44 protein-coding genes, 1 tRNA gene and 4 pseudogenes are annotated in these 46,831 nt (G+C 46.8%); 25 read left to right on the top strand and 24 right to left on the bottom strand.

Translation table 11 applies throughout. The features are described 5' to 3' along the window. Positions 1 to 246: 246 nt before the first annotated feature. Positions 247 to 825 (top strand): NAD(P)H-dependent oxidoreductase, encoded by a 579-nt coding sequence (locus Q0101_RS01075; protein WP_297941533.1) that lies wholly within the window; start codon positions 247 to 249, stop codon positions 823 to 825. Between the two features lie 90 nt (positions 826 to 915). Here the strand turns inward: Q0101_RS01075 and Q0101_RS01070 are convergent, their stop codons facing one another. Both Q0101_RS01070 and Q0101_RS01065 read right to left on the bottom strand, forming a co-directional pair. After that, positions 916 to 1,185 (bottom strand): AraC family transcriptional regulator, encoded by a 270-nt coding sequence (locus tag Q0101_RS01070; RefSeq protein WP_297924153.1) that lies wholly within the window; start codon positions 1,183 to 1,185, stop codon positions 916 to 918. 114 nt (positions 1,186 to 1,299) lie between these two features. After that, a pseudogene (locus tag Q0101_RS01065) lies at positions 1,300 to 1,821 on the bottom strand (AraC family transcriptional regulator); the annotation flags it as partial. 226 nt (positions 1,822 to 2,047) lie between these two features. On the opposite strand from Q0101_RS01065, the pseudogene Q0101_RS01060 reads away from it, so the two are divergent. Both Q0101_RS01060 and Q0101_RS01055 read left to right on the top strand, forming a co-directional pair. After that, positions 2,048 to 3,066, top strand: a pseudogene (locus Q0101_RS01060) (alpha/beta hydrolase). 53 nt (positions 3,067 to 3,119) lie between these two features. Continuing rightward, complete coding sequence (locus tag Q0101_RS01055; RefSeq protein WP_297941531.1) at positions 3,120 to 3,536, top strand: cyclophilin-like fold protein; 417 nt, start codon at positions 3,120 to 3,122, stop codon at positions 3,534 to 3,536. Positions 3,537 to 3,625: 89 nt separating this feature from the next. On the opposite strand, the gene Q0101_RS01050 is transcribed toward Q0101_RS01055, so the two are convergent. The 6 genes from Q0101_RS01050 to Q0101_RS01025 all read right to left on the bottom strand — a co-directional run bounded on the left by Q0101_RS01050 (position 3,626) and on the right by Q0101_RS01025 (position 10,250). Continuing rightward, the gene (locus tag Q0101_RS01050) at positions 3,626 to 5,344 is read right to left on the bottom strand and encodes a proline--tRNA ligase (RefSeq protein WP_297941530.1); all 1,719 of its coding nucleotides are present in this window, start codon (positions 5,342 to 5,344) and stop codon (positions 3,626 to 3,628) included. After that, positions 5,334 to 6,800, bottom strand: coding sequence for a glutamyl-tRNA reductase (gene hemA / locus Q0101_RS01045; RefSeq protein WP_297941528.1), 1,467 nt, complete (start codon positions 6,798 to 6,800; stop codon positions 5,334 to 5,336). Before hemA ends, Q0101_RS01050 begins: the two co-directional genes overlap by 11 nt. Next, a complete protein-coding gene (locus Q0101_RS01040) occupies positions 6,800 to 7,792 on the bottom strand; it encodes a polyprenyl synthetase family protein (protein WP_297941527.1) in 993 nt (330 codons plus the stop codon). The genes hemA and Q0101_RS01040 overlap by 1 nt, the downstream gene beginning before the upstream one ends. After that, complete coding sequence (locus tag Q0101_RS01035; RefSeq protein WP_297941526.1) at positions 7,792 to 8,037, bottom strand: DUF2018 family protein; 246 nt, start codon at positions 8,035 to 8,037, stop codon at positions 7,792 to 7,794. The genes Q0101_RS01040 and Q0101_RS01035 overlap by 1 nt, the downstream gene beginning before the upstream one ends. Positions 8,038 to 8,975: 938 nt before the next feature. Beyond that, positions 8,976 to 9,890, bottom strand: a complete 915-nt coding sequence (locus Q0101_RS01030) for an HAD family hydrolase (protein WP_297941524.1) — start codon at positions 9,888 to 9,890, stop codon at positions 8,976 to 8,978. Further along, on the bottom strand, positions 9,891 to 10,250 hold the full coding sequence (locus tag Q0101_RS01025; protein ID WP_297941535.1) for a hypothetical protein: 360 nt from the start codon (positions 10,248 to 10,250) through the stop codon (positions 9,891 to 9,893). 191 nt (positions 10,251 to 10,441) lie between these two features. Here Q0101_RS01025 and Q0101_RS01020 point away from each other — a divergent pair, with 191 nt between their 5' ends. From Q0101_RS01020 to Q0101_RS00985, 8 genes are all read left to right on the top strand, one after another. After that, entirely contained in the window at positions 10,442 to 11,713 is a 1,272-nt protein-coding gene (locus Q0101_RS01020; protein WP_297941523.1) for an aminotransferase class I/II-fold pyridoxal phosphate-dependent enzyme, read from the top strand. Beyond that, complete coding sequence (locus Q0101_RS01015) at positions 11,713 to 12,126, top strand: Rrf2 family transcriptional regulator (protein ID WP_177387438.1); 414 nt, start codon at positions 11,713 to 11,715, stop codon at positions 12,124 to 12,126. Before Q0101_RS01020 ends, Q0101_RS01015 begins: the two co-directional genes overlap by 1 nt. Before the next feature lie 9 nt (positions 12,127 to 12,135). Beyond that, positions 12,136 to 13,050 (top strand): cysteine synthase A, encoded by a 915-nt coding sequence (gene cysK / locus Q0101_RS01010; protein WP_295151870.1) that lies wholly within the window; start codon positions 12,136 to 12,138, stop codon positions 13,048 to 13,050. A gap of 714 nt (positions 13,051 to 13,764) precedes the next feature. Next, positions 13,765 to 14,967, top strand: coding sequence for a replication-associated recombination protein A (locus Q0101_RS01005; RefSeq protein ID WP_297941521.1), 1,203 nt, complete (start codon positions 13,765 to 13,767; stop codon positions 14,965 to 14,967). Then, complete coding sequence (locus Q0101_RS01000) at positions 14,964 to 15,320, top strand: MmcQ/YjbR family DNA-binding protein (RefSeq protein WP_297941520.1); 357 nt, start codon at positions 14,964 to 14,966, stop codon at positions 15,318 to 15,320. The genes Q0101_RS01005 and Q0101_RS01000 overlap by 4 nt, the downstream gene beginning before the upstream one ends. A gap of 41 nt (positions 15,321 to 15,361) precedes the next feature. After that, on the top strand, positions 15,362 to 15,754 hold the full coding sequence (locus Q0101_RS00995) for a hypothetical protein (RefSeq protein WP_297941519.1): 393 nt from the start codon (positions 15,362 to 15,364) through the stop codon (positions 15,752 to 15,754). Between the two features lie 62 nt (positions 15,755 to 15,816). Then, complete coding sequence (locus Q0101_RS00990; RefSeq protein WP_297941518.1) at positions 15,817 to 16,212, top strand: hypothetical protein; 396 nt, start codon at positions 15,817 to 15,819, stop codon at positions 16,210 to 16,212. A 62-nt stretch (positions 16,213 to 16,274) separates the two neighbouring features. Next, positions 16,275 to 16,472 (top strand): hypothetical protein, encoded by a 198-nt coding sequence (locus Q0101_RS00985; RefSeq protein ID WP_297941517.1) that lies wholly within the window; start codon positions 16,275 to 16,277, stop codon positions 16,470 to 16,472. Between the two features lie 257 nt (positions 16,473 to 16,729). Here Q0101_RS00985 and Q0101_RS00980 read toward each other — a convergent pair whose 3' ends face one another. From Q0101_RS00980 to lolA, 5 genes are all read right to left on the bottom strand, one after another. After that, the gene (locus Q0101_RS00980; protein WP_297941516.1) at positions 16,730 to 17,365 is read right to left on the bottom strand and encodes a hypothetical protein; all 636 of its coding nucleotides are present in this window, start codon (positions 17,363 to 17,365) and stop codon (positions 16,730 to 16,732) included. 9 nt (positions 17,366 to 17,374) lie between these two features. Further along, a complete protein-coding gene (gene hemC / locus Q0101_RS00975; RefSeq protein ID WP_297941514.1) occupies positions 17,375 to 18,304 on the bottom strand; it encodes a hydroxymethylbilane synthase in 930 nt (309 codons plus the stop codon). Beyond that, complete coding sequence (locus Q0101_RS00970; RefSeq protein WP_297941512.1) at positions 18,301 to 18,753, bottom strand: FxsA family protein; 453 nt, start codon at positions 18,751 to 18,753, stop codon at positions 18,301 to 18,303. Before Q0101_RS00970 ends, hemC begins: the two co-directional genes overlap by 4 nt. A 65-nt stretch (positions 18,754 to 18,818) precedes the next feature. Next, on the bottom strand, positions 18,819 to 19,379 hold the full coding sequence (locus Q0101_RS00965) for a low molecular weight protein-tyrosine-phosphatase (protein ID WP_297941511.1): 561 nt from the start codon (positions 19,377 to 19,379) through the stop codon (positions 18,819 to 18,821). Positions 19,380 to 19,385: 6 nt separating this feature from the next. Continuing rightward, positions 19,386 to 19,898: a LolA-like outer membrane lipoprotein chaperone gene (gene lolA, locus Q0101_RS00960; RefSeq protein WP_297882528.1), complete on the bottom strand. Its 513-nt coding sequence runs from the start codon at positions 19,896 to 19,898 to the stop codon at positions 19,386 to 19,388. A 120-nt stretch (positions 19,899 to 20,018) separates the two neighbouring features. Between lolA and secA the strand changes: the two genes are divergently transcribed. The 12 genes and pseudogenes from secA (at position 20,019) to ychF (ending at position 32,597) form a co-directional block, all read left to right on the top strand. Next, positions 20,019 to 22,637: a preprotein translocase subunit SecA gene (secA, locus tag Q0101_RS00955; RefSeq protein ID WP_297941510.1), complete on the top strand. Its 2,619-nt coding sequence runs from the start codon at positions 20,019 to 20,021 to the stop codon at positions 22,635 to 22,637. Positions 22,638 to 23,585: 948 nt separating this feature from the next. Beyond that, positions 23,586 to 24,776 carry an ABC transporter permease gene (locus Q0101_RS00950; RefSeq protein ID WP_297941508.1) on the top strand — a complete coding sequence of 397 codons (1,191 nt, stop codon included), beginning with the start codon at positions 23,586 to 23,588 and terminating at the stop codon, positions 24,774 to 24,776. Between the two features lie 359 nt (positions 24,777 to 25,135). Further along, positions 25,136 to 25,270 carry a hypothetical protein gene (locus Q0101_RS00945; protein WP_297941507.1) on the top strand — a complete coding sequence of 45 codons (135 nt, stop codon included), beginning with the start codon at positions 25,136 to 25,138 and terminating at the stop codon, positions 25,268 to 25,270. Positions 25,271 to 25,573: 303 nt separating this feature from the next. After that, on the top strand, positions 25,574 to 26,431 hold the full coding sequence (folD, locus tag Q0101_RS00940; protein WP_297941506.1) for a bifunctional methylenetetrahydrofolate dehydrogenase/methenyltetrahydrofolate cyclohydrolase FolD: 858 nt from the start codon (positions 25,574 to 25,576) through the stop codon (positions 26,429 to 26,431). Then, positions 26,432 to 27,277, top strand: a complete 846-nt coding sequence (gene lepB / locus Q0101_RS00935; protein WP_291937048.1) for a signal peptidase I — start codon at positions 26,432 to 26,434, stop codon at positions 27,275 to 27,277. Between the two features lie 9 nt (positions 27,278 to 27,286). Next, positions 27,287 to 27,451 (top strand): annotated as a pseudogene (locus tag Q0101_RS00930) (RpiB/LacA/LacB family sugar-phosphate isomerase); the annotation flags it as partial. Between the two features lie 306 nt (positions 27,452 to 27,757). Next, positions 27,758 to 28,000 (top strand): annotated as a pseudogene (locus Q0101_RS00925) (RpiB/LacA/LacB family sugar-phosphate isomerase); the annotation flags it as partial. 650 nt (positions 28,001 to 28,650) lie between these two features. Next, entirely contained in the window at positions 28,651 to 28,893 is a 243-nt protein-coding gene (locus tag Q0101_RS00920) for a hypothetical protein (RefSeq protein ID WP_177388948.1), read from the top strand. Continuing rightward, complete coding sequence (locus Q0101_RS00915; protein ID WP_297941505.1) at positions 28,890 to 29,438, top strand: adenine phosphoribosyltransferase; 549 nt, start codon at positions 28,890 to 28,892, stop codon at positions 29,436 to 29,438. The genes Q0101_RS00920 and Q0101_RS00915 overlap by 4 nt, the downstream gene beginning before the upstream one ends. 2 nt (positions 29,439 to 29,440) lie before the next feature. Beyond that, positions 29,441 to 30,058 carry a DedA family protein gene (locus Q0101_RS00910; protein ID WP_177388946.1) on the top strand — a complete coding sequence of 206 codons (618 nt, stop codon included), beginning with the start codon at positions 29,441 to 29,443 and terminating at the stop codon, positions 30,056 to 30,058. Continuing rightward, positions 30,033 to 31,493: a leucyl aminopeptidase gene (locus Q0101_RS00905; RefSeq protein WP_297941503.1), complete on the top strand. Its 1,461-nt coding sequence runs from the start codon at positions 30,033 to 30,035 to the stop codon at positions 31,491 to 31,493. The genes Q0101_RS00910 and Q0101_RS00905 overlap by 26 nt, the downstream gene beginning before the upstream one ends. Next, positions 31,494 to 32,597, top strand: a complete 1,104-nt coding sequence (ychF, locus tag Q0101_RS00900) for a redox-regulated ATPase YchF (RefSeq protein ID WP_297941502.1) — start codon at positions 31,494 to 31,496, stop codon at positions 32,595 to 32,597. A 469-nt stretch (positions 32,598 to 33,066) separates the two neighbouring features. Here ychF and Q0101_RS00895 read toward each other — a convergent pair whose 3' ends face one another. After that, a complete protein-coding gene (locus Q0101_RS00895; protein ID WP_297941501.1) occupies positions 33,067 to 33,279 on the bottom strand; it encodes a hypothetical protein in 213 nt (70 codons plus the stop codon). Between the two features lie 49 nt (positions 33,280 to 33,328). Here Q0101_RS00895 and Q0101_RS00890 point away from each other — a divergent pair, with 49 nt between their 5' ends. Then, a complete protein-coding gene (locus tag Q0101_RS00890; RefSeq protein WP_297941500.1) occupies positions 33,329 to 34,042 on the top strand; it encodes a hypothetical protein in 714 nt (237 codons plus the stop codon). 345 nt (positions 34,043 to 34,387) lie between these two features. Here the strand turns inward: Q0101_RS00890 and Q0101_RS00885 are convergent, their stop codons facing one another. The 10 genes from Q0101_RS00885 to murA form a co-directional block, all read right to left on the bottom strand. After that, on the bottom strand, positions 34,388 to 37,402 hold the full coding sequence (locus Q0101_RS00885; RefSeq protein WP_297941534.1) for a TonB-dependent hemoglobin/transferrin/lactoferrin family receptor: 3,015 nt from the start codon (positions 37,400 to 37,402) through the stop codon (positions 34,388 to 34,390). 694 nt (positions 37,403 to 38,096) lie between these two features. Continuing rightward, on the bottom strand, positions 38,097 to 38,684 hold the full coding sequence (locus Q0101_RS00880; protein WP_297941499.1) for a hypothetical protein: 588 nt from the start codon (positions 38,682 to 38,684) through the stop codon (positions 38,097 to 38,099). A 313-nt stretch (positions 38,685 to 38,997) separates the two neighbouring features. Further along, on the bottom strand, positions 38,998 to 39,624 hold the full coding sequence (gene tmk, locus Q0101_RS00875; protein ID WP_297941498.1) for a dTMP kinase: 627 nt from the start codon (positions 39,622 to 39,624) through the stop codon (positions 38,998 to 39,000). 648 nt (positions 39,625 to 40,272) lie between these two features. After that, positions 40,273 to 40,803 (bottom strand): hypothetical protein, encoded by a 531-nt coding sequence (locus Q0101_RS00870; RefSeq protein WP_297941496.1) that lies wholly within the window; start codon positions 40,801 to 40,803, stop codon positions 40,273 to 40,275. A 426-nt stretch (positions 40,804 to 41,229) separates the two neighbouring features. After that, a complete protein-coding gene (locus Q0101_RS00865) occupies positions 41,230 to 41,421 on the bottom strand; it encodes a hypothetical protein (RefSeq protein WP_297941495.1) in 192 nt (63 codons plus the stop codon). Between the two features lie 71 nt (positions 41,422 to 41,492). After that, positions 41,493 to 41,969, bottom strand: a complete 477-nt coding sequence (gene coaD / locus Q0101_RS00860; protein ID WP_297882749.1) for a pantetheine-phosphate adenylyltransferase — start codon at positions 41,967 to 41,969, stop codon at positions 41,493 to 41,495. Next, positions 41,969 to 42,523, bottom strand: coding sequence for a UbiX family flavin prenyltransferase (locus Q0101_RS00855; RefSeq protein WP_297941494.1), 555 nt, complete (start codon positions 42,521 to 42,523; stop codon positions 41,969 to 41,971). Before Q0101_RS00855 ends, coaD begins: the two co-directional genes overlap by 1 nt. A gap of 76 nt (positions 42,524 to 42,599) precedes the next feature. Further along, positions 42,600 to 42,674 (bottom strand) — tRNA-Gly (locus Q0101_RS00850). Positions 42,675 to 42,735: 61 nt separating this feature from the next. Further along, positions 42,736 to 43,917, bottom strand: coding sequence for a molybdopterin molybdotransferase MoeA (locus Q0101_RS00845; RefSeq protein WP_297941493.1), 1,182 nt, complete (start codon positions 43,915 to 43,917; stop codon positions 42,736 to 42,738). Positions 43,918 to 44,393: 476 nt separating this feature from the next. Next, positions 44,394 to 45,662, bottom strand: a complete 1,269-nt coding sequence (gene murA, locus Q0101_RS00840; RefSeq protein WP_297941492.1) for a UDP-N-acetylglucosamine 1-carboxyvinyltransferase — start codon at positions 45,660 to 45,662, stop codon at positions 44,394 to 44,396. A 125-nt stretch (positions 45,663 to 45,787) separates the two neighbouring features. Between murA and Q0101_RS00835 the strand changes: the two genes are divergently transcribed. Continuing rightward, entirely contained in the window at positions 45,788 to 46,423 is a 636-nt protein-coding gene (locus Q0101_RS00835; RefSeq protein ID WP_297941491.1) for an NlpC/P60 family protein, read from the top strand. Positions 46,424 to 46,831: the final 408 nt, after the last annotated feature.

The raw sequence follows: 46,831 nt of genomic DNA, 5'->3' as shown, positions 1-46,831 counted from the left end.
GCACGGCTAAAATTTTAAAAGCTTACGGCGGCAAGTTAAATTTGGCGCCGATAAACAACACCGAGGCGATCGCGGTGCACGGCGATAAATTTGAAATTTTAGGGCGGTAAACTACAGCGTAAAAGTAAAATTTAGTAATTAAACGCTTCGTAAAATTTACGCTTATATTTTCGCATAGGGCTGCGAAGTGAAATTTTAACTTAGGTGTGCGAGTCGCTAACGAATAAATTTAATCAAAGGATCAAAATGAAAATACTACTTATTAACGGTGGGGCGCCTTTTAACGGCAAAGGCGGCAAGCTAAGCAAGACGCTGCACGAGCTAGCCAAAAAAACGCTACAAGCCCTAGGGCACGAAACGCGCGAAACTACGATATTTGAGGGCTACGATATAGAGGGCGAGGTGGAAAAATTTTTATGGATGGATGCCGTGATCTGGCAGATGCCCGCGTGGTGGATGGGCGAGCCTTGGCTAGTCAAAAAGTACGTGGACGAGGTGTTTATGGGTGGCATAGGCAAGATAGTGGCAAACGACGGGCGGCACAGCGCAAGCCCAAACGACGGCTACGGCACGGGCGGACTGATAAAGGGCAAATCGCACATGCTAAGCGTTACTTGGAATGCGCCGCTTCAGGCGTTTGATAAGCCGGGTGATTTTTTCGAGGGCGTGGGCGTGGACGGCGTTTATTTGCATTTCCATAAAGCCAACGAGTTTTTAGGTACGAAAAGGCTGCCTACGTTTATGTGTAACGACGTCGTTAAGAATCCCGACGTAGAGCGTTTTACGAAGGATTACGAAGCGCATTTAAAAAGGATTTTCGGCTAAATTTAAGCAGACTTTAGCGCAAATTTATAAGCTAGACAGTAGAAATTTTACCCTGCCCTTTGTGCCGTTAAATTTGATCTAAATTTAAACTCATGCCACGCCGGAGCGTAGAATTTCGCTGTGAATTTTAGGCGGTACGCCAAACATCCTTGCGTATTCGCGGCTAAACTGCGATGCGCTCTCGTATCCTACGTCAAAGGCGGCCTGCGCTACGCCGATATTTTTGGTCGCGAGCAGATTTTTTGCCTCTTCAAGGCGGATCTTTTTTTGAAAAGCTATGGGGCTTAGCGAGGTTACGATTTTGAAGTTATGATAGAACGACGACTCGCTCATATCGCATTCGCGCGCGACGTCTTTCATGCTTAACTTTTGTGAAAATTCGTTTTTTATCTTTGCGACGGCATGCAAAATTTTATTAGAAACGCTGCCTTGCATAGCAAATTTATTTAAAAAGTAGCCGCTTTTATCGCTTGTTACAAGTGTATAAAGGATCTCTTTTTTGGCAAGATCCGATAGAAATTTGATCTTCTCTTTCGGCTTTTCTAGCAACCAAACAAACCTCAAAACAGGCTCTAGTATCTCCTCCGTAAGATCGCCGAAAAATACCCCCTTTTGGCTCTTTTGCATGTTATCTTCTTTTATCTCGACGTTTTTTAGCACTTCATAAATTTCATCCATGCTAAAATTAAGGGTAAGCGAGATATATGGCCTCTCTTTTGAGGCGTCGGTTAGGCTCACTCTTAGAGGCATATAGGTCGATGTGAGCAGATACCTTTACTCGTTGTATCCGCTCATCTCATCGCCAAAACCCACCGACTTTGCCCCCTGCAAGATAATGCACAAAGATGGATTGTAGATCACATTGATAAAATCATGCGTCTTTTCGCTAATGTAAAAATCAAGCGAGTCGATGTCGCTTTGAACAAGGCCGTTTACGCCGTATCTATTTAGTAAAAACTCTTTTGTCTGCTCTTTTAGTAAATTTAGCTCGCTCATCTTGCTCTCCGCCTCAAATTTTATGAAATTATACCCCTTTTTAGAAATTTTACAGGATTAGGCATGAAATTTGGAGGATCGTTCTAACGCAAAATTTAAAATCCTGCTAGAATGCACATTACAAAATAGCTTGTAAAGCTAAATCAAAACCAAAAGGACAAAGATGTATCTTAAGAAATTTGCGGCGACGCTTGTAGCGTCAAGTTTTGTTTTAGGAGGCAATGCAATGGCTAACACAAACGTGGCAAAATCACCGCTAGAAGCGGTATCGATGGTAAGCGAGTGGGACAAAGTTTTCGCTAAAAGCGATAAGGTAGATCACAAGAAAGTTAAATTTAAAAATCGCTACGGCGTGGAGATCGTCGGCGATCTTTATACGCCTAAAAATTTGCATGGTAAAGCTGCTGCGATCGCAGTTAGCGGACCTTTTGGCGCGGTTAAAGAGCAATCAAGCGGCCTTTACGCCCAAACTTTAGCCGAGCGCGGCTTTATCACGCTTGCCTTTGATCCAAGCTACACCGGAGAGAGCGGCGGCGAGCCAAGAAATTTAGCAAGTCCGGAGATAAACACTGACGATTTTAGTGCCGCAGTGGATTTTTTAGGCACCCAGAGCAATATAGATCGAGGTAGAATCGGCATTTTAGGCGTATGCGGCTGGGGCGGTTTTGCTCTAAACGCAGCTCTTGCAGACCCTCGCATAAAGGCGGTTGCGACCAGCACGATGTATGATATGACGCGAGTAATGGCAAAAGGCTACAACGATAGCGTGGGCGCTGATGAGAGATATGAAACTAAAAAGAAGCTAGCCGAGCAACGCTGGGTCGATGCTAAAAATGGCAAACCGGCATATACTGGTGCAAAAACGTTGATCCAAAAAAGATATATGCAAGCACGCCGCAGTTTATCGCTGAGTATGCAGACTATTACCGCACGCCGCGCGGATATCACAAACGCTCTGTGAACTCAAACAGCGGTGAGAGCGGCTGGATCGTCACAAACCCTATCTCGTTTATAAATATGCCGATCCTTGCCTACGCAAGCGAGATGAGAACTCCGACTCTTATCGTAGCCGGCGAAAAGGCGCACTCAAGATACTTTAGCGAGGACGCTTTTAAATCGCTTGGCAACAAAAATAAAGAGCTAGTTATCGTCACTGGCGCCGTGCACACAGATCTATATGACAATAAAAACAACAAGATCCCATACGATAAATTTGAGGAATTTTTCAAAGCAAATTTGAAATAAACAAGCACCCCTGCGCTTTGCAGGGGTAAATTCGAGAGATAAGGAAGGTAAAAATGAGAAAAATTTTAGCCGTCTTTATGCTTTTTGCAGGGCTAAATTTAGTGGCTGGGGAGAAAATGCAAAATTTGAAGATAGTTCTAAAAAGCTCTAACGGCGAAGTCACTGCTGTCTTAGACGACACGATCGCTGCAAGGAGCTTTGCCGCACAGCTACCGCTAACGTTAAATTTAAGCGACTACGGCGGACACGAAAAGGTCGCCAAGCTGCCAAAACCGCTTGACGTAAGCGGCGAGCCGAAAGGACGCGATGGCAAAAAGGGCGAGATCTCGTACTTTGCTCCGTGGAATAACTTCGTCATCTACTACGGCTATCAGCCCTACTACGAGGGCATCGTACGTCTAGGCGTGATAGATGGCGATGTGAGCTTGGTCGCAAAAGACGCAGATATCAGGATAGAGCCAGCAAAATAAATCCGCCGTAGTCGCAAAAGCGGCTCGCAAATTTTCAAATATGGTGGCAAAATTTAGCCCAAATTTAGGGCTAATTTTTCACACGCTTCTTAATTTTCCCCGGCTAATTTTTTCTCTATAAATTTTAAAATTTTATCCGCGCTTACGCTCTGCCGCTTTAGGCCTGCGCGAGTGATGAACTCGACGCTTCCCTCCACTAGGGCTTTTCCTGCGAGCACCGCGTATGGAAATCCCATCAGCTCGAAGTCGTTCATCTTCACGCCGAAGCGCTCCGCGCGATCGTCGAGCAGCACGCGAACTCCGCGCGCACGGCACTGCTCGTATAGTTTCTCGGCAAATTCTACCGCAGCCGCGTCTTTGTGATTTGAAATGATGATCTCAAGCTCGAAAGGTGCGAGCTCACGCGGCCACACGCAGCCTCGCTCATCGTGGCTGCTTTCGATCGCCACGGCGATAAGGCGGCTTGCGCCGATGCCGTAGCAGCCCATAAAAAACGCACGAGCCTTACCGTTTGCGTCCAAAAATCGCGCCCCCATCGGCTCGGAATATCGCGTGCCGAGCTGAAAGATATGACCCACCTCGATGCCTTTCGTGATGCTAAGTTCGCCGCCGCAGCACGGACACGCATCGCCTGCGCCCACGGCGGCGAGATCCGCAAAGCGCGATTCATTAAAATTTATCACGCTAGCGCCCACGTAGTGGTAATCCGGCTCGTTCGCGCCCGCGATCATCTCGCGCGCTCCTTTTAGCTCGGCATCGATGTAAAATTTAGCTCCCTCGCCGAGCCCGAAAGGTCCGCAAAAGCCCGCCGTAAAGCCAGCTCGCGCGATCTCCTCCTCACTAGCATCGACTAGCTCTAGCGCGCCGCAGGCATTTTGCGCCTTGGTCTCTTGCAGCTCGTCGCAGCCGCGGATAAAAAACGCTACGATCTCGCTGCGATCCTCATATAGCGCTTTTTTGATTACGGCTTTGATAGTGTAGAATTTATCCACTTTGAAAAATTCCGCCACCGCGTCAATCGTTTTCATCGCGGGGGTTTTAAATTTCATCATACCGTCGGTTTCGGGTGCTGCGGCGTTCGTAGTTTTTGGCGCGCGGCGCGCAGCCTCGATATTTGCGGCATACTCGCAGCGCTTGCACACGATTATATCGTCCTCGCCGTTATCCGCTAGCACCATAAACTCCTTGCTGCCGCTGCCGCCGATCGCGCCGCTGTCCGCATCGACCGCGCGGAAATTTAACCCAAGCCGCGTAAAGATCCGCGAGTACGCCTGCCTCATCACTTCAAACTCGCGCTTCATATCCGCAGCGTCTGCATGGAAGCTATAAGCGTCCTTCATCGTAAACTCGCGTCCGCGCAGAAGCCCGAAGCGAGGGCGCGCCTCGTCGCGGAATTTCGTATTGATCTGATAGATATTTAGCGGCAGCTGCTTGTAGCTCGTGATCTTATCCGCTACCATCAAAACCGCCGCCTCCTCGTTGGTAGGACTTAGCACGAAGTCGTTATCCTTGCGATCTTTGAAGCGCAGCAGCTCCTTGCCGTATTTGGCGTAACGACCGCTTTTTTTCCACGCATCCGCAGACGTCACGACGCTAAAAGAGACCTCCTGCGCGCCCGTAGCGTCCATCTCCTGCCTGATGACGGCGCAGATCCGCTCCAGCACTATCTTTCCTAGCGGCAAAAAATTATAAAGCCCACTGCCCAGCTGCTCGATAAATCCCGCGCGGATCAAAAGGGCGTGGCTAGGTAGTACCGCGTCTCTGGGAGCCTCTTTTAGGCTCGGAGCGAAAAGCTTGCTAAATTTCATTCTGTCTGTCCTTTTTCTCGTTTTCTTGATTTAAAAATTTTTCGTAGTTTTCTTGCAGTTCAAAAATTTCGACCAGCGCGTTTACTGTGCCGTCAGCATCGTCCGCTTCGCCGAGGTTTTTCAAATTTACCGTCGGAGCGTGCAGAAACGCTTTAAAAACCTGATGGATCAGCTTGCGCGCCTCCTCTGCATCGCTGTGCTTTAGATAGCCCTTTTTAAGCGCTTTGGCTAGCTCCAGCTCAGCTACTTGCTTCGCGCTTTGACGCAAGGCTTTGATGATCGGCGTGGATGCCGCCGCTTTGAGCCATTTGAAAAACTCGTTCGTGCATTTTGCCACGATCGAGTAAGCGATCTGCGCCTGCTCCTCGCGAAGCAGCAAATTTTTCTTTACGATCTCCTCCAGATCATCTACGCTGTAAACTTCAATATCCTCGCTCTGGCTAAGCTCCACGTCGCGCGGCACGGCGATATCGAAAAAATATCGCTTAAAGCTTTTGGGCTCAAGCAAGCTATCGGTAATGATCGGCTCTTGCGAGCCCGTAGCGCTGAAAAATAGGCTATTTACGTTCAGATATTTTTTGAGATTATCAAGGCTATCGATTTTAATACGGGATTGTACCTGCGCGGAGGAATTTGCGCAGGCGGTGGAATTTTTATCGTCCTTGGGATTTTCGCCCGCGAAATTCGCGACATTTCCGGAATTTAAGCCGTCTGAATTTTTTCCTGTGCCGGGATTTTCATCCGCGCAATTTTTCGCATCCAAGGAATTCTCGCCAAGTAGCGAGGCGGCCAGTCTTTGCGCATTAGTCAAATTTCGATTTAAGATCGTGATATTTGCGCCGCTTGCGAGCAGATGTTTGCACGCTAGCTCGCTCATCTCTCCCGCGCCCACTACCACGGCGTTTACGCCCTGCAAGGAGCCTAACTTTTCCTTTGCCATCGCCACGGCGACGCTTGAGACCGAGATCGGGTTTTTTGAAATTTCAGTCTGGTTGCGGATACGCGCCGCGCATTTTAGCGCTTCATCTATCGCTCTTGCGATCTGCGCGCCCGCGTGGGCGTTTTGTTTGGCAAATTTAAAGGCGTCTTTGAGCTGGCCTACGATCTGCGTCTCGCCCACTACGAGGCTGTCAAGAGAAGCTGCGACGGCAAAAAGATGGTGTATCGCGCCGTAATCCTCGTAAATATCGGCGCGCTCGGCTAGCTCGTCGTAGCTCACGCCGCTTACGCGCGAAAGCGCTAAAAGCACGAATTTGCTAGCCGCTTTGAAGTCGCTTACGGCGGTAAAAATTTCTACGCGGTTGCAGGTGCTTAGCACCAAACACTCCTCTATCGCGGAGTTTGAAGCCAAAAGGCGCAAAATTTCTTTTTTACGCACGTCGTTTGAAAACGACAGCTTCTCGCGCACTGTGATGTCTGTGTTTTTGTGGGTGAAGCTCACGCTCATATACGCCATCAAAACTCCCTATCTATCATATCTCGCACGATTTGCTCCAGCTTGTCGTTTTTAAATTCCGCCACGGCTTCGAGCGCCTTTTGCCCGTAGGCACGAGCTTCGTTTATACAGCGCTCGATAATGTCGTGCTCGCTAAGCTTCGCTTTGATCCATAAAATTTCGCTCTCGCGCAACTGCTTTTTAAAAAACGATTTTAGCTTTTGTCGCTCGGAATCATTTAAATTTTCGTATAAATAGATGTAGGGCAGGGTGGTTTTACCCTCCGCGAAATCGCTCAAGCTCGGCTTACCGAGCGCTTCTGAGCTTTGCGTGACGTCTAAGATGTCGTCGATAATCTGAAAAGCAAGCCCCAAATTTTTGCCGTATTCGCCGAATTTTGCGCTCGCGCTTGAAATTTTATCATGATCTTTCGCAGCGTTTGGAATTTCGCCCTCGTTTTTTGCGCCGTTTATATCTGAAATTTCGCCGCGATTTTCTGCGCCGCCGAATTTTAAAAACGCTCCGCAGCGCGCGACCTCTTCGATCAAAGCGGAGGTTTTTAGATAGATCATTTGCAGATATTTGCTCGCATCGTCGTTAAAATCATTGCTTAAGCTCACGTCCATCAGCTCGCCCACGGCAAGCTTCGTGACGGCGCCCGAAAGCGCGGCGGCGATGCGGCTTTCAAATTTAGAAAGCTCGAAGTATGCCTTGGAATAGAGTATGTCGCCCAACATCACGGCGTTTTTGGAGCCGTAGGTGGCGTTTATCGAGGGCTTGCCGCGGCGCACCGAGCTTTCGTCGATGACGTCGTCGTGCAGCAGGCTTGCGGCTTGGATCAGCTCAATGATCGCGCATAGACGCAGCGATTTTTCATCCTTTTGCGCGATGTTTAGTAGCAGCTTGGAGCGCAGTTTTTTGCCTGAGCTAAGTTTCGCAAACATCTCGTTAGCGGGCTCATATCCGCAGTCTGCGATGAAGCTTTTCATAATTAAATCGATTTGATCTTGCATTATTCGTTATTGCTTAGGATATTTCCGCTCATTTGCAAAAATTTGTCGTTTAGCTCGTCTTGTAGATCCTGCTGCGCGATGAAGCTTTCGATCTCGCGCTCGCTAATGCCGCACGCTTCGCAGAGCCGCTCACAGGCGATTAGGCGGATTAGAGCTTCTTCGATTTCGTTTTGCACCAAAGTAGGGCTTGCAGCGGATAAAATTTCAAAAAATTTCTCTCTTGGGCTGCCTTCAAAAATATCCATTTACCTTCCTTAAAATTTCACGATTATAGCAAATATAAAATTTAATTTAGGTTAGAACGCGGCAAACTATCGAGGTTTTTAAACAAGGGCGATTACGCAGATCTTGTGCCTGCGTGCGGTAAATTTTAAGCTTAAACGCGGGATTTTGGGCTTTGAATCTATAAATTTTAAAATTTTACTTGTTTTCGAGATAGGCAGAGCGAGCGGAATTTAAAAATTTAATCTTGGTAGCGTGGCGGATTAAACGCGAAACTTTGCAGATAGGCGGAATTTTAAATTTTACAGATAAATGGCTTGATTTTTGCGGAAATTTTAAAATTTTGTGGCGCGGGTGAAATTTTGGATTTCACGTGAGTGGATAGAATTCTGCTTTGTTTGAGCGATAAAATTCTTGAATTTCGCGCAGGCGGAGAGGATTTCGGCTTTGCTTGTGCGGTAAAATTTTGATTTCTGAGCGGCGGATAAATTCTATTCTCACAAAATCTAATCGTGAGCATAACAACAGATCAGGCTTTTTAAAATTTTAAAAAGCCGCCGCTTTGCGAGAATTTGAAATTTCATGGACGCAGCAAAATTCCAAAATCGCGTTTGGCATTAAATTTTAAGTCTGGTTTTCGAGGCAAATTTTAAATTAAGCCGCGAGAGGGCGTCTTTAAATTTTAAGATTTCGTCACCTTTTACAGATAAAATTTCGTTTTTCACGCAGATAAAATCGCGCACTACAAAAGCTACTTTTAAAATTTTAAATTCCACTCGCGCAGATGAAATCCTAGTTTCTCGTGCTAGTGGAATTTTTCGCGCAAGGATCATTTTTAAATTTTAATTTCGCTTGCGTTGCACGCGAAGATGGAATTCGCTCCGTTTTAAGAGCCTAAGCGTGATTTTGCCATGCTGCAATACTGCTTTTAATTTAGCTATGCCTCAAAAGCCAGGCTACTTTAAATTCCGCCGATGATTTCGCGCGCTTGCGCGATGCTTAGGGCATTGCGGCTTAGTTCGCTAGGCTCGCCAAACCCCCAGCATACCTGCAAATACTCAAGTTTTGCGCCTCTTAGATCTGCCAAGTTTGCCTGAAAACATCGCGCTGCCGCAGCTTGTGCCTCCTTTGTCGCTTTTGCTTTTGCGGAAATTTTAGCGCCTTTAAAGCTTAGCGTTGCCGCCCCGTCAGCATCTGTGTCGTTAGGGCGGAATTTTTCATCTGCGTTAAGATTTTCGCCGCAAGAGCTTAAGCTTCCGCTGCTAGCGCTGAAATTCTTTCTACTCGTGTCGCGGCTAGCATTTAAGCTCTCGCTGTTATTGCCGCCTTGAAATTCTAAATTTTGTAAAAATTCCGCGCCACGGAGTGCGGCTAACTCATCCTTTTTGCTATCGCCTAAAAAAATCGCGTTTTTGTGCGGCGAGCATGCAATTACGTGTAGCAGCATCGCAGGGTTGGGCTTTGATGGCATCTGCTCGTCTGCGCCTACGACCAGATCAAATAGCCTGCGCACGCCCGTTTTTTCTAAGATCGCGCTTAGGGTGTAGGAAGGTGCATTGGAGGCGACTGTGAGAAAAAATCCTGCTTTTTTGCACGAGTGCAAAAGATCCTCTATACCCTCGTAAAGCACGGCAAAATCGCGGTAATTGCTTACGAATTCTTTCTCGAAAAAAGCAAGCTCTTCGGTGCTCGCTTCGGTTTTGCCGTAAAATTCCAAAAAGGCGTTTTTACTTGGATCGTTGATGGTGTGGACGATGAAATTCTTTTGCAGTGGCGCTAGGCCGTAGAGCTCGCGGCGAGTGTTATTGACGCTGATTTCGATCGCGCGCGAGGAGTCGAGTAGCGTGCCATCCATATCAAAAATTACGGTTTTCATCTAGTAATCCTTTAAAAAATCGATTTTATGCTTGTCTTTTTTGTAACTCTTATTATTTTTGAGCTTTTGCAAAGCGTTTGCTTCATGCTGTAGCGCCGATCTAAACGCAGCATCGCTGATCTGTCCTGCCTCGCTAGCATCAAGGACGTTTTTGGCAAAGTTCTCAAGCGCTTTGGTGTAGGGGCTATCGAGATTCGTAGCGGCCGCTTTAGATAAAATTTCGTAGTTTTTAGCTATTCGCTTCGCAAAAAGCTCTGCGTCGAAATCCTCGCGCTTTAGCAGTGCTACGGCGGATTTTACGAAGCGTTCTAGTGCGCGGATATATTTAACGCGCTCATCTTTTTCTTTGATTTGCATAATTTTTCCTTAATTAAAGCGCGCATTATAGCAAAATTCGAAATTTTGGCAAAATTACGCATATTGTAAAACTATATTTTAATAATATTTTTTCTATAAATCCCGTATTATAGGTATTTTAAAACCATATAAAAATACTTGACTTTATTTTAAAATTTCGCTATTATTCGCCAAATTTTTTACAAAGGACAAAAATGCAAAAAGAAACCCTCGCAACTCATTTCGGTTACGACTCCGTCGCCGGCTACGGCACGATGGCAGTTCCCATTTATCAAAGCACAGCGTTTAACTTCGGTTCTAGCAAAAAGGCTGCCGATCGCTTCGCGCTGCGTGATCTAGGACCGATCTATGGGCGTTTGACAAATCCTACTACTGATGTTTTTGAGGCGCGACTTGCGGCGCTGGAAAACGGCAAAGCTGCAATCGCGGTCTCTAGCGGGCAGGCGGCAATATTTTTTGCGGTGGCAAATTTAGCCGCAGCGGGCGAAAATATCATCATCGCCGAGAAAATTTACGGCGGTGCGACTACGCTTTTGGCGCACACGATCAAGCGCTTTGGCATCGAGGCTAGGGTTTTTGACTCCGAAACGGCAGATAATTTGGAAGGTTTAATCGACGATAAGACTAGAGCGATCTTTTTTGAGACACTTTCAAATCCTCAAATTTCAGTTGCAAATACCGCTAAAATCGCTACAATCGCAAATAAGCACGGCGTAGTAACGATTGCTGATAACACGATCCCAAGCCCTGCGCTTTACAATCCGCTTGATGACGGCGCCGATGTCGTAATCCACAGCGCTAGCAAATACATAAGCGGACAAGGTCTTAGTATTGCAGGTGCGATCGTTTCGGGCAAAGGACTAAATTCTAAACTCAAGGGCAATCCGCGTTACGCACATTTCAACGAGCCCGATGAGAGCTACCACGGCTTAGTTTATGCGGATTTAGTAGATAATTTCGACATTTATACGCTTAGAATTCGTTTGTCCCTGCTTCGCGATATTGGTGCGACTCTATCGCCGTTTAACGCGTTTCAGCTCATCCAGGGGCTTGAAACACTGCCGCTTCGCATGCAAAAACACTCGCAAAACGCATTAAAGATAGCAGAATTTTTGCAAAATCATCCGAAGGTAAAGAAGGTTAATTATCCAGGGCTTGCAAGCTCGCCGTTTAATGCCGCGATCAAAGCGAAATTTAAAAACGGCTATGCAAGCAGTCTGATGAGCTTCATCGTAGATAGCGAAGAAACAGCGCTAAAGGCGGTTAGCAAGGTTAAAATTTTCTCCGTCGTAGCAAATATCGGCGATACGAAGTCGATCATCACTCATCCTGCGAGCACGACGCATTCGCAGCTAAATGAGGAGCAGCTAAACCGCGCTGGCGTGCCTGCGAGTCTAATCCGCCTAAGCGTGGGTATAGAGGACGCGAATGATTTGATTTCTGATCTTAGCGAGGCACTGAAATAATGGCACTTTTAAGCACAAAGGGCGTTTATGGGCTGGCTGCAATTTTGCAGATCGCCAAAGCTAGCGAAGTAGCGCCGATAAGTATAAAAGAGATAGCCGAGCGCACGGGAGTTTCTAAGAATTATTTGGAGCAAATTCTAAATACCCTTAGAAACGAAAAGCTAGTGTGTAGCATCAAAGGTAAAAACGGCGGTTATCACCTAGCCAGAGATGCTAGTGAGATAACTTTTGGTGAAATTTTTACCGCTCTTGAAAAGGATCTGCGGATGACTAGCATTCAGATGAGCGATCCTGGACTGCGGGCGTTTTTTGAGAAATTTGACGTCAAGCTGGCAGAGATATTTAACGAGCCTCTAAGCAGCTATGAGGAGATGATGGCGCGAAGCGTCCAGTATTTAAATTTCAGCATTTAAAGGAAAAATATGAAAATAGCAAACGATGTTACGGAGCTCATCGGCAATACTCCGTTAGTTAGAATCAATACGTTTGGCAAAAATGCCCTCATCTTAGCCAAGGCGGAATTTTTAAACCCAAGCCACTCGGTCAAGGATCGCATCGCGTGGCAGATCGTAAAAGACGCGCTAAGCTCGGGCAAAATCGATAAAAATAGCGTTTTGATAGAGCCTACCAGCGGAAACACGGGCGTGGGGCTTGCGATGATCGCAGCAAAGCTCGGTATGAAGCTAATTTTAACGATGCCAAGCTCGATGAGTATCGAGCGCCAAAAGCTCATCGCGGCATTCGGCGCTAAAATCGAGCTGACCGACCCGAAATTTGGAATGAAAGGCGCGGTGGATAGGGCAAATGAGCTGGCTGCGAGCACTCCAAATAGCTTTATCCCGAGCCAGTTTGATAACCCAAGCAATCCAAAGGCGCATTTTCAAAGCACTGGACCTGAAATTTGGGAGCAAAGCGGCGGCAAGGTAGATATTTTGGTCGCGGGATTTGGTACCGGCGGCACGCTCAGCGGCACGGCGAAATTTTTAAAATCTAAAAATCCAAACCTCAAAGCCTACGGCGTGGAGCCTGCTAGCTCACCGCTTCTTACGTGCGGCAGTGCGGGCGGGCATAAAATCCAGGGCATTGGTGCAAATTTTATCCCTGATAATCTTGATAGAAGCGTCATCGACGGCTTTTTGAGCGTCGAGAACGACGATGCGTTTGCAGCAGCTAGACAGCTGGCACAAAAAGAGGGCTTGCTCGTGGGCATCTCAAGCGGTGCGAACGTTTATGCTGCCGCGCAGATCGCCGCCAAGCCCGAAAACAAGGGCAAAGTGATCGTTACGATCCTCTGCGATACCGGCGAGAGGTATCTTTCTACCGAGCTTTTCAAATAGACGGCGGTTTTTGCGCGAGCAGGCCGTTGGCGCGGTAATTTTACGCATTTTACGCTGGCGTGCAGCTTCGCGAGATTAAATTTTACGCAGGCGCCGAAATTGGCACGATGAGTTTTGCGCGATCGCAGGAGTTATTACGACGATTGCGCGATTATATTTTACATTTTTGCGTTACGTAGGCGATAGAGTTACGCGATATTTTCTGCGCCGGCGGGGCGATATTCGCGATGGTTGCGCGACGACTTTACGCAAGCATCGCGATTTTTTTGCTTTGTCGATTTTGCGTTTATTGATTTGTTAATTTATCAGCTCGCCGCCCGTTGCGAGATAAAATTTTGCCCCAAAATAGGGCTAAATTTTAAAATTTCATATTACGCAATCTTACGCGCCGAGCTGATTTCAGGCGCACTATGTATGACGGCGCGACCGCGCAATACGCAGGGCATTAAATTTAAATGCACCAAGTCCGCTAAATCTGCGCGATCTGTTTTCGCCGCAAAATTTTATATCGCCAGCCCGCGCGTGCGGCACAAAATTTTAAAATTCTACTGAAATTTTAAAGCTCGCTTGCATGGCATAAATTTCAAGCCCGCGGCATGTATAAATTTCAAAACCTCGCCGTATTAGAACTCAAACCGCCTTTTAAATTTAGCCAAATTTCAAAATTTAATCATAAAAACGCTATCATCGGGGCAAAATTTTTAAGGTTGCAAAATGAGTTTGAGCTTGAAATTTCGCCCCAAAAGCTTAGAGCAGATCGTGGGGCAGGGCAAGATCGTAGCGATTTTTAAAAAATTCGTCGCCGCAGGTAGCATCCCGCACAGTATATTTTTCGGCGCCGCAGGCAGCGGCAAAACGACGATGGCGCGCGTGATCGCAAGCGAGCTGAACTACGATTTTTACGAGCTTGACGCCACGAGCCTGAAGGTCGAAGATATCCGCAAAATTCTATCCTCGCACGCCGGCTCGCTCATCAAGCCGCTCATTTTCATCGACGAGATCCACCGCCTCAGCAAGACGCAGCAGGAGGTGCTACTGATCCCGATGGAGAACTACGCCGCGATCATCATCGGCGCGACGACGGAAAATCCGCAGTTCGTGCTAAGCAGCGGCATCCGCTCGCGCTCGATGATCTTTGAGTTCGAACCGCTTAACTACGAGGATTTGGAGGCGCTTTTGGCGCGAGCTCAGGGCGAGATCGGCTTTGAGATGGACGAGGAGGCGCGAAAATACCTGCTAAACTCCAGCAGCGGCGATGCAAGGAGTATGTTGAACCTGCTAGAATTTGCGCTTTTGGCAGACAGCGCCATTACGTTGGATACGCTTCGCACGCTGCGTGCAAATGCCGTAGCTGCGGGCGTTAGCAGCGACGACGTGCATTACGAGCTAGCAAGCGCGATGATAAAAAGCCTGCGCGGAAGCGACGCCGACGCCGCGCTGTATTATGTCGCAAGGCTGATAGATGCGGGCGAGAGCGCGGATTTCATCGCGCGCAGGATGGTGATCCTAGCTAGCGAGGACATCGGCAACGCCAATCCAAACGCCCTAAATATCGCTACTAGCACGCTAACTGCCGTCAGCAAGATCGGCTACCCCGAGGCGCGCATTATCTTAGGACAATGCGCGGTCTATCTGGCGCACAGCCCCAAGTCAAACGCCGCGTATTTGGGCATCAACGCCGCTTTGAAGTTCGTCCGCTCCGCTGCTCCGCTGCCTACGCCGCGCTATCTCATCAACTCCGACAAGCAGATAGCGGACTACAAATACCCGCACGACTTCGGCGGCTGGGTTGAGCAAGCATATATGAGCGAGGCGGCGAAATTTTACGAAAGCAAGGGGATCGGCTTTGAAAAGACGCTGGATGAGTGGCTGGCGCGATTACGCAAAGAAAAGATCGATATTAAGGAACGAGAATGAACTTCAGCAGCGTCCTAAAACTAATGAAGCAGCGCTATGGCGCGGACGGCGAATATCTGTGGGATGAATATCCTAATTTTGCGGTTTTTCGTCACGGTGGAGGGAAGCGCAAGTGGTTTGCACTTCTGATGCGCGGGCTTGCAAACGAAAAGCTCGGTCGCGCACTTCCTGGCTCAAGCGACGTGATAAATTTAAAAGTTTCGCCCGATTTGGCGGCAATTTTGCGTGACGAAAAAGGAATTTTTGCAGCCTATCATATGAATAAAAAGCACTGGATCAGCGTCTGCCTTGATGCGGTACCGCGCGAACAGATTGAGGATCTAATCGAGCAAAGTAGGGAACTTACGAGGTAGAATTTGCGCCTGGGCTTGGTTATTGAAATTCGGCGCGCGGTTTGGGTGGCGAGCAAAATTTAAAAAGCGAGCCCAGCGCAGGGGAAAATTTAAAAAATCATCATGGCTGCGGGCAAAATTCTACGGATGTGGCAAGATGCGGCGCGGCACAAAATTTCGTAAATTTAGCACAAAAGAGTGAGTCGAAATTTAAAAAGGCAGATAACGGGGCGGCGAAATTTAAAGCGGGCGGAGAGACGGAGCTTAAAACGGACGCGGCGAAGTGCGGTGAGGCGGAATTTAAGAGTGCGGATAGCGCGGCGATAAAATTTAAAGCGAGCCAGGCGAGTAAATTTAAAACGAGCGCGGCGGATAAGGACTTGGATGCGGGCGAGCGGGAGAAATTTGATATTAAAACCGCCCAGGGCGCGCTTAGTAAGATTTTTACGAGATAGAGCATCAAGGCTCGTTTTGGCACGCAACCCCTTTTGCGCTGCTGTTTTTGGTGCGTATCTTTATGCAGGCGCGCGCTACAGCGGGTAAAAACGCGAATAAAAATAATCAAAACACCACAGCGGACATAAACGGAAAAAACGAAAACTGCGAAAACGCAAAAGGCGAAAACGAAGCGGCAGGCATTATCTCGGCTCGGCTCGGCGGATTTTTTGCGTTTATGCTTGAGATTTGCGATGACGCCGATAAGATCTCGCACGCAGCGCCGCTGGCGAGCTTTTCGGATATGCTTGCGGAAAAATACCTGTGGCCGCAGAGCGATGAGGACGACGAGGTGCGCTGGGAGGAGCATTTTTACGACGATGAGCTATTTTACAGCCTTTATTTTTATTCGCGAGCGGTTTTGGACGCGACGGGAGTGGACTTTGCGCAGTTTAAGCCTGGGCCGGGTGGCGTTTAAGGCTACGCCGCCTCGCCCCTTGGCTCTAAATTTAGCGCGACGCGGCGCGCTTTGGCGATGCTTTGTTTAAATTTAGACCTCAAAATTTTAAAATTTCGCCCAAAAGTCGCGGCAGACAGAATTTACAGATCGTCTGTTTAAATTTAAAATTCGCTCGATTTTTGATCGGCGGTATGGTTAAGGCGCGGGCAATGCTTTTAAATTTAGATCGCCGCGAAGCTTCAAACACGCTTGCGGTGCGGCTTTTTATGTGGTTTTAAAAAGATGCCAATTCGGCGCAATTTTTTCTATCATTATAAACTCGCTAGGGCTTATTTGCGGCAGGTCTGCCTCATCTTGCACCCGCAAAAAGCCCACAGAGTTACCTGCCGATGAGCAATTTTTGCATTGTTACCGTATAAATTCCAGAATTTATACGTTACTTCGCCGCTTTCAGATCTATCTAGCATCTTGCCACATAAATCTTAGAAATTTCATATCGACGTAAAATTCTACATCGTCACGTAAGCTAGCGGCGTTACATAAAATTTATATTCAAAAGCCTATCTCTAACCTCGATATCCTCCAGGTTTAGATCGAGTTCATCTCTTAAATATTTTTCCAAATTTTTTCGTTCAAAATCGCTTAACATCGCAAGCGGGATACCGACGAATACCCCATTTTCGCTGTCTAAAAATATCAAGACATATAAATTTATGCTTTTTATCCTACCCCTTAGCCGTAAAACGGCAAAGCATATCAAATCCATCAAATACAATATCCACGAAAAAGCCGTTAAAATAAGCTTTTTAAAGGTCCCAATATTTTTATCATAGCTAAATTCTTCTACCGCAAAATCTACGAATTTATAAATCGCTACCTTATCAATACGCGCCATGTCGATAGATTTTTTTGTAACTATCGTTTCTTGATGGTTTGCGGAGGATTTGTTATATTCTATTCTGCCGGGATAGAAGCTTAAAAATTTGTTTTTATTTATACCTAAAAGACCTATTAAGGTTAAAATCCAAACCCCAACCCAGTAATGCCAGTGAATACCCCTAGTGACGAGTTCGAAAACAAGCATGACGATGGACGAAGTAACGCCCAGATCAATATAAATCCTGATCCAATAATCTTTGATTATAAAAAGCGGCATTTGCTCTTTTTGCATTAGGGCTTCTTATAGGCTCGCCATCTCTTCGGCACGCGCAAGAAGCTGCTTTGCACCCTTTTTGATAAAAACGCGCGCAAGCTCCGCGCCTACGCTTTGCCACTTACTTTTTTGCGCGACGATGCTTTGGCGGATGCTCTCGCTGCCGTCGGGCAGGCCCACTATCGCGCTGATGTGGATATCTTCGCCGTCAAGGCGCGCGTTGATACCGATCGGCACCTGGCAACCCCCCTCCAAAACCCTGACGAAATCCCGTTCCACGGTCGTTTCGATGATCGCGCGTTCATCTTTTAAAAATTCTATCGCGCGTAGAATTTGCGACTCGTCCACCGCCTCGATGCCGAGCGCTCCTTGCCCCATCGCAGGGATCATCTGCGAGATTTCAAAGGGCGCTACGTGCTTTACCTCGGCGCGCAAATTTAATCGGTTGATGCCCGCCATCGCCAAGATAATCGCATCGAATTCCCCGTCTTTGAGCTTTCGCAAGCGGGTTTGGACGTTACCGCGCAAGGAGATTATCTCTAAATCGGGGCGCATGCTAAGCAGCTGCATCTTGCGGCGAAGGCTCGTGGTACCGACTTTTGCGCCGCGGGGCAGCTCACCAAATTTAGAGTATTTTTCGCTAATCATCGCATCGCGCACGTCCTCACGCGCGCAGATCGCAGCCAGCACGAGCCCCTGCGGAAACTCCACGGGCACGTCTTTTAGGCTATGTACGGCGATGTGAGCTTCGCCGCGAAGCATGCTCTCCTCAAGCTCCTTCGTAAAAAGCCCCTTGCCGCCGATCTTTGCAAGCGGCGTGTCTAAAATTTTATCGCCTTTGGTTTTCATGCTTTTTAGCTGCGCTTGGATGCCGCGGGCGTTAAGTAGCGATGCGATGTGCTCGCTCTGCCACAGCGCAAGCACGCTGCCGCGCGTAGCTATGATCAAATTTTTCATTTTTCCTCTCCTATGCTTTTTCGAATCTCGATTTCATTCTCTTCGATCACCTCTACGTCGATTACGTCGTCGCTTACGTGGCTGCGTCGCCAAAATTTTCGCTCTCTTTTTTCGGAATTTTCGCTGCTAGCTTTAAATTTAGGCACATCGCTGGTGACGCAGTAAAACGACGCAGTGATTATGCAAACGCCCAAAATATCGCCGAAAATGCCAGGCGCGATGAGAAAAACACCGCCTACGACGAATCCCACGCCGCTTAAAATTTCTTTCGGCGAGATTTTCATTAGATTAAAAAAGCCCATCCACGAGCGGTTTGCTACGACGTATCCGCCTAAAATCGCGCTTATGACGATCTCCACCGCATACGCCGCGAAGCCGTTTGCGCTTACGAAATAATAGGTCGTAAATGCCTCAATTATCAGATATGGAACGATCAAAAGCCTAAACATATTTTTCCTTGAATCATCACTTTAAGCCGCGCCTTTTTAAAGACGCTAAAATTTAATCGCGGATTTTAGCAAATTCCGTCTGAATTTTTAATGTATCGCAAGAGTCCCTCGCAGCCGCGTTTGATATCTGCGTAGCAGCGCTCAAAATCGCGCGTGTAGTAGGGATCGCCGATCTGTAGGCGTTCGGAGTCGGTTAAATTTAAACCGCCGCTCTTTAAATTTAAGGCGGTTTGTTTTAGCGCGCCTTTAAAATTTAGCGCATCGCAGTCTGTAAAATTTTCCCCTGCAAATTCCAAAAGAAATTTTACCTTAGCCATATCCTTGCCGCGAAAAATTCGCCCCAGCGAGCGTATATTTTCATCATCCATGCAAAGTATGAGATCGTAGCGCTCGTAGTCTGCGGGCGTGACCTGCACGGCGCGATGCGCTACGAGCGGCACCTTTTGCTCTTTTAGCACGCGCTGCGTTTCGTAGTAGGGCAGCGAGCCGATCTCGTCGGCGTGCGTCGCCGCAGAATCTACGCTCAAGCGCGCACTTAGGCCGCTTTGATTAATAAAATTTTGCATCACGGACTGCGCCATCGGTGAGCGGCAGATGTTGCCGTGACATACAAAAAGTAGCCTCACGCGCGCCTACTGCGTAATGATGTCGTAGTTTTTGGGGATTGCAGGCTTAAAGATCGCCTCGTTTACCGGCGCGTTTTTGCGGACGTTGCTTAGATTGATGACGACTTTATTATCCATTTTGTCGGTGTAGCTGATCTTACTCGGCAGATCACCCTTTAGCTCGATGAGATATTTCACATCGTCGAAGCTCGCCTCATAAACGCCGTTTTTATTTGGCTTTGCATTCGCTAGGATCGCGGTTAAATTTGGCGTTTCTTTGATATTCGTGATGATAGCTTGCTCGAGTTCGGGCTCGATTACGACGACCTTTGTGAAGCTAAAAAATATATTTTTTATCGTAGGGGTCTTGTAATGCCACACGGCGTTCTCTTTCGTAGCGCTAAAATCGCCGCCGTAGCTGATTTTCGCGTCGTCGCTCTGCACGGTTTGCGAAAAATTTGCGCTCAGCGTATCGAATTCTATCCCGCTTGCGAATGCAAAAATGCAGCTTGCCGCTAAAGAAATAAGAGTTTTTTTCATAAATTTTGCCTTTATTTTTGAAAATTTGCGCGTATTATAGCCGTTTTTCTAGGATTTAATTAAATAGAAACTAAAAATATGTTAATATGCGCGGTTAAAATTTTAAAACTAAGGTTTGAGATGTTTAAAAAGGTCATCCACGGGATTTTTGGTACTAAAAACGATAGGATCGTCAAACAATACGCCAAGCGCGCAGCGCAGATCAGTGCGCTTGAAGAAAACTACGTGGCGATGGACGATGCGGCGCTTAAGGCGGAATTTGAAGCGTTAAGAGCGCAAGTTCGCGCGGGCGAAAAGAGCACGGATGACGTGCTTAACGAAGTATTTGCTATCGTGCGAGAGGCGGGCAAAAGAGTGCTAAATATGCGCCACTTCGACGTTCAGCTAATAGGTGGTTTGGTGCTAAACGACGGCGCGATCGCAGAGATGAAAACAGGCGAAGGAAAGACCCTCGTAGCGACTTTGGCGGTAGTGCTAAATGCGATGGAGGGCAAAGGCGTGCACGTCGTTACCGTAAACGACTACCTGGCCAAGCGCGACGCCGAGCAGATGGGTGAGCTATATGAATTTTTAGGGCTTAGTACCGGTGTGATCGTAGGCGGAGAATACGACGATGCCAAGCGCAAGGCTGCATACGCGTGCGACATCACTTATGGCACAAACAACGAGTTTGGCTTTGACTACCTGCGCGATAATATGAAATTTAGCGCGGATGAAAAGGTGCAGCGCGGGCATCATTTCGTAATCGTCGACGAGGTCGATAGTATTTTGATCGACGAAGCTAGGACGCCGCTAATCATCTCAGGTCCTACGAACCGCACTCTAGATGGTTACATCAAGGCAAACGAAGTAGCTCGCCAAATGATCCGCGGCGAGGCGCCAGCCGATCCGAAAGGCAAGGCGACGGGCGATTTTACCGTAGATGAGAAAAACCGCGCCGTTTTGATTACAGAGGCAGGAATCTCAAAAGCCGAGAAGCTTTTTGGCGTGGATAACCTCTACAGCCTTGAAAATGCCGTGCTTAGCCACTACCTTGATCAAGCACTTAAGGCGAATTATCTATTTGAAAAGGACGTACACTACGTCGTGCGCGACGGGCAGGTCATAATCGTGGATGAATTTACGGGTCGTCTTAGCGAGGGGCGCAGATTTAGCGAAGGGCTCCATCAGGCGCTTGAGGCAAAAGAGGGTGTGCAGATCCAAGAGGAGAGCCAAACTCTTGCCGACATTACCTTTCAAAACTACTTCCGTCTTTACGAAAAACTCGCCGGTATGACGGGTACGGCACAGACGGAAGCAACGGAATTTTCTCAAATTTACAAACTCGAAGTGGTCTCTATCCCTACGAATGTGCCGGTCATCAGAAAGGATCAAAACGATCTTATCTACAAAACCGAGCGCGAGAAATTTGATGCCGTCATAAATGAGATCAAGCGGTTAAATTCCAAAGGTCAGCCCGTGCTAGTGGGTACGGCGTCGATTGAAAAGAGCGAGAAGCTGCACGAGCTTTTGGTCAAAGAAAACATCGCGCACTCCGTGCTAAACGCCAAAAATCACGAGCGTGAAGCGCAGATCATCAAAGACGCGGGCGTAAAGGGTGCCGTAACGATCGCTACGAATATGGCGGGACGTGGCGTGGATATCCGCATAGACGATGAAGTGCGCGCTTTGGGCGGGCTGTATATTTTAGGTACCGAGCGCCACGAAAGCCGCCGCATCGATAATCAGCTCCGCGGACGAAGCGGGCGACAGGGCGATCCGGGCGAGAGTAGGTTTTTCTTAAGCTTGGAGGATAATCTGCTTAGAATTTTTGGTAGCGACAAGATTAAAAATATCATGGATCGCTTAGGTTTGAAAGATGGCGAGCATATCGAATCAGGCATGGTTTCGCGCGCAGTAGAGAACGCGCAGAAAAAGGTCGAGAGCTTGCATTTTGAAGCGCGTAAAAATATCCTAGAATACGACGACGTCGCAAACGAGCAGCGCAAGACGATCTATAAATATCGCAACGAGCTTTTGGATCCCGACTACGATCTGAAAGATAAAATCATCCAAAACCGCGAGGAGTACATCTCTAGCGTGCTTGAGGAGCTTGAAATTTTCGACGGCGCAAATATCAAAGAGGTCGATAAATTCCCGATCGTCGCCAAAATCGCTCAAGAAACGGGCGAGGTACTCGAAAACAGCGAGCTTGAGAAGGTCGATGATTTCAAAGAGCTGAAAGAAAAGATCATCGGCGCGCTTGCTGTTTCGTATGAAAACAAGATGGCGCCGATCGATCCGCAGCAGCGCAAAAGTATCGAAAAGATGCTTTATTTGCAGATCGTCGATCGCGACTGGCGGGAGCATCTGTATCAAATGGATATCCTAAAGGCAGGCATCGGACTTCGCGGCTACAACCACAAAGACCCGCTTACGGAGTATAAAAAGGAGAGCTACAATCTCTTTATGGAGCTTGTAATGCGCCTCAAATCCGATAGCATCCGCTTGCTGCATTCGATCCAGTTCAAATCTAGGGAGGAGATCGAAGCCGAGCAGCGTGCGATGCAGGAGCGCATGGAGAGCTCAAGCGCCAAAGAACTCGCCGCTGCAAGCACGAATGAAGCACAGCTAAAGGGCCCCGATGAGTTCGGCGACAAAAAGCCTAAGCGAAACGATCCTTGCCCTTGCGGCAGCGGCAAAAAATACAAAGACTGCCACGGCAAGGGCGGTCCGAAAAAGGGCGGCTTTGCGAGGTAGGCGCGGCGATCGATCGTAAGTACGCACGATCGATGATCTTGATTGCGAGCATTGCGTAATTGGTGCTTTTCGACCTTACTTTTGTATTTGGCGGATCGGTCGCAGGCGAAACGTCATAAAATTTTAAAGGGAAATTTGATCGCGAGGCGGCGCGGACAGAAATTTTAAAAGAGCTTGATCGCTAGGCGACGCGGACTGCGCGCAAAGCTGCGCGATGGGGCGGAACTTTGGTTTTGAAATTTTAAAATTTCAAAGCGCACTTGGTGCCTTTGGCTACTTGTTTTCGCAGCGCCGTTGCGGTGTGCCGTGCGGCAAAACGTAAGCCAATCAGCGCGTGATACTTAAATTTAGTGCATGGCTAGGATACTGCGTGCATTTGAAATTTTAAATTTATGCGATTGCGGGCGAGCTTGCAAGCAGACTCCGCCTTTAAATTTTTAAGAATTTCAAAATTCTAAAAGATTTGAAATTTCTAAAATTTTAAAATTTTGAGGCGTTTGAAATTTTAAAATTTAGAATTCGGGTTTAAAATTTCGAGGTTTTGGCAAGACGATATGTTTGATTTGCCGTATCGGATATCTTGGGGGCGAATTTCATTGCGTATAAGAGATTGCGGCGCGATTTTAAATTTTCAAAACTCGCTGAGGTTTAAACCGGCTACCAATCAAGCAAAGTGCAAGAAGCAATAGAGTAGAATTCTATCCCGTTGGGAGTTAAAGCTCATCTTCCACTATCTTTAAATTTAACTTCAATTTTGTCCCGTTGGGATTTGAAATATTTTAAGAGTGTTTAAAATTATAGTTCACACCTAGGTAAAATTCTATTTATTTAAAACTTAGTATTCCAGGGGGTGAAATCTGTTTTTGGAATTTTAAAATTCCTAAATACTTAAAATTTCACATAGAATTTAGCGCTAAATTTTATGTGAAATTTTACAAGGACGGCTTTTTGGTAAAGTATTTATTATTCAAATATCTCAGATTCGACCGCTCTCAGCCCTTCATTACGCTTTCGGCGCTGCTTGCGTTCTTGGGCGTGGGCGTGGGGCTTACGGTGCTGATCGTCGCGATGGCGATAATGAACGGCTTCGATAAGGAATTCGAGCGCAAGCTCTTTACGATGAACTACCCGATCACGATCCACAGCCACTTTCGCGGCGGCATTTCAAAAGACGACGTGGAGGGACTGCGGGTGGACTTCCCTGATCTGATCTTTAGTCCTTACATCAGCTCGCAAGTCATCGCCAAAAGCGGCGAGAAGCTCGAGGGCGGACTGATTTTCGGCGTAAATTTAAACGACGAAAAGCGCATCAACTCCGTCGTCGCAGCAGGCGCCAAAGACGCCAATCTAACGGACTACGGCATCATGATAGGGCGCGGGATCAAGGACGAGTTTATGCTGGATGAGGGCAGTAAGATCACGATGATCTTTACGAAAAGCGATCCGGGCGGCTTTGCGCTGATCCCTAAGATGAAACGCTTTGACGTGCGCGCGGATTTCAGCTCGGGGCTGATCGCCTACGACAAGGCGTATTCTTACGCGGACGCAAGCGATCTAGCCAAAATTTTAGGCTACGACGAGGGGACTTTCGACGGCGTGCATGTTTTTTCAAACGATCCGTTTAAGGATCTGGAGCGCATCAAAAAAAGTCTTCCTAGCGGCGCTAGCGCCGTGGGCTGGTGGCAGCAAAACGGCAATTTTTTCAGCGCCCTTGCGCTTGAAAAGCGCGCGCTTTTCATCGTGCTGATGCTAATAATCCTGGTTGCGAGCCTAAATATCGTAAGTTCGCTTCTGATGACCGTGATGAACCGTCGCCAAGAGATCGCGCTTTTACTTAGTCTGGGAGCCAGCAAAAAGGAGGTCAAAAGGACCTTTTTCGCGCTCGGAGCCACGATCGGCGGCGGCGGCATCATATTCGGGCTGATTTTGGGCTTGTTCGGCGTGTGGCTGCTCGGAAGCTTCGACATCGTAAATCTACCCGCCGACGTTTACGGAAGCTCAAAGTTGCCAATGGAGCTCTCGCTAGGCGATTTGGCGATGATTTTAATCGGCGCGGTGCTTATCGTGGCGCTTTCGTCGTGGTACCCGGCCAAAAAAGCCACGCAGATCGACGTGCTGCAAACACTGCGCAACGAGTAAATTTAAGCGCGGCGCTTTAAAAATTCGGCGAAATTTTAAAATTCCAAAGCGGCGTGGTTGTATTTAGCAGTGTATTAGCGCGCTATTTCGGCGAGCGGGACAGAGGCTGCGCGATCTTGCACGTCGCGAGTTTGCGCTGTATTAAATGTCGCACAAATACTATTAGCGCCCTTAGAGCTACGCTCTTTGCGCGAGATCGCAACCCGCGCAAAGCCTAAATTTGATAAATTTGGTCGTTTAAATTTATTCAAAATTTTAAATTTCAAAGGGGATAAAATTTTTATGAGCGCTTTTCTAAATTTTGTAAAATTTTACAATCAGCCAAGGATGAAATCATAAAAATTTTGAAAGGATTTATGGTGAAAAAGATCGTTTTATTGCTGTGCGTGACGCTGTTTCTGTGCGGCTGCTCTATGAGCGGACCGCAAGATGCCCCAGAGCCAGAGCAAAATAAGGCACCCGGCTACCATTATACAGGCTACTATTACGCATAATGCGTATATTGCGCAGCGGGCGTCGATACGAGGCGTTTAATGGCGAGCAAATGGAAACATCGTAGTTCTCGCTCAAACAAGGCTTCATTCCGCAATACAAGCCTTAGCAGCGTCTCAGCCTGAACGTAACCGCCCAAAGTGTCTATCCGTATATGATGATGAAAATTTAGGCTGGTTTAAATAGGCTTAAATTTAGGACGAAATTCTTTTTAAAATTCTTTCAAATTCCCATAAAATCCGCGAAATAAATCTAAATTTTATAAATTTTAGGGTAACATTCCCTATTTCTCAAAAAGGCTTTAAATGACTTTAATCGACGGCAAAAGCATAAGCGCGAAGGTAAAAGATGAGATCAAATCGGCCGCTTCGGATCTTGCTGCAAAGGGCGTAGAGCCCGCGCTGGCGGTGATTTTGGTGGGCGAGGATGCGGCGAGTAAGACCTATGTCGCGAGCAAGGAAAAAGCCTGTGCCGCCTGCAGAATCCGCTCCGTAGCGCACCGCTTGAGCTCCGACGTGAGCGAGGCGGCGCTTTTAGAACTGATAAAAAATTTAAACGAGGACGAAAGCATCGACGGCATCTTGGTGCAGCTGCCGCTTCCGAAGCACATTGATACGAATAAAATTTTAGAAAAAATAAGCCCACAAAAGGACGTGGATGGATTTAGCGCGATAAACGTAGGCAAGCTTACTAGCGGGCTTGCGGACGGTTTTGTGCCTTGCACTCCGCTTGGCGTGATGCGCCTGCTTGAGGAATACGGCGTGCAGATCGCGGGCAAAAACGCCGTCGTGCTGGGCCGCAGCAATATCGTCGGAAAGCCGATGGCGAGCCTGCTGCTAAATGCCGACGCTACCGTCACTATCGCTCATAGTAAGACGAAAAATTTAAAGCGGCTTTGCGCAGATGCCGATATTTTGGTCGCGGCGATCGGTAGGGCGCATTTTGTGAGCACAGATATGGTAAAAGAGGGTGCGGTGGTAATCGACGTGGGGATCAATCGCGGCGAGGATGGCAAGCTAAGAGGCGACGTCGATTTTGACGCCGTCGCGCCAAAATGCTCGTTTATTACGCCCGTACCCGGAGGCGTGGGACCGATGACGATTGCGATGCTTTTGAGCAACACGATAAAATCGGCGAAAAATCGCTTAAGACAAAGAGCCTAAATGAAAATACTAAGTAAAATTTACAAATTTTTATCGAGTTGGACGGGGACGGTCATCGTCGTTTTATTCGTCATTCTTTTTGTTGCGCAAGCCTTCGTGATCCCTAGCGGATCGATGCGCACTACGCTTTTGGAGGGTGATTTTTTATTCGTTAAAAAATTTAGCTACGGCATCCCGACTCCACATATTCCCTTTGTAGAGTGGCAGGTAGCTCCGGACAGCGACGGCGACGGGCATATCATCCGTGGCGAGGGTCCGAAGCGCGGCGACATCGTGGTTTTTCGCTACCCGCTTAATGAAAAAATGCACTTTGTAAAGCGAAATTTTGCCGTAGGCGGCGACGAGGTGATATTTGATCTGAATAATTTCTACCTTCGTCCGCATGAAGGCGACGAGTTCATTGCCGCAAACTATGATGCTCGCGACATTGTGATTTTGGGTGGCGAAAAATATGTCAAAGAGCCGTATAAATTTAAGGGCATTCACTACGACCCTAATGCTAGAAACTCGATGCTAACAAATGTCAAAATTGCACTTGAGAAGGGTGAATTTTCTATGAAGCCCATTAGTCTAAGCGAAATTCCTCACAGCTTCGAAGCTGCGGGGATAAGCTTCAATGCCTTTTACATCAAAGTGCCACAGGATGAGTATTTTATGATAGGCGATAATCGAAATAATTCCGCCGATAGCCGCTTCTGGGGTCCGGTACCTTATCGTCTGATCGTCGGCAAGCCATGGTTTACCTATTTTAGTATTGACGCCGATCGCAAGATCCGCTGGGAGCGAATCGGGCGTTTCGTCGATACCTTGCAAAACGATGAGAGCCTAATCTATGAGCAAAAATAAGGAGCGGTAATGCAAATAAATAAAATTTTCATAGCGAGCGATCATGCGGGCTTTCGTGCCAAAGAACAAGCTAAAAAAGCGCTTGCCGCTTTAGGTTACGAAGCGGTCGACCTTGGCACTCATAGTGCCGAAGCGAGCGTGGACTATCCCGATTTTGCGGACACGTTGGCGGATAAAATTTTAGCCGAGTGCGAAGCCTGCGCGCGGAGCGAAAATTTTAAAGAAAACGACGGCATAAATTCCGCTGCAGCCACGGAAAATTCCGAAGCGGGCGGCAGCGAAAATTCCAGCGCGAGTATAAACGGTAGCGGGAATTTTAGCACTACCGCGCAGCACGGCGAGAAAGATAAAAATTTTAACGCCGTCAAGAGCGGCGACGGCAAGAATTTTGATGCGGACGCAAATACGACTGCCTGCGCAAGCATAGCTGCCGCAAACGCGAGCAAAGATAAAATTTTAAATTCCACCGACTACGGCATTTACGGCGTTTTGATTTGCGGTACGGGCATCGGTATCAGCATCGCCGCAAATCGCCACGCTCACATCCGCTGCGCGTTGTGTCATGACGCAACGAGCGCTAGACTAGCTAGAGAGCACAACGACGCCAACGTTCTAGCCTTCGGCGAGCGATTAATGGGCGCGCTGGTGATTGAAGATATGATTAAGGCATTTTTTAGTACCGATTTTGCGGGCGGTAGGCACATTAAGCGCGTCGCAAAGCTAGGCGCTTGCGGTAGTGCGAATTGCATGCTTGGATTTGACGGGGAGAATTTCATGCAGAATTCCGCTCAAAATTTTGCAGAACAAAACTGTGGCGCTAATTTAAATGGGCGGAATTCTAAATTAAGCTTCGTAGGCGAAATCCCTTCTTGCAAAAATCCCATCGGCATGGATTCTGCGTCAAATTTTGCACGGAGCTTTAACGATAAAAATTCCTTTTTTACCGGCGAGAATTCCTTGATAGGCTTTTGCGGTGCACGTCATATAGATTTAAATTCTACGTACGCAAAGATAATCTTTGATGGGAAAAATCCATTAGATAAAAATTCCACTAGCGCAAATTCTACGTTAAATTTTACGCGCGAGAGCGTTTGTGAGAAAAATTTCGCTCAAAAAGCTAGCCGCAAAGATTTTGTCGGTTTGAACCCAGCAATTATAAATTTCAAGGCTACAAATTTCATTTACATGAGCGTTAAGCCAGAAAATATAAATTGCGCTAGCGCAGGTTTAAAAGATGCGAATTTTGCTATTACGAGCGTAAATTTAAAGGAAGGAAATCTTTCTAGCATAGATTTTAAAAGCTTAAATTCTGCCTATTTTAGCGCAACCTCCGCTACTATGCGCTTTGCAAATCCAAATGAAGGAGGCGAGCAATGAGCGTAGCATTAGGCGTTTTAGCGCTATTTTTTGCAGCGCTACTTATTCTATCGATCCGAAAAAATTCTAAAATTTATGCTTTGCTTCGCAAGAGCGAAGAAAGAATTTCAAAGCTTAAAAGCGATAATGAAAAGCTCAAAACTGCCCTTCGCTTCGGCATTGAGGCCCTGCAAAATGAGGAGAGCGAAAACTGTAGCTTAAAAATCCAAAACGCAAGATTGAAAAGAGGTAAGCTATGAAAAATCTAAGCAGCGAGCAAAAAAGCTATTTATTTCGCTCGATCCGCACCGTGCGCGACTTCCCAAAGCCCGGTATTTTGTTTTACGATATCACGACGCTCGTAGGCGATCGCGAGGCGTTTAATTTCCTGCTTGATCATCTAGCCGAGCGCTACGCTGATTACGGACTTGATTACATAGTAGGCATAGAAAGTCGCGGATTTATTTTTGCAGCGGCACTTGCTGCGAGGTTGAGGGTTGCTTTTGTGCCAATTAGAAAGCCAAAGAAGCTTCCTTATATCACGATTTCGCAAAAATACAGCCTTGAATACGGCTTCGATCAGGTCGAGATGCATGTGGATGCATTCTCCGGCGTGCAAGATGCCAAGGTGTTGCTAATCGACGATCTTATCGCCACCGGAGGCACCGCACGAGCGGCATTAGATCTCATCGCGCAGACGCAGGCTAAGTGCGTTGAAGCCTGCTTTTTGCTAAATTTGCGCGAGTTAAACGATCTAGGCGAGTTTTCGCGACGCACAAATGTTTATTGCGTTTTAGAGGCGTGATTTTGGAAGAGCTACTTAAAAATTTATTACAAGAATACCACCAATACGCCTATATCGTGCTTTTTGTTTGGTGTATTTTAGAAGGCGAAATCGCACTGATTTTGGGCGGTATCATGGCGCACGAGGGGCACATAAATTTGCCGCTAGGTATCTTTGTCGCGGGCCTTGGGGCATTTTGCGGCGATCAGTTTTATTTTTATATCGGTCGCTACAATAAAAAATATATCAGTAAAAAGCTCGCGGCACAGCGCCGAAAATTTGCGATCGCGCACCTGCTTTTGCAACGCTACGGCTGGCCGATAATTTTAATGCAGCGCTATATGTATGGCTTCCGCGTCATCATCCCGATGAGTATAGGTATCACTCGCTACAGCGCAAAGAAATTTGCGATTATCAATCTTTTTAGCGCTTGGTGCTGGTCGGGTGCGACGATGGTTTTGGCGTGGTATTTCGGCGAGGAGATCTGGAGCGGGCTGCGGCTAATCGAGCAACACTGGTATTTTGCGATACCTATCATAGGCGGAATTTTATATCTATTTTTTAGGTTATTTAAACGTATGGAAAATCACTTTATGAACTCACGAAAGGAACGAGATGAAAGTAAAACTGCTAGATCGTAAAATTAACGAGATAGAGGCGGATTTTGAAGTTATTTTGGTCGTAGATAAAAATTTAAACCACGAATTTATTAAAGATGCGGATAAGTTTGCGCTTTTTAATTACAAAGGCGAGGGCAATCTTCTTCTTGCCGAGAGCGGGCGGCTGTACATCGGCGTCAAGGCGCTAGAATATGACCGCGTCCGCACAGCACTTGCGAGCGCATACAATGCGCTTAAGGGCTACGCGATCAAAAATTTCAAAATCGCCTTTTACAAATGCGGATGCGACCGCAGAAGTACGATGGCGATGGTCGAGGGCGTGCTTTTGGGCGGTTATGAGTTTAACAAATACAAAAGCGATAAAAAAAACTCCAGCTTGAATGAAATTTTAATCTCTACGCAGGAGTACGGCGGCGGTAGCCCCGACGTGCAAAAGATGAACTACGGCGTGCAGCAGGGCATCGTGATGGCAAACGCCGCAAATTTCGCGCGCGACGGCGTCAATGAGATCCCTGAAATTTACACGCCCGAAAAGATGGCGAGCGAGGCTGAAATTTTAGCCTCGAACTACGACGACGTGAGCGTTAAAATTTACGACGAGGACTTTTTGCGCGAGCAGAATATGAATGCGTTTTTGGCGGTCAATCGCTCTAGCGCTCATCCGCCGCGCCTAATTCATCTGATCTATAAGCCGCAGCGCTGCCTAAAGCGCATCGTTTTCGTGGGCAAAGGGCTTACTTACGACAGCGGCGGGCTAAGTCTGAAGCCTGCCGATTATATGCTTACGATGAAAAGCGATAAAAGCGGCGCACTTGCTGCGATGGGTATCATCAAGGGCGCTGCCGAGCTTGAGCTACCGTTTGAGATACACGCGGTTATCGGCGCTACTGAAAATATGATCGGCGGCGATTCGTATAAACCCGACGACGTGCTGCTTAGCCGCAGCGGCGTAAGTATCGAGGTGCGAAACACCGACGCGGAGGGGCGGCTCGTGCTTGCCGACTGCCTAAGCTACGCGCAGGATCTTGCCCCCGATCTGCTAATCGATATGGCGACGCTAACCGGTGCTTGCGTCGTGGGCTTGGGCGAATACACTAGCGGCATAATGGGAAATAGCGAGGAGCTAAAGCATAAATTTAAAGATCTTAGCGGATCAAGCGGCGAGCTATTTAGCATTTTGGAATTTAACGATTATCTGCGCGAGCTAATCAAAAGCAGTATCGCGGACGTCTCCAACTGCGCTTCCAGCAGATACGGCGGCGCGATAACCGCGGGACTATTTTTGGATAAATTTATCAAAGACGAGTATAAAGACAAGTGGCTGCACCTTGATATCGCAGGGCCTGCGTATCTGGAAAAGGCGTGGGGCTATTACGCAGCGGGCGCGACGGGCGCGGGCGTGAGAGCAAACTTATATTTTTTGCAGGCTCTAGCCAAAGAGCTGAAGGACGCGTAGATGGGGCTGTCAGTAGGGATCGTAGGGCTTCCGAACGTCGGTAAATCCACCACCTTTAACGCGCTTAGCGGCGCGCAAAACGCGCAGGCGCAAAACTATCCATTTTGCACGATCGAGCCCAATAAAGCGGTCGTGCCCGTACCCGATGCCAGATTAGGGAAGCTGGCGGAGATCGTTAAGCCCGGTCGCATCGTGCATTCGACTATTGAGTTTGTAGATATCGCGGGTCTCGTGCGCGGAGCTAGCAAGGGCGAGGGGCTGGGGAATAAATTTCTTTCAAATATCCGCGAGTGCGAGATCATCCTTCATATCGTGCGCTGCTTCGAAAGCGGCGACATAACCCACGTCGAAGGCTGCGTCGATCCTATCCGCGACATCGAGATCATCGAAACCGAGCTGATTTTAGCGGACATCGAGCAGCTTGGCCGCAAGATCGAGCGTCTCAGCAAGGAAGCCAAAGCAAACCAAAAGGGCGCTAAAGAGGCGCTAGCCGTGGCAAACGAGCTTTTAGCGCATCTAAACGACGGTAAGCCCGCTTCAAATTTCGCGCTCAAAGAGGATGAAAGCTACATCGCTTTAAATCGCGAGCTGCGCCTGCTTAGCGCCAAAGATGTAATCTACGGCGCAAATGTGGACGAAGACGGCATCGCGCAGGATAACGAATATGTCGCGCGCGTAAGAGAATACGCGAGTGCTCGCGGCGCCGAAGTGATCAAGCTCTGCGCCAAGATCGAAGAGGAGCTCATAGGGCTAAGCGACGAGGAGACGCACGAGATGCTGCAAAGCCTGGGCGCGCAGCAAAGCGGGCTGGAGCTCATAATCAAGCGCTCCTTTGCGAAGCTCAGCCTCATCAGCTACTTTACCGCAGGCGAGATGGAGGTGCGCGCGTGGACGATCACGAAGGGCTGGAAGGCTCCGAAGGCCGCGAGCGTGATCCACAACGACTTTGAGCGCGGGTTTATCAGAGCCGAGGTGATCGGATTTGATGATTTTATCGCGTGCGGCGGCGAGAGTAGGGCGAAAGAAGCGGGCAAAATGCGCCTTGAGGGCAAGGACTACGTCGTGCAAGACGGCGATGTGATGCATTTTAGATTTAACGTTTAAATTCATTTTAGGTGCATTGAAATTCGGACTGCGCTAGCTTTAAAATTTTGTAAATTTTAGCTCAAACGCGAACTGAACGAAATTTTGATTTTGTGCGTAGCAGCTTTTGGCTGAAATTTGAATCACTAGAACAAAACGAGACTTGTGCGCTAAAACATCGTTAAAATTTCGAGGTCAAATTTAATCGGCTTTGCTTGCGTTAAAATTTTACGCAAGCAAAAAGTTGCACTGCGCTGGATTTGCGCTTAAAACTGCCTGGTAAAATACGTCTAAGAAAAATACTTCCAAAATCGCGCTAAAATTTATATACGACGAAAATTGCGCGTAAATTTAAAGGGTAAAATTTTACTAAGATCTCAAAGCTGTATCTGCGCGCGATAGAATTTGAGTTCTATATTTAAATTTTCGGCTTGTAATTTAATATCTGGCGATTTTTAAATTTTATGATCTTAAATTTAAACATGTTTGTTTAGTATGCGGTGCAAACCGCGCTCGTAAAGCTAACCGTATTAAATTTGCCGCCGATAAGCGCGGCGGAATTTAGTGAAAATTTCAAAATCAAGCTCGCGATTAGTCCATCTTGCCGCACAAAATTCGGAGTCGCGGAATTTTGCCGCGTAGAATTCCGTCGCGCCGTAGAGCTTTGCGGGAAGGATGAGCGGGTTTTTCTAGCGCCGAGCAAACAAAGCGCCTAGTAAGCGGCGCTAAATTTAACTTAATTTTGGAGGATTATGCGAAATAAGCAGCCCTGTATCGAAGGCAGGATAGAAAACTTGCACGTCCGCATCCTTAGGCAGGAGATCGAGACGCTCGTGCTTTTTGAGATAGGCGGCGTTCGCTTTCGTATGCGTTGCAGGTCGTTCTCGTTTAAGCAGGGCGATTTGGTGCGCGTAAAATACTGCAAGCAAGGATATCTAGGCAGCCTCGTCGCCTTGGAAGTCGAGCGCCGGAGAACGCCTTTGGAATATGCCCGCGATTTTGCGTTGAGCTCGTTGGATGCCGCGAAGCGCACGCTATCTTTAGCTTGGGATATTTTGATTACGTTCGGTCTGATTTTTTTCGTCACGACGGTATTTTACGCGATCTATTTTACGTCCGCAAAAGACGTATTCCCAAACCTAGGCGATTTTTTCTACACTTGCGCGGGGCTCGCGCTCGTTGCGATGATAATTCTGGCATACGTTTATGCAATCGTCCGCGCTATTGAAAGGCGCGCACCTCGTTTGACACGGATATTTTTGACATGCACCTACTTTGCTATATTCCTTATGCTTTTTACTGCCGTTTTTATCATCGCGCTTGCGGTATTGCTTTATATTTGCGATATTTTGGGCTTTGGGGATTATTTCTTTTCTTGTTTAGTGCTCGCATTCGTGTGTTCGTATCTGGTTTGCTCTACCTACATGCAAAAACTCTCATCATGGCGCAAGCGTCATAAAAAATAGCGCTACTCCGCCGCATAAATACACAGCGTGGAATTTCATAATTACGTCGCTTTAAATTTTACATAGCAGAATTCTGCACTGCGCTATAAATTTTATGCGCCTAGAAATTTTGAAATTTCGTTTCGCACAAATACGGCAAGCGGCAAAATTCCGCTACGCAAAAAAACCATACCGCTGCAAATTTTACATTTTTAAAATTCCCGTGCTCCTAAGCCTTTGATCGCTCGCCGTTTATTTTAAAGCCGGCGGAAGCTCAAACAAACTAAAGCTCGTTTGAGCCGGGAATTTCGGATAAATTTAAATTTACACACTAGAGTCTAAGCAATCGACCCAATAAGCGACGATTTAAAACGTTATCTCCCAGTTAAATCTAAAATTTCTGCGCGGCGCGTAAAATCTGCCGATACCAGCACCTGTCGCTTGATCGATCATATTGACCGTTCCGAAAGCCCTGATCGAGCGCGCGCTATCCCAAGTGATATATTTGGCGTTGGTTAGATTGTAAACGCCTAGGCCGAAGTTGAAATTTTTTTGCGGCTTCGCATAGGCGATAACATCCACTACCGTATAATTGCTGCTTCGCCAACCTTTGGTATTATCGGTTACGGGCTCTCCGTTTACTATGGAAGCATCGATATGCCCCCAGGTTGGATCATCTCTTTCGATTTGGCTCTTCCAATACATATTGTAGGTATCTTTGCGCTTCTTGGCTCCTACGTCGGTGATGAAAAGATCAATACCATATTTGTCGCCGGGCGTGGAATAGCCGATATTATAGACGGAAGTAGGCGGTTGGATCGCATTCATCGGCACCTCTTCGCCCCTGCTACATCCGGAGTTTGAATCATTGGCGTTTGAGCCGTTGCTGGCGCACGACATTCTGCCCTTTTGTCTGCTGTATTTATATCCCAGCCTAAATCCCTCCAGGCTCTCCGATACATCGCCGAGCTCCAGATGGGTATTTATCTCAAATCCATGTACTTTGGCGCTATCTCGGTTTACGTTTTGATAAAACGGATACGGTATCTGTTGATCTACGACTTGTAAATTTCCCAAAAATTCAAGATCGATAAAATTTTTATAATCCGTCTTAAAAACATCAAAAGTTATGCGGCTTCTCTCGCTATAAAAGGTAAGAGCGATCTCTTTCGTCCTTGCGATTTCTGGTTCTAAAAATATATTAGGACGGATAGAAAAGTCCGGATGCTTAAAAGTCATATACGCTTCGTCTGATGTCGGAGCGCGGAAACCCTTAGAACTTTTTAGCTGTATTCTCATCCAATCCAGTGGGTCTAAATTTAGACCTAGTTTATATGAGCCGCTTTTGTATTCCTTCTCTCTTAGCAGGAATTTTAAATTTTGCTGATAATTTTCCTCTCCATAAGGAGTGTAGTAACCATGTATTCCGTCATAGGGGTTGTAAGGATACGGCACCCACAAACCGGTTATGATGCCTCTGGGCACTTCGGGATAGCCGGTATATTTCGGTTTATGTTTTACCTTGTCGTAGCGATAGCCAAGATCAAAGCCTACATATTTAGTTATTTGAATTTCATCCCCGATATAGCTTGCCGTAGTCGTAGTTTGTACCGGGATCAGATAGGTGTTAACCGCCGTAGTATTGCTTCTTAGATTGCCATTCATATGCCAATCTGGATTTGGCACATTATTTACATTACCGAAAAATATACTATCCCACCATTGTGAATCGCCTGCATAAAACCCGTCTTTGTTCGTCATCGATTTATCGGTCTTATCTAAAAGTCCGCCGTATGATATGGAATTATCGATGATGTTAAATAGGCTAAGCTCTTTCTCAAAATCCAAATTTAATTGTTGCGTTTCGGTATCCAGCGTCCTATCGGTATATTGTATGGAATTATAGCCGTCCTTTCCTGGAGTTAAAAAAGATAATTTATGGTATTTTGTTCCATCATCTGCATCGCTAGAATCTCTTTTTATGGTTCCGTAAGTTCTTCCGTCGGCAAGGGTATGTTTTTCGATCTCTCTTTCTACGAGCTCATAATTATAATTATAAGTATCTCCGTCGAATGTTTCTTTTAATACTTTAAATTTTTTATTGCAATCTATTTTAGAGCAATCCACATAAGTTGAATGATAAACTTCTCCCCACAGGTCAAGTGCGGATCCAAGATGTGCTTTATAATCGTCGTTAAGCCTAAGTACATTACCCGAACCATCTCTTACGATATAAGCTTCCTCTGCTACATCCCCAGGATCGACGCTTATAGGTCTATTATTTTTATCTACTAGATTATGTGTGCCGGAGCTCGAGTCTAAATGCATTCCCGATGGATTTTGTGTTTGCTGGCAGGCGCTTCCTTGGCAGCCTTCTTTATTTATCGCACGGTTTTTAATACTCTGCTTTGAGTATGAAATTTTAACGTGATCCCAAAATGGCGTCTCGCTAAAATTTTCATAGCCGAGCTGTACATTTCTTCTGGTAGAGCTATCGTGGTTTGTCCTATTTCCATATCGTTCTGGAGCATCTGGACGGCTACCCATTCTTAACGTATAAGAAAGATCCTCGCCGTCAGAATTTTGCTTCGAGTCATCTATCGCGACCGAAAATCTATTCTCATCGCCCGGCTGAAACCCTACCTTTACGAGCGTGCTTTTTTTGGTTATGGTGTATGGGTCCGCCTTTTCGCGAGTTTTACCTATGTGAAGTTTATCCTCTTTACTATCATATATGTCGTAGAAATAGTTTTTTCTTTCATGTCCGTGTCTATCGGTATTTATAACCAAAAGATCAAACCAGCCGTATCTAGCCGCACCGGTAAAGAAGTGGAAATTTTGACTATCGACGCTTTGATAGCCCTGCTTAAAGCCGAAATGGTAATTCTTTTCTGTCAAGAAATCCCTAGCGTCTTTGGTTTCAAACATAACCGATCCGCCGAGTGCACCGCTTCCTGCTTTTATAGAGTCGGCTCCTTTGGTGATATTGGCCGTTTTGACATTTTCCATCTCTACGCCGTTTCTTGTGTTGTTAAAATTTCCATACCCCTCAAAGAGGTCTTTAAAGCCTTGCGAGCTTAAAGTTTCCGCTTGACGAAGCCCGTCCACCGTGATAGCCACACGGTTTTCGTCCACGCCGCGAACGGCATATCCGCTAGCGCCGAATCTACCCGTTTCGACCGCCGTGATACCCGTTTGGTATCGCACCAAGTCTCTGCTATCAGTGATCTGCTGCTTCTTGATAGTCTGCGCGGTAGTTTTAGTTTCGCCGACCTTTTGCTCGGCTACGCTTTGCGAATCGACATTGCCCGTTACCTGGATGGTTCCTAATTCTTGCGAATTTGCCTGGTCTTCCGCGTAAAGCGAGCCATAAAAGAGCAGCGAGGCATAGAGAGAGAGAGAGAGAGAATCTTCTAAACATTCATATTTCCTTACTTAATGATTATAGAATTGATTATTAACGCGGCGAATAATAATACAAAGATTTTTAATGTTTAATTAAATTGCAGTTTAAATTCAAGTATAAATTTTAAATGGCTAAAATTTTGATTTTTAAGAAGTAAAAAATTTTGAATAGTCAAGAAATGCGTAATAGGCGTATTTTAAGCTTTAATATAGCCTAAATTTTGCAAAGCGTTTTTGAAACGGCTAGCAAAAATACTGAAAATTATAAAAGGGCGAATGATAATAAAGCGCATTTTATAATATGTAACGCGCTTTTTTAATTATGATATTTTTGCCGGTAATTTTAAAATTTTATACCCAATCGCTGCATTGTAAATTTATCATTTTATAGATTGTCGCCTCTCGGGATTTGTTAGCAGATTTATTTATCGGTGCCGGAATAGGGCATAAATTTTTGCCGGGTAGAATTTCACGCTGCGCTATAAATTTTATGCGCCGCGAAATTTTGAAATTTTGTTTTCCACAAATACGGCGAGCGGTAAAATTCTATCTTGCAAATAAATCATATCGCTATGCTGCGGGCATTGATAATTTACTCGTTTATTCCGCCAAATTAACTCATGCCGCCATAAATTTTATGTTTTAAAATTTCACGCCGAATCTTTCGCGGCTAAAAAATACCCCGCAGAGCCGCTGTACCCTCTACATGTCTGTACGGCAAGAAATAATGCACGAAGTTTGTGCAAGCGCCCCCAGACACGCATATTTCGGCGCTCAGTCTGTGTCTGACATGCGTAGAATCAAGACCCGGTATCTCTAATATGCCGCTTTTGTAACCGCTGTAGCCCATTTCTAGCGGCACCTCTAGCTCATCCTTTTCAAACACGATGCGCCCGCTTTGCACTTGCTCGAGTTTGATATTTTTCAGCACGATTCCAGGCGCGCTCACGTGGTCAAATTTTATACTTAGTTCATATGGGGCGCCGGTGGAATTATCGTCCGAGAAGTCGGGCTTCGGCTCGCGATCATCGCGCCATAATCGTCCGCCGATAGCGGTAGCTCTTAAGCTAGCGCTGATGCTAAAATCCTTAAGATCCAGCGAAGCGCTGCTAAAATCGCGGATGAGCGTCCAGGCCACGACGGTGCGGCCGAAAAATTTATCCGCGATAATATAGCTACCCAAAAGCGAGCTTATGACCACCCAAAATAGAAATATAAATTTAAAAACCTTGCGTAAAACGAACTTTAACGTCTTCATCATTATCCTTTCAATCTAAAGCTTAAGCGGAATTCCGCCTGCAATCCGCGTATAAAAATTCCGCGCGGGATTTCGCTTATGAAATTTCGCGCTTTTTGGTCTGCGGCGGAATTTTAAGACAGAATTCTGTGGCGAAATTTTGCTGCGAAATTATAAAACAAATTCCGCCCATGAAATTTTACCTAGAACCACGCCAGTAAAATTCCATAAACGAAATTCGAAGATGAAATTTTATGGGCGAAATTACATAGCTAAAATTTCACGGCAGAGCCCAGAAATTCTTTCCCGCGGCAAAATTCCACGCCTTAAAATTTCAAGAAAGTATAAAATTTCTTATCTGATCGCAGATCGCTTCTTCGGATTGTGCGGCGTCGATTTTTAGGGTCTCAACGCCACACGCCCTGCATGCCCGCGCCATCAGCTCCTGCACGCGCATTAGGTATTTTAGCCCGCGAGCCTCGATTATATCGCTACTAGCGCGCGTTTTAAGCCGTTTTTTGACGAGCTGTTCGTCCGCCGAAAATAGCACGATTTTATCTGCAAATTTGCCCCCCAGCGCAAATTTATTAAGCGCGATGAGTTCGTTAAGATCCGCGTTTTCGTCGTTTGCCAGCGCATAGGCAAGCCCCGAGATGAAGCCGCGATCGCTTAGCACGAGCCTGTCCGCGCTGCCCTTTATCACGCGCTCGTAGTGCTCGGCGCGGTCTGCGAGAAACAAAAGCAGCTCGGCGCGCTTTGAAATTTCGCCGCAGGCCTCGCGCAGATTTACGTTGCCGCGCGGCCACTTAAAATCCTCTCCCAAAACGAGGCTTCGCACCGCCTCGCCGAGCTTCGTACCGCCCGGCTCCTTGGTCACGATCGCCTGCGGGAAAGTCGCCGCCAGTCGCGCTATCTGCGTGCTTTTGCCCACGCCGTCGATACCTTCGAATATTACATACATTTTTCGCCTTTAAATTTGTGCGCTATTTTACAAATTTATAGCTAAATAGCGGCTTTTTTAAATAGCCGGACGCTAAATTTCGCCTCCAAATCGGGCTTCTGCGCGAGCTTGTGCAAGCCGATTTTGATCTTTCGGCGTAAAATTTTATCGGGCGCTTCGTTGCTCGGCTCCTGCTTTTTGCAGCACGGCTCGCGGTTAAATTTTAGCGCTCGGACGGATGAGCCGCATAACAGTGAGCGAGTAAATTTGCGCTTAAGGGGCGCGTACCGAGCGGAGAAGGGCGTTAGACGGGACATGGCGCGCGTCATGCGAGGTGGAAACGGAGCGGGGTATGCGCCCGGCAGAACAACGGGCGCTAGATAAACGAAAGGCGGCGCGTCGGTGAAGAAGGCGGTGCGAGGTATCGTATGTTTTTTAGTAAAAACAGATAGCGCGTCTGGAAGGCATCGAGCGCCGTATAAAGCATGGCATATTGTCCGATAACGCAATAGATGCGGCGACGGGCGGACGCCGCGTGCGATGACAAAATATAAAATCGTGGCGCCGATAAAATTTTTAGCCGCCGCAGATCATGAAATTTTGCCGCAATGAGCGAAGGCGCAAAGCTCGTCCTGTGCGCCGAAAGATGAAATTTTAAATTTTATCCTTTTACGCTAGCTTGGGATTTATCGCTATGAAATTTTTCTGCAGATTGCCAAGATCGCAATCGGTAGCCGTGATCGTAAAATCCTCCGTCATATCGAGCGCAAATTCGCCAAGATCTGCTTTAAGCTGCTTCACGCACCCCCAAATAAGCTTTTTAGCCTGCGCATATTTATCGTTTAGTTGCGTTTCCTGATTGAAAAGATCGAAAATTTTCGTCGTTTCGTAGTCTGCTTCGACCTCGGCTCGAAACTCGTAATCAGGAACGAGCCAAAGAAGCCAGCCATCCTTTCGTGCAAGCCACTGTGCGCGCTGTGCTTGCGATCCGAATCCGATAATTGGCGGCAAACTCCTATTGTCGCAAGCTAAATTTATGCAGTAGAGCTTGCAGTCTGACGCATGCTTTTTGATCGTCTCTTTAATCGCGGGCAGTAGTCTTTGCGCGGCGAGCTCATAGAGCTTTTTATAGCTCATATCCTTATCAGGCTTTTGATAGCGCACATAACCATTTTCGGTTATTAAGCTTAGCTCGCCCATTGCGTCAAATTCATAGTTTGTTACGTTATTCCTTCTGCCTGCGCGAGAGTGCTCTACATACTTCCGTCTTTGTGCGAGTTTGCCGCCTTCGTAAGTAAAATTTTCTATCCCATAGGCGTTATTGTCAAAGGCCGAGTAGATGGACTTTAGCTCGCCATTTTCATAGATAAATCTTTTTATATTGAAGCATCCTACGCATCTTTTATTGTAGCAACCGAAATGATATTTTAAAACTTCGTCCCGCCCCCAAAAATAAAGGCTTTCAAAGAAATGTTTTTTGCCGTCATGTTGTCTTTCAAAAACGACGCGGTCTTGCGCGTCAAAGCCGTATTCGTAGGCGTTTACGATCTTTTTCGGTTTAGCTTTTAAAATTTTGCCCTTTGAGAAGCGGTTATATTCGAAATAAAAGATTTAAAGTTTGTTTGACTATAGTTCACCGCTCGTCTTTGAGAAGCGGTTATATTCGAAATAAAAGGGCTCTAAATTGATATAGCTACCCGACGCCCAGCGCCTGCTTATGGCCTGCGCTTCGGCTATTTTATTTAAGGCTTTGTATTCATCTCTCACGCTTTTTAAAAACGTTCGCAGTCTTTCTATCTCATCCATTGCTTCGTTCATTTTATCTCCCATGCAGCTTCAAATTTTAAATTTAGCCGCGCCTGCGGGCTAAATTTCAGTCGCTTGCAAGCTCATTTTTTTAAAAATTTTAAAATTTCGCTTGGCACCAGGTGCGAAACATCGCCGCCGTGGCTTAAAACGGAGCGGACGATCGAGCTTGAGATGAAGGCGTTTTTGAGCGTCGGCATCAAATACACGCTCTCAAATTCCTCCCATAGCGAGGCGTTTGCATAGCCGATCTGCAGCTCGTACTCAAAGTCGCTAACCGCGCGAAGCCCGCGGATTACGAAGCGCACACCGCAAGATTTAGCAAAATCCACGAGCAGATTATCAAAGCTTTGCACACTTATGCCGCGAAGCCCGCGCGTCGCGGCTCGCGCCATCTCTAGTCTGGATTTTAGGCTGAAGTAGGGCTTTTTGCTCTCGTTTAGCGCGACTGCGACGATGACTTCATCAAAAAGCCCCAGCGCGCGCTTGATGACGTCCAAATGGCCGTTCGTGATAGGATCGAAAGTGCCCGGATAGATACATTTTCTTGAGTTTTGCATTATTGCCACCTTTTAAATAGCTCGTTTTGCACGCCCAGCGCGTCGCACCACTTGCCGATTATGAAATTTTTTAAATTTTGCACGCCGCAGTAGCCTGCGATCACGGGCGGAGCGATGATGACGCCGAGTGCGGCTAGCTCACTCATCTGACGCAGGCTGATCGCAGAAAGCGGCATCTCACGTACGCCAAGAACCAGCCGCTTGTGCTCTTTTAACGCGACTGCAGCGGCGCGGGTGCTTAAGCTGTCGCAAAGCCCGCCGTAAATTTTAGCCAAAGAGCCAATAGAACAGGGCGCAAAGATTGTGGCGTCAATGCCGAATGAGCCCGAAGCGGGCGGCGCGCCCAGATCGTCGTCGGGATAGAATTTTACGCTCCTAAATTCCGCGGATTTTAAAGCCTCGCCCGCGTCTATGCCGCTTTCGGCGCGCAGGACGCGCCGCGCGCCCTGCGTAAGCACGGCGTGGATTTCATGCGGCGAGCTGGCAAGAAATTTAAGCAGATCAAGTCCGATCTCGCAGAAACTGGCGCCGCTTACGCAAACTAAAATTTTCATTTCAAGGCTTTCATATCGAAATTTTGTGCTTCAAAAACGAGTGGAACGGAAGGAATTTTAAAATTTGAAGTTAAGATGGAGCGGGAAACGAGAGTCGAACTCGCGACATCAACCATGGCAAGGTTGCGCTCTACCACTGAGCTATTCCCGCATGCGGTAAAAATAAAGCGCGATTGTAGCCTATAAATTTTCATTTGTCAATAATTTCTCGCTTAAATTTCATAAATTTTTACGATTTCTCCAGCGCGAACTTTGTCGCATTCGGGATCAGCCAAGAAAAAATGCGATGCCGCAGCCAGCGGTCTGATGCGCCCAGAAGGCGACGGCATAGGCGTAAAAACTCCGCCTTCATATGCGCCTACGGTTAAATTTACTCTGCCGCTTTTTAGCTTCAGATCGCTTGCGAGCTTGGCATAGATCGCCGCTTCTGCGCTAAAAGCCTCGCTTGCGCCGCTAAGCTTAAATAGGATCGGCAGTATGACTGCGCGCGTAAGCACGAAAGCAGCCATTGGATTGCCTGCCATTGCAAAGACGAATTTGCCGTCTTTTGCGAAGCACTTGCTGGGGCGGCCGGGCTTGATATCAATGTGATCGAAAACCTGCAAAAATCCAAGTTCACTCATAGCGCTTTGCATAAAATCCGCCTCCCCGGCACTTGCTCCCCCACTGGTAATTAGCACGTCAAATTTACGCGTAGCAGCGTCTAGCGCCTCGCACACCTCGCTAAAGTCATCCTTTAAAATCCCTAAATACTCGTTTTCAAAGCCGTATTTTTGCAGCAATGCAGCAATACCACTAGAGTTGGCGTTATAAATTTCGCGCTCGCTTGCGCTCTGCCACGGCTCTTTTAGCTCGTTTCCGCTGGAAAATAGGGCGATTTTAGGACGCGCGTAAACGCTTACTTCGTAAATTCCTTGCGCGGCAAGAAGCATGATTTTGGCAGGGTTTAAAATTTCGCCACGGCGCAATAAAAGCTCGCCCGCGCGCACCTCCTCGCCTTTTTTACGAAAGCCGTCGTGGGCATGAACGGAAGCAGGGATTTTTAGAGTTCCACCTTGCACGTCTACATCCTCTAGCCTCGCGACAGAGTCCGCGCCCGCAGGCATTGGCGCGCCAGTCATTATCTTTTGCGCCTGCGCAGCCTTGATTTCATAAAATTTTTCGTCTCCTGCAAAAATCGTAGGCTCTACGATCTTTAGCTCTTCGTCTTTGAAGCCCGCCGCGTAGGCATAGCCGTCAAGCGCCGAATTATCGAAGCAGGGCAGGTTTTTAATCGCAGAAATATCGCTAGAAAGGATGCGGTCTAGAGCGCTGGGAAGAGGTACCTTTTCACTCCGCCCGCTTGATGTGATTCTAGCCGTAGCCAAATCTATAGCCTCATTTATTCCTATCATTTTAAGTCCTTTTTATCATTTTTTACATTTAAAATTCGCACAGTTAATACTTCGCGTGGCCTTAAATTTTATGTTGCGCCGAAGCTTGCAAAGCAAAATTTTACCCAAATAAATACGCGAAATTTTACGGGCTCAATTGCCTTATTTTAATGCGAGCATTGCTTAAAATTTCAGAACGTATCACTAGTAAAATTCCGTGAGCTTGCCGTAGGAATTCCGCCCGCATGCGCTTAAAGAATTCCTCCAAGGCTCGTTCATCAAATCTTACCAAAGCTTGCTACTTAAATTCTTAAGGGACTCATCCTTGAAATTCTACCAAGATTCGCTTTTAAAATTCCGCCACATTTAGTTTTAGCGGTTTTAAATGCATTGCTGCTGATAGAATTTACGTGGCTCTTACGTAGCGTGGCATTTTAAAATGCGTTTCGCGTAAAATTCCGCATCACTTGCTTGCGCAAGATTTTATTCCGAAGTCTTCATTCCTCCAGCCTCTGTATGCCCGCGCCAAGCGCACCAAGCTTAGCTTCCAGCCTCTCATATCCACGATCTAGATGGTAAATTCTATGTATTTTGCTCTCGCCGCGCGCCGCAAGGGCGGCTAAAACGAGAGCCGAACTAGCGCGCAGATCGGTCGCCATAACGTCCGCGCCGTTTAGCTTGCCGCCGCTGATCGTCGCGATGTGTCCGTTTAAACGGATATCCGCGCCCATTCTCGAGAGTTCGCTAACGTGCATGAAGCGGTTTTCAAAAAGCCTCTCGTCGATAGTGCTGACGCCCGTGGCTACACACGCCAGTGCCATAAACTGCGCCTGCATATCGGTAGGAAAGCCCGGATATTCGCTCGTGATGATCTCTACGGGTTTGATCTTTGAGGCGGGCAGGATCGTTATCTCGTCGCTGCCGCTTGAAATTTCGAATTTAAAGCCCATATCTTCAAATTTTGCAAGCACGGCGCCAAGATGAGCCGCGCAAGCGTGCGTGATCGTGATGCGGGAGCCCGTGATTGCGCCTGCGCACAGATAGGTGCCCGCCTCGATGCGATCGGGAATGATCGAAATTTCATCCAAGCTTAAAAGCTCGCCGCCGCTTCCTTTGATGAGGATTTCGTTTGTGCCGATGCCCTCTATGTCGATGCCTGCGCTTTTTAATGCGTTGCAAACGGCGATTACTTCGGGCTCTTTCGCCGCGTTTATGATATGCGTGGTACCGCTTGCTAAAGCCGCCGCCATTACGATATTTTCGGTGCCGGTGACGGTAATTTTGTCAAAATTTATAGTCGCGCCCTTAAGCCCCTTTTTTGCGGTGCAAACGACGTAACCTTGCTCGATCTTAACCTCCGCGCCCATCTTTTCAAGCGCGCTAAGGTGTAGATCGATCGGTCTTGCGCCGATCGCGCAGCCCCCCGGAAGGCTTACCTCGCAGTGTCTAAACCGCGCTAAAAGCGGCCCCAGCACCAAGATCGAAGCGCGCATTTTACGCACTATATCGTAGATCGCCTTAGTCGAGTTTATCTCGCGCGGATCGATTTTAGCGGTGTTGGAGTCAAGGAACTCGCACTTTGCGCCTAAATTTGAAAGTAGCTGAATTAGCGTGTGGATATCGGAAACTGCGGGTAAATTTTTAATTACGACTTCGTTTTTTGAAAAGATAGATAGAGCTATGAGCGGCAGTGCTGCGTTTTTTGCGCCGCTTATTTTGACGCTGCCGCTTAGTTTTTTGCCTCCGTTAATTCGTAGATAATGCATGATTTCTCCGTGTAAAATTTAAATAATTATACAGAATTTAGCTTTAAAGTTACCATTTTGTTACCGCCAGGCGCTAAAATTACGCCTAAATTTAACCGTTACATAATTTTATAAGGATTTTTTATATGAAACAACTAATTATCTGCGCTTTGGGTGCGTTTTTGCTGGTCGGTTGCTCCTCAAAGGTCCCGTCTGCCGGCAGCCAGCAAGCGTATGTCTTAAACGATCATGAAGAAGGAATAACTTCGGTGCCGGGAAGCGAGTTTAACCGCCCGCTAATCGCATCTGTAGACGATTACACTGGCACTCGCGCAGGAGGAGACTGCAGCGGATTTATTACCGTGCTAAATGATAAATACGATGATCTATTTTTTAACTCAAAAGATCTGCCGAAATACTTCACAAACGGACGCAAATCCCAAGCAATATATAATTATTACAGCCGTAGAAATTTACTCAGCAATACGCCGCGAGTGGGGGATTTGGTGTTTTTTCAAAACACTTTGCACTCTAACAAAGGCAAGGTCAATAACGAGATCAGCCATATCGGTATCGTGCGCGAGATCTATGCCGACGGTCGCGTGAAATTTGTCCACAATACTCGCGGTAGAAATCAAGCGGACTTCGTAAATTTAAATAAGAAAAACGTCCATGTAGCGGGGCAAAAGATGGAAAATAGCTACATCGTGCGCTGTGGCAAAGACCGCATAAGCTGCCTAGCGTCGAACCGCTTCGCAGGATACGGACGGGTGAATAACTAGAATTTTGAAAATTCTTTCGCCCGTATTTTTTGAAAAATTTCTTATAACTTTTGGAATTTATTAGATTTTATGAAATTTCGTTAGACCTTTTAAAAATTCGCGGCGGTTTAAAAATTCGCGAAGGTTTGATTTATGCTCTAAAATTCCAAGCAAAATTTTGCAGATAATTTAGCTTGGAATTTTAGCTATGACTTGCTTTGTAGAATTTATTAAATTCCTAAAATTCTAATCAAATTTTAGAATTTTATGGTTTTTAAACTCCTGCAGTAAAAACTTATGAATAAAAACTCATTTTGATGCTATCGCGGTAAATTAAATTAGCATTTTTAACGCGTAATTATATATAACAAGCATTTAATAAAATATTACTCTAAAAATTTATTTTGAAATTAATTTGAACTTAAATTT

This window comes from uncultured Campylobacter sp. (assembly GCF_937921625.1).
Taxonomy (GTDB): domain Bacteria; phylum Campylobacterota; class Campylobacteria; order Campylobacterales; family Campylobacteraceae; genus Campylobacter_B.
This window is presented reverse-complemented; position numbering and strand designations above follow the sequence as displayed.

What these genes read in the sequence shown, in the direction of transcription:
- tmk (WP_297941498.1), bottom strand. Translation starts at nt 39,624, where the DNA reads ATGTATGTAATATTCGAAGGTATCGACGGCGTGGGCAAAAGCACGCAG.
- Q0101_RS00905 (WP_297941503.1), top strand. Translation starts at nt 30,033, where the DNA reads ATGAAAGTAAAACTGCTAGATCGTAAAATTAACGAGATAGAGGCGGAT.
- Q0101_RS00990 (WP_297941518.1), top strand. Translation starts at nt 15,817, where the DNA reads ATGCAGGCGCGCGCTACAGCGGGTAAAAACGCGAATAAAAATAATCAA.
- Q0101_RS00835 (WP_297941491.1), top strand. Translation starts at nt 45,788, where the DNA reads ATGAAACAACTAATTATCTGCGCTTTGGGTGCGTTTTTGCTGGTCGGT.
- Q0101_RS00915 (WP_297941505.1), top strand. Translation starts at nt 28,890, where the DNA reads ATGAAAAATCTAAGCAGCGAGCAAAAAAGCTATTTATTTCGCTCGATC.
- folD (WP_297941506.1), top strand. Translation starts at nt 25,574, where the DNA reads ATGACTTTAATCGACGGCAAAAGCATAAGCGCGAAGGTAAAAGATGAG.
- Q0101_RS01050 (WP_297941530.1), bottom strand. Translation starts at nt 5,344, where the DNA reads ATGAAATTTAGCAAGCTTTTCGCTCCGAGCCTAAAAGAGGCTCCCAGA.
- Q0101_RS00970 (WP_297941512.1), bottom strand. Translation starts at nt 18,753, where the DNA reads ATGTTTAGGCTTTTGATCGTTCCATATCTGATAATTGAGGCATTTACG.
- Q0101_RS00890 (WP_297941500.1), top strand. Translation starts at nt 33,329, where the DNA reads ATGCGAAATAAGCAGCCCTGTATCGAAGGCAGGATAGAAAACTTGCAC.
- secA (WP_297941510.1), top strand. Translation starts at nt 20,019, where the DNA reads ATGTTTAAAAAGGTCATCCACGGGATTTTTGGTACTAAAAACGATAGG.
- lepB (WP_291937048.1), top strand. Translation starts at nt 26,432, where the DNA reads ATGAAAATACTAAGTAAAATTTACAAATTTTTATCGAGTTGGACGGGG.
- Q0101_RS01020 (WP_297941523.1), top strand. Translation starts at nt 10,442, where the DNA reads ATGCAAAAAGAAACCCTCGCAACTCATTTCGGTTACGACTCCGTCGCC.
- Q0101_RS01075 (WP_297941533.1), top strand. Translation starts at nt 247, where the DNA reads ATGAAAATACTACTTATTAACGGTGGGGCGCCTTTTAACGGCAAAGGC.
- cysK (WP_295151870.1), top strand. Translation starts at nt 12,136, where the DNA reads ATGAAAATAGCAAACGATGTTACGGAGCTCATCGGCAATACTCCGTTA.
- coaD (WP_297882749.1), bottom strand. Translation starts at nt 41,969, where the DNA reads ATGCAAAACTCAAGAAAATGTATCTATCCGGGCACTTTCGATCCTATC.
- ychF (WP_297941502.1), top strand. Translation starts at nt 31,494, where the DNA reads ATGGGGCTGTCAGTAGGGATCGTAGGGCTTCCGAACGTCGGTAAATCC.
- Q0101_RS01005 (WP_297941521.1), top strand. Translation starts at nt 13,765, where the DNA reads ATGAGTTTGAGCTTGAAATTTCGCCCCAAAAGCTTAGAGCAGATCGTG.
- Q0101_RS01040 (WP_297941527.1), bottom strand. Translation starts at nt 7,792, where the DNA reads ATGCAAGATCAAATCGATTTAATTATGAAAAGCTTCATCGCAGACTGC.
- Q0101_RS01000 (WP_297941520.1), top strand. Translation starts at nt 14,964, where the DNA reads ATGAACTTCAGCAGCGTCCTAAAACTAATGAAGCAGCGCTATGGCGCG.
- Q0101_RS00865 (WP_297941495.1), bottom strand. Translation starts at nt 41,421, where the DNA reads ATGAACGAAGCAATGGATGAGATAGAAAGACTGCGAACGTTTTTAAAA.
- Q0101_RS00855 (WP_297941494.1), bottom strand. Translation starts at nt 42,523, where the DNA reads ATGAAAATTTTAGTTTGCGTAAGCGGCGCCAGTTTCTGCGAGATCGGA.
- Q0101_RS00845 (WP_297941493.1), bottom strand. Translation starts at nt 43,917, where the DNA reads ATGATAGGAATAAATGAGGCTATAGATTTGGCTACGGCTAGAATCACA.
- Q0101_RS00920 (WP_177388948.1), top strand. Translation starts at nt 28,651, where the DNA reads ATGAGCGTAGCATTAGGCGTTTTAGCGCTATTTTTTGCAGCGCTACTT.
- Q0101_RS00870 (WP_297941496.1), bottom strand. Translation starts at nt 40,803, where the DNA reads ATGGGCGAGCTAAGCTTAATAACCGAAAATGGTTATGTGCGCTATCAA.
- hemA (WP_297941528.1), bottom strand. Translation starts at nt 6,800, where the DNA reads ATGGCGTATATGAGCGTGAGCTTCACCCACAAAAACACAGACATCACA.
- hemC (WP_297941514.1), bottom strand. Translation starts at nt 18,304, where the DNA reads ATGAAAAATTTGATCATAGCTACGCGCGGCAGCGTGCTTGCGCTGTGG.
- murA (WP_297941492.1), bottom strand. Translation starts at nt 45,662, where the DNA reads ATGCATTATCTACGAATTAACGGAGGCAAAAAACTAAGCGGCAGCGTC.
- Q0101_RS01030 (WP_297941524.1), bottom strand. Translation starts at nt 9,890, where the DNA reads ATGAAAACCGTAATTTTTGATATGGATGGCACGCTACTCGACTCCTCG.
- Q0101_RS01070 (WP_297924153.1), bottom strand. Translation starts at nt 1,185, where the DNA reads ATGAAAGACGTCGCGCGCGAATGCGATATGAGCGAGTCGTCGTTCTAT.
- lolA (WP_297882528.1), bottom strand. Translation starts at nt 19,898, where the DNA reads ATGAAAAAAACTCTTATTTCTTTAGCGGCAAGCTGCATTTTTGCATTC.
- Q0101_RS01035 (WP_297941526.1), bottom strand. Translation starts at nt 8,037, where the DNA reads ATGGATATTTTTGAAGGCAGCCCAAGAGAGAAATTTTTTGAAATTTTA.
- Q0101_RS01015 (WP_177387438.1), top strand. Translation starts at nt 11,713, where the DNA reads ATGGCACTTTTAAGCACAAAGGGCGTTTATGGGCTGGCTGCAATTTTG.
- Q0101_RS00980 (WP_297941516.1), bottom strand. Translation starts at nt 17,365, where the DNA reads ATGCAAAAAGAGCAAATGCCGCTTTTTATAATCAAAGATTATTGGATC.
- Q0101_RS00880 (WP_297941499.1), bottom strand. Translation starts at nt 38,684, where the DNA reads ATGAAGACGTTAAAGTTCGTTTTACGCAAGGTTTTTAAATTTATATTT.
- Q0101_RS01055 (WP_297941531.1), top strand. Translation starts at nt 3,120, where the DNA reads ATGAGAAAAATTTTAGCCGTCTTTATGCTTTTTGCAGGGCTAAATTTA.